This window comes from Amycolatopsis sp. NPDC114484 (assembly GCF_055633755.1).
Genome location: NZ_JBVKDQ010000001.1, coordinates 602,811 through 659,073 on the forward strand (window position 1 = coordinate 602,811; position 56,263 = coordinate 659,073).

Sequence of the window (56,263 nt, forward strand, 5' to 3'; positions counted from 1 at the left end):
TGAATCGGATCATTCGTCGGTCAATGTGGCGGTCTCCGGGCTCGAGGAGGTGCAGCGCAGCACCTCGAGCGGGCCGGTCGAGGTGCTGGAGCTGCCGGCCGGACCGGCGGTGATCGCGCAGTCCGCTACTCGCGGCAGCATTTCGATCGGCGAAGGTTCGGTGCAGGTCGCCGAACACGCGATCACCGCGTGGATTCCGGGACCGAAGGTAGTCCTCGGTCTCGCCGTGACCAGCAACAACACCGAGGACTGGACCCATGTGGTCGACCTGGCGCGCGGCATCTTCGACACCTTCGAGTGGGTCGAATCCGGCGGTTGATGACTTCGACAGGGAGCTGACAGCTCAGTGATGGCAATGATGAACCCCTACGCGTCCGCGGCCTCTCCTGGTCGCTGGTTTCCTCCGGCTCTGGTCAGGAAGATTCGCGCCACCACGATGCGCTGGGGTTCCGCGAGCGCGGGGATCGGCTTGCTCATGATTATCGCGGTGCCCATCTTCGGATACCGCCTGCCCACTTCCTATGACGTCACCACCACGCTGACAGTCGCCTTGGGGATTCTCGCGGCATGTTGCTTGATGCTTTCCGGGGTCGGGCTCATGCTCGCGCGTTCCTATTTCGCGGCTGGGCGACTCGGGTACCGGAAGGAGTACACCGTGCTGGGGGTTCAGCTGGGGACGGTTATCCCCGGATGGCTGGCGGCGATCGGATTCGTTGTCTGGTACGTCATTTCCGTGACGACCTCGGGCAGCTACTCCGGGGTGGAACAGATTCACTTCACGGTGCCCATCGTGCTCTACTTGATCATCCCCCCCGTCGCGGCGCTCATCAACTCAGTCAACTTGATCACCGCCTTTTCGCTTTTCTTCCCCTCGCCCGGCAAGTTGAGTAGGTACAGTTCCAGCGCGGCATAACGGAATCGGACGGGTGGCTGATGGGCCAGGAGCGGGGAGCCCGGGTCGAGCAGTACTTCGAGGGCGACTGGCGGGAGCCGGTGCGAGTCGTGGTGCTGGGCCGGGTCAAGGTGAGGCGCGATCGGCGGCGGGCTGATCGGTCGCTGGGGTGTGTCGCGGAGGCTGTTCTTGAGATCCTCGCCCATCTCGCTTGGCCCGTGATGGCGTTGTGGGAGTTCGTGACCGTTCCGAAGCGGCGCCGGAAACCGGTGGCAGTGCCCAGCGGGCCGGCGCGAGGGCAGGCGTTCGAAGCGGCTTCCATGCTGAAGGGGCGAACTGGAGAGATAGCCGTGGTGCGTGGGGCGGACCGGGTGGCGTTGGTCGAGGTGAAGGACGCCGCGCCGGTCGTCGTGTGGTCGGGGAGTGCGCGATGGAGTCCTTCGCCTGCCTGTTTGTACTGGGAAGACGGCTCGATGTTGATGCTCGCGCCGCGGTGAATCGGTAAGCTGGCGATCACTCGGGGTGAGGGGTGGACTGGTGCACAACGAAGTCGGGTCGGTCGGCGGCGGTGGTTCTCTTGTGCAGGCGCAATACATCGGCACGGTCAACCAGCAGATGCCTGGGCCGGAGCGGGTGGTGCCGCACGAAACGCCGAGGGCGTTGCGGCGATTGGTCGGCCGGGACGAGCAGATCGAGGCCTGTCTTGATGATCAGTGTGCGCCGCTCGTCGTGTTCGACGGATTGACCGGGGTCGGGCGGCGTGCGCTGGCCCGGTATGTCGCTGAGCAAGTAAAAGACCGCTATCCCGGCGGGGCTTATTACACGGACTACGCGACGCACACGGTCGACGGCGAGCCCCTGAGTTCAGCGGCCCTGCGTTCGTTGCTGCGCCGCGACGGGGTCCGCGACGAGGTGATGCCCGCCGAACCCGGGCTGGCGAGCCTGTGGCGGAGCCGGTCGTCCGGGGCGGCTGGGGTGATGTTGCTGGAGAACGTCACGGAAGCCGAGCAGATTCTGCAGTTGATGCCCGGTGGGCACGATTGGCTCGTTCTCGCCGCCGGCCGGGTGGAATCGCCGCTCGAGGTGCGCGATCTCGGCGGCAAGACGATCACCGTCACGCCGCTCGACGATCGGCAGGCCGCTCAGTTGTTTCGCGAGCTGAGCGAACTGGACGCGGACCTGGAAGATCCGGTGCTGGCCGAGGTCCTCGGCTACTGCGGCGGATTGCCGTTGGCCCTCCGGAACGCCGCGACGCTCGTCGTGGTCGGGCGGTGTCCTTCGTTGCCGGAGCTGGCGGCTCGGCTTCGGCGTTCGCGCGCCGAGCTGATGCGGTCCGACCGTGGGCCGAAGAAGGGGGAGCCGGTGTTCGAAGCGACATATCAGGAAGCGACCGAACCGGCCCAGCGGGCGTATCGGCTGCTCGGCGCGTACCCGGCGATCGATTTCACCGCGCCGGTCTTCGATCTGCTGATCGGATTGGACGAGGCCACGTCGGGGGACATTCTCGCCGAGCTGGTCCTGCTGAAGGTGCTGCAGGAGGAGCACGGCCGGTACTTCATGCATCCGCTCGTCCACGACCACGCGGCGTCCCTTTCGGGATTGGGCGACGAGGAGACGCAGGAGGCGCTCGCCCGGGTGGTGCGCGGGTTCCGCGACGCCGCCTACTACGCGGACGCGGCGATGATCGGGGTGGAGCGGTATCGCGTCGCGGACGCGCCAGAGATCGCGGACCCGTTCACCGGCGATCGGCGGGCCAACGGACTGGCCTGGTTCGAGGAGAACCGGCGCGCGCTGCACGAACTGCTGCCGGTGGCCCGGGAGATCGGCCTGGTCGACGAGATCTGGCAGATCGCCGAGTCGCTCGCGGCCTACTACTTCGATCGTAAGCGGCAGGCCGAGTCGCTCAGCAGCCTCCGGCACGGCATCAAGGCCGCGGAAGAGGCCGGGAATCGCGCAGCGGAGGCGCGGTTGCGCAGTCTGGCGTCGCGTCCGTTGACGGATCTCGATCAGTTCGAGCAAGCCGGGCACTTCGTGCGACGCTCGATCGAGCTGGCGGATCAGGACGGACACCTCGTGCTGCGAGCCTCGGTGCGGGAATTCGCTGGTCGCTACCACGACCTGGCCGGCCAGCCGGAACAGGCGCGACAGAGGTACCGCGAGTCGATCGAGTTGAACGAGGCGTCCGGGGAAAAGCGGGGAGAGGCGCTGAGCCGGATGTTTCTCGGCCAGTCGCTCGGCGACGCGGAGGGCCTGCGCGAGTTGGAGGCGGCGCATCGCGCATTCGGCGAGCTTGGCGACGAGCGGTCGGCTGCGCGCGCCTTGCTGATCACCGGTCAGGTGCGCGTACGCACCGGGCTGCCCGGCGGTGTCGACGCGTTGACCGCGGCGGCGGATGCTTTCCAAACGAGTGGGGCGACCTTCTACGAGGCCCAGGCCCGGGAAGCGCTGTACGCCGCGCTGGTCGAGGAGGAACCGGCGGAGGCACGTAGTCACCTGGATCGGGCGATTCGGCTGTATCGAGAACTGGGCAGTCCACGGGCCGAGAAGCTGGCGTCAGAAAACGACGGCGGTCTCGACGGAGCCGAGTCGTAGCGACAACGGACGGCCGCCCTCCCGACCGGTCGCCAGACACGCGTGCAGCGCCGAAGCCAGGGCGGCGACGTCAGCTGAGCCAGTGACGGTGAACATCTTGCCGTCCCTAGTGCGGGCGACGCATCCATCCGGGACGGCCGCCGCTGCCAGCATGCAGGAGGGGTGGAGCCGCAATGCGTTGGCGCACCAGTCTTCTGGCGCGGGACGCAGTGTGGTTCTGGTCAGCACGGTGGCATTGCCGATCCGGCCGAGGTTATCGTCGCTTTCGTCCGCGACCACGTGTCTCAGCTTGGCCGAGGCTCGTTCGAAGTCAGGCCGCCATTCTTCTACCGAGCGGGGAAACCGATGCAAGGCAAGGGAATCCGGGCCGGTGAACTCCGGGTACGCGGTGAAGGCGAGCGGAGCGATCGGATGCGGCTCTGGGTCCGGGGCGCGCAGGATTTCGAGCGGACGGGGATCGAGGCCCGCTAGCCGGAGTACGAGCGCGTGCAGTTCCGCGGTTGCCCCGTGCGGGTTCGCGAAGGTGCGCTCAGTGAGATCTTCTTGCCAGGGTTGGGTTTCCGCCTCGTCGATCTGGTCACGCAACGGCCGGTCCCGGGTAAGCCGGGACGCGTTCTTGCCGAGGAGGTCGGCACTGGTGCCGGGCACGACCTCGCTGCCGAACGCGCCGAGCAGCAACGGCCGTCCGATCGCGGCTGCCAGCAAGGAGACCGAGCCGTGGTCGCCGACGACGACGTCCGCGGCGACAATGGCGGCCTGCCATCCGCGTTCCGGCGGGAGGAGCAGCAGCCCGGCGTCCTCGGCCGCGGCGAACCAGGACCGGATCTGGAACGGCCGGTAACGCGACCAGACGTTGGGATGCAGCACGAGACCGACGGCCGCGGAATCGTAGTCCAGTGCCGCCAGCAGTTCGGCGGGAAGCCGAGGGCGGCGGCCGATCAACGAGGTCTTCCCCCAGGTGGAGCTGACCAGCACGAAGGTGCGATCAGCCACTCCGAGGGCGGCGCGATAGTGGTCGCGGTGCGGTTCGCTCCGGAGAAGCTGCTCGAACTGCGGATCGCCGACGAGCACGGTCTGGCCGTCGGTCAGCGGGTCGGCGTCGCGCAACTGCTTCTGCTGGCTCGGATGCGACACTGCCATCAGCACTCGCCCGGACCGCAACGCGGCCGACGGGATCAGCCCGGAGAGCCGGGTGCCGGCAGAACCGGAGTCGGGAACGTACTTGTGGAATCCGACGCCGTGCGGAAGGACGAGAACCGGTCCGGAGACGTGGTCGAAATCAATGTTTTCGCTAGCTGTGATCGCGAGTGAATAATTGAGTTCCGGAACGTTTTCCCACGGCGTGCGATGCACTTCCGCGCGGTCCAGCAACTCCTCGACGCCCGCGCTGAACCGGGACCCGTGGTCGACCGTGAAGGTGAAGCGAATCCGCTGGTCATCCTGGAACAGACGGCAGACCTCGAGCAGCTTGATCGCCGAAGTCCAGGTGCGCACGACCCCGAGCACGACGACCGGGTCGAAGGTCCGCCACCTGCTTTGCTGCTTTGCTGCTTTGCTGCTTTGCTGCTTTGCTGCTTTGCTGCTTTGCTGCTTTGCTGCTTTGCTGCTTTGCTGCTTTGCTGCTCAATTCAATTCTACCAAATCCGTCCTGGAATTCCTGGTCAGAACCCTACCTGGACCTGATCGTGGTGAAGAGCTGGACACGGACCGTGACGTTTCCGGTAGCCTGAGCCGGGACCAGCTGGGCGGGGGAAACGGTGAGCGACGGCAACTACTTCGACGGCCAGGCGGACAAGGTCTTCCAGGCTCGTAACGTCTACGGCGACGTGCACTTCCACGGGCCGCAGCAGCCCGCGGCACCCGCGTTGCAGGTCCAGGCACCGCCGGAGCATTACCGGAACAACGAGCGCCAGCTCGCCGCGCTCACTCGAATTCATGACGAGGCGCTGGATCGGGTAGCGATCGCGATCGTGCGGGGTGCGCCGGGCAGTGGGCGGACGACGCTGTGCGAAACCTGGCTGCACCAGCATCAGGACCGGTTCGACCGGTTTTACGACGTGCGCGTGGGCCACCGGGCCGGCGCTGATGTGCTGGCCGAATTGCTGTCCAAGCTGGGATACGGGCCGGACGAGATGCAGGCGAGTCTCGAGGGGCGCGTGGCGATGTGGCAGTCGCAGACCGCCAAGTTCAAGGTCGCGCTGCTGGTCGACGACGCGTTGAGCGCGGCGGAGGTCAAGGCGCTGCTGCCGACGCACCCCGGTTCGTACGTGCTCGTGGTCGGGTCTGGGCTGGAGGCGCTGCGTGCCCGGTATTCCGCTCGCGAGGTCGAGCTGGAACCGTTGAGCGACGAGGCGGCGCTGGGTGTGCTGACGGCGCTGGTAGGCGAGGAAAAGCTCGCCGGGGAGCCGGAGCACCTGAAAGAACTCCTGCGGATCTGCGCGGGATCCGCCGCGGAGCTCAACGTCGCGGGCGTGCTCCTCGCCCGGCAAGGCGGGACGGTGCGGCGGCTGGTCGCGCGGATCCGGGCGAAAGGCGCGCTGGCCAGCGCGGTGTACGACGTCGCTTACGAGCAGATGGACGAGCGTGAGCAAGCGGCGTACCGGGTTTTCGGCGCGCATCCGGGCGATGGCGCCGTTCGGCTGGAAACCGTGGCGGCGCTGCTCTCTCTCGACGAGTACGACACTGAGGACACGCTGCAGAAACTGGTCTCGGCCAAGTTGATCGAGGTCATCCGGGGTCGCTACCGGATGTCCGAGCTGGGGCGCATGCACGCCGCGGCGCTGGCGGGCGAGCTTTCCGAGGTGGTGGTCGGGTACTACGCCGAGCAGGGGCTCCGGATCGCGGAACGCGCGCTGTCGACTGGCTGGCCGGAGAAGATCTGGCCGGGCTTCACTCCGGCACCGGCTGACGTGGATGCCTGGGAGTGGTTGTTCGACGAGCAGGCGAACCTGGTCGCCGCGGCGGAGGTCGCGTTGCAGGTCGGGGCGCACGAGGACGTCATCCGGCTGGCTAGGGCGTTGTGGCCGGTCTACAAGGACGGCGCTTACCCCGTCGAGCTGTTGGCGGTGAGCCAGGACGCGGTCCGGGCCGCGCGAGCCGCCGCGATGCCGCTTGCCGAGGGGTTGGTCCGTACCCAGCTCGGGTTCGCTCAGCTGCAGCGGCGTGATTGGGCGGCGGCGCTGGAGCAATACGCCGCGGCGGCCGAGTTGGCCACGACGCCGGAGGAACACGCGTCCGCGCTGGAAGCGCGCGGGCTCGCGTTCTTCGAACCGGGGTTGATCGCGCGGCAGCAGGGGCGGGCTGAGGAAGCGGTTTCGCTGTACAGCCAGGCGGAGTCCTGCTTGAGGGAAAGCCTTGCGCTGGCCGAGGAGGTCCCCGATGACCGTCGGCTCGCGTTGATCCGGATGCATCTGGCCAAGGTCGTGCCGCCGGAGGAGGCGGCGACCCTGCTGGCGCAAGCGGAGCAGGGGCTGAAGAACGAGCCGGGCAATCTGGTGAAGGTCCGGCTGTGGCAGGGACGGAAGCTGATCGAGGCTGGTTCGTACGAGGAAGGCGCGGCTGTGCTGGCCGAAATCGATTCGGCGGCGGAACGGCTGCGACTGCACCGCGAACGCATTGCCGCCTTGCGCTCCCGCGCGGAGGCGGCGCTGGCCCGTGGGTTCCGCGATCAGGCGAAGGCGCACGCGAACGACGCGCTGAACATCGCCCGGGTGCACGGATTCACGGCCGAAGCGACCGATCTGCTGATCTGGATCGAACAGCTCTGACTATCCATAGTGGACAGTAAGCCGGACTTCGTGCTTGCGGCCGCCCGCGGTGAAGGGCAGCTGTTCGGGGAGATCGAGGCCCAGCTGGTCTCGGGTGTACAGCAGCGACGGTACGGCCTGCGGCAGGTCGGTGCCGGTGAAGGAGACGACCAGGCCGTCGCGGCTGCCGGCTAGCCAGCCTGATCCGGCTGGGCAGGCGGCCCATTCGCAGCCGGGGAATTCGGCGAGGGTGAGGGCGATCCAGCGGCCGGGGTCGGGGAATCGGTCGCCCAGCACGATGTCGGCGCGGCGCAGCAGGCGCGGGTCGGGGCCGTCGACGTGGACTACTAGGTGGGCCTCGGGTGCGGCGGCGGTGAATCTGGTGACTTCGTCGCCGCGGACCTGGATCCACTGTGCGCCGGGTTCTGGGCGTTGGACGCGGGGCAGCGGGAACGCGGTGAATCCGGCTGGTTCGGCTGGTGGCGGTAGTTGGAGAGTGCGGTAGCCGAGGTCGGTCAGCAGCGCTGCGGATTGTCCGGGGACGCTGGTGGCGAGTTCGGCCGCGGCGACGAGGGCAGGGCGCTGGGTCGCGGTGCGCAGTTGGTCGGACAGGTTTTCGTCGGTCAGCGAGGGGGCGGTGCGCAACAGGGCGGCTACTGGGGAATCCGGGTCGACGGCGTCGTGCGGTGCGGCGGCCAGCAGCACCGGGGTGCCCAGGCAGGCGGAGTAGTAGGTGACGGAGCCGTGGTCGCCGATGGTGACGTCGGCGGCTACCGCGGCTGGTTGCCACAGATCTTCTTCCGGGAGGACGATTACGCCCGCTCGTTCGCATTCTCGCAGCCACATTTTCAGCTGCCACGGGTAATGGCCCTGGCCGATGTTGGGATGCAGGGCGAGGACGACGGCGAATTCGTCCAGCGGCAATTGTCGCGCGACGCGGGCGGGGAGGTCTGGGCCGGATCCGTATGAGGAGAGTTGTCCCCAGGTGGACGAGATCAGCACCAGGGTTTGCTCGCCGGTTACGCCCAGGGCCTGGCGGTAGGATTCGCGCAGTTCCCGGGCGTCTCGCAGGCGGTCCAAGCAGGAATCTCCGGCGATGACGGCGTGGTCGGCGGCTTTCGGACAGTACTGCCGCAGCCGGGTGAGCTGCTCGGGGTGGGACAGGACGTGATGTTCGGCGATCACCTCGCCGTTATGCAGCAGCCATTGCTCGGACAACCCGAAAACCGGTTTCCGGTTTCCGGTTTCCGGTTTCCGGTTTCCGGTTTCCGGTTTCCGGTTTCCGGTTTCCGGTTTCCGGTTTCCGGTTTCCGGTTTCCGGTTTCCAAGAATTTATTATAACCCATCCCGTGCGGCAATACCGTCAACGGAGCGCGCAATTCATGCAAATCCCCGCCGTAACTGGCGGCCAGGGCCCAGTCGAAGTCCTCCGCCACGACGTCTTCCCACGGCTCCAGCGGGATCCCGCGCGCGGCGAGGTACTCCTGCGTCCCCCGGGTGAACGCGCTCGAATCCGGGCACGTGAACACCACCTGCAGCCGGGGATCCTCGGCGAACAGCGGCAGCACGTCCAGCAGCCGGGTCGCCGCGGTGACGTTGTGCACTACCGCCAGCAGTGTCCGTTCCGTGGGCACGGTGCGCCATCGGCGCGGCACGGGGTAGGACGACGAAGGCACGGAGAGCGATCCTACCGATCGCGCTCCGTGCCGGACATCCGAAAGGACTCAGAGGCTGATATTGCCTTGTACGTCACGCAACTGGACGACCTTGGCCCCTTCGGCCACGGTGCCCACGTGGTTCGTCACCCCGCCGCTGCGTGCCTCCTGGTGCACCTCGAACTCGGTGCGCAGCGCCGCCCCGAACTCCGGGTCCTGGCGGCTGACCTCGTCGAGGCGTTCGGCCAGCGCGGTCACCGCGGCCGGGTTGTCGGGGGTGGCCGCCTCCAGTTCGGCGGTCGCCTTGCTATTGCCGGAGAACTTGCGCTTGACCAGGTCATAAAGCCCGGTCGCGGCCTTCGTGGCCAGCGCGGTGGCGACAGCGGTCAGGATCGGCTCGGGCATGCGACTCTCCTCAGGTCGAACGGCCCTTCCACCGTACTCACTTCGCGTGCTCGTCGATCCAATCGGCGAGCACATCGATGCGCGAGGTCGTTTCCGCGCCGGTGTGCGGGCAGTCCGGGCCGTTGTTCTCGATCGAGATCAGCTTGCCGTCGGTGAAATACGGCGCGCCGGTGTCGAAGGCGCAGGCGCTGGTGGACGCCGAGGGCGCGACGCCGTGAATGCCGACTGTCGTGCCGCCGACCGACGAGATCTTCATCGTGCCCTGTTGCAACTGCTTGGACGGCACCGGATTCTGCGCCGTCCGGCTGCCCCAGCCGGCCAGCGTGACCTGCTGTCCGACGCCCGGCACCAGGTGGTTCACCGTAAGCGGAGTAACGCCGGAGACCGGGCTGTCGAGCTGCGCCAGCGCGACGTCGCTCGGGCCGGCTTGCAGAACCTGCGTGACCTTGCGCTGGACGCCTTTTTCCTTGGTCTCGTCGACCAGGCCCAGCGACACCGTCGTCGGGTACGGCACCGGGCCGGACACCCGGTTCTTGTTGGCGTCGTGGAAACAGTGGCCGGTGGTGACGATCCACTGCGGCGCGACGAGCGCTGCCGAACAGAAGCTCGAGTACGTGCTTCCGTTCGGCAGCGGGATTCCGGTCATGCTCAGTTTCGCGGCGAAGCCGAATTGGCCCGCTGGGACATCAGAGCCGTTCGCGACGGCCAAAGCCGGGCTCGCGGTGAGGATGGGCAGGAGAACTGCTGCGGAGATCGTGGCGCGGACGCGCATTCTGTCCCTTCGTCCGGGTCACCGGCGGACGCCGATGAACTCGGCCTTCCACGCTAACGACACCGTCCGCGATGCGGAATTCCCTTGATGGGCGACGAAAACCGACCGATCTCGCGACTTGCCCTCACTGGGTGTGCGAGGCGATCCAGTCCTTGAGGATGTCGACGCGCGCGGTCGTCTCCGGGGTGGCGTGGGGGCAGTCCGGCCCGGTCGACTCGACCGAGATGAGGCGGCCGGTGTGGTCACCGTCGTCGACGAAGTACGGCGCGCCCGAGTCGTAGCTGCACGCGCTGGTGTCCTTCTTCGGCGCGACGCCGACGATGGTCGCGGTGGTGGCGTCGGAGCCGACGACCTGCATCTCGCCCTGCTGCAGCTTGTCCGACGGCTTCGGCGAAACCTCGGTGAGGCTGCCCCATCCGGCGAGCAGCACCTTCTGGCCGTTGGTCGGCGCGGCGGGCGACACGGTCAGCGGCTTGATGTCGGTGACCGGCGAGTCGAGTTTGGCGATCGCGACGTCGTTGATGCCCGCCTGCTGCACCTCGGTGACGTCGCGCCGCTCGCCCTTGCCCGGCTCGTCGGTGGTGGCGCCGAGAAGCACCGAGGTCCCGTACGGGACCGGGCCGGAAACCGGCTTGCGGTTGACGTCGTGGAAACAGTGCCCGGCGGTGATGATCCATTGCGGCGCGATGAGCGAACCCGAGCATCCGCTCGAATAAGTGGTGCCGTCCGCCTTCGGGATGACGGGCATGGACAGCTTGGCCGCGAACGGATACTCGCCGGGTGCCACATCGTTGCCGTTCGCGACCGCGGACGCGGGAGCCGCCACGGCTAGCGCGGCGCCGGCGGCGAGGAAGGCAGCGGAAAGGGCAGCACGCAAACGCATGAAATATCCTCCGGAAGACGACTACTCAATGCGAACGTTAGGCGCCTTCCAGTTCCCCCGAAAGGGGGATCAGCCGGGGCTGCCCGATCGGGCTTTCCCGGCTGCCCGCGTTTTCTTCCAGATCAGCTCACGTCTACGAGATCGACGACGAAAACCAGAGTTTCGTTCGGGGCGATCACGCCGCCCGCGCCGCGTTCGCCGTACGCCAGGTGCGGCGGGATCACCAGCTGGCGGCGGCCGCCGACCTTCATACCGGTCACGCCCTGGTCCCAGCCGGGAATGACCTGGCCCGCGCCGAGCTCGAAATCGAGCGGCGCGCCGCGGTCGTAAGAGGCGTCGAATTGCGCGCCGGTGGAGTGCGAGACCCCGACGTAGTGCACGCTGACCGCATTGCCCGATGTGGCTTCCGGGCCGTCGCCGACGGTGATGTCTTTGATCTGCAGCTCGGCGGGCGGCGGTCCGTCCGGGCGCTCGACTAGGGGCTTTTCCACGCTCATGGGGCTCACCGTACCTATCGCCCAAACGACGCGCCTGATGGACCGCTACCAGGGAGGACTACTCCCAACGAGGGGATAAACGCGAAAACTCTTCACATGTGTCCTACCCGTCGGTAGCGTGCGCTGGGTCACCCTGGGGAATCCTTCGTGGACGGAGTGCGGCATGCGACGACGCATCCCAATCCTGGCCGCGGGCGCGGTAGCCGTGCTCACGGCCGGGCTAGTGCAGATCGGGACCGCGGCACCGGCTTCCGCCGCGTTGCCCGGCAACGACTATTGCGCGGGCCAGTGCAACGACATCCTCCCGCCGGGGGAGAACGGCAGCGCGACGCTCGCCGAAATCCTCGCCAACAAGGCGTTCGGCACGCAGCCCGGGCACGCGGACGACCAGCTCGGCAAATACGCCGACCTGGCGGGCGGCTACAAGACGCTGACGACCGACACGATCGGCAAATTCTTCAACGATTCGTCCTTCGGCGTGCCCGCCGACCAGGTCGCGAGCACGCTGAAACCGCGCGACGACGTGACGATCACGCGCGACAAGGCCACTGGCGTCCCGCACATCCAGGGCACGACGCGGTCCGGCACCGAATACGGAGCGGGATACGCGGCGGCGCAGGATCGCTTGTGGCTCATGGACATCATGCGCCGGGTCGGCCGCGGCCAGCTGACGTCGTACGCCGGCGGCGCGGAAGCGAACCGCGAGCTGGAGCAGTCTTTCTTCGCCTCCGCGCCCTACACCGAGGACGAGCTGCAGCAGCAGATCGACGCGGTGGCGGCGAGCGGTCCGCGCGGCCAGCAGGGGCTCGCCGACGCGAAGGCGTACATCGAGGGCATCAACAAATACATCACCGATTCGCACAACGGCCGGTACTTCCCGGGCGAGTACGTGCTCACCGGGCACGTCGACGCGATCACCAACGCGGGCACCATCGAACCGTTCAAGCTCACTGACCTCGTCGTGCTCGCTTCGGTGGTCGGCGCGCAGTTCGGCGCCGGCGGTGGCGGCGAGGTGCAGAACGCGGTCGCGAAGCTGGCGCTGCAGGAGAAGTACGGCGTCGAGCAGGGTGAGAAGGTGTGGCAGAGCCTGCGCGCCGCGGACGATCCCGAGGCCGTGAAGACCCTGCACGACGGGCAGAATTTCCCGTACGGCAACACTCCGGCGAACCCGCAGGGCGCGGCATTGCCGGACAAGGGCTCGGTGAAGAACCAGCAGCTCGTGTTCGACCAGACCGGTTCGGCCGCCGCCGCGCAGGCGAAGGTCAAGGTTCCCGCGCCGAAGGATCAGGAATCCGCGCGCGGCATGTTCGACAACGGCGTGCTGCCGGGCAACATGCTCAAGGAAAAGCACGGTATGTCCAACGCGCTGCTGGTATCTGGTGCGAAGACCGCCAGCGGACATCCGGTCGCCGTGTTCGGTCCGCAGACCGGGTACTTCGCGCCGCAGCTGTTGCTGCTGCAGGAAATCCAGGGCCCGGGCATCAGCGCTCGGGGCGCGTCGTTCGCCGGGATCAGCATGTACGTGCTGCTCGGGCGCGGCCAGGACTACTCGTGGAGCGCGACGACCGCGGCGCAGGACATCATCGACACCTACGCGCTGCCGCTGTGCGACCCGAGCGGCAAACCGGCCACAAAGGACTCGAACTACTACCTGTACCAGGGCAAATGCCTCCCGATGGACACCGTGGAGCGCAAGAACGCCTGGTCGCCGACGGTCGCGGACGGCACCGCCGCCGGGTCCTACACGCTGCGCAGCTACCGCACGAAGTACGGCCCGGTGACCTCGCGGGCGACGGTGGACGGAAAGCCGGTGGCGTACTCGTCGCTGCGGTCCTCGTACTTCCACGAGGTGGATTCGCTGATCGGGTTCCAGGAGTTCAACGACCCGGGCTACGTCAAATCGGCCGCGGACTTCCAGCGCGCCGCGAACGACGTCAACTTCACCTTCAACTGGTTCTACGCCGATTCGAAGGACATCGCGTACTTCAACTCCGGCGCGAACCCGGTGCGCAATTCCACTGTGGACCCGATGATGCCCGCGTGGGGCGATCGCGGATTCGACTGGAAGGGCTGGAACCCGGCGGGCAACAAGGCCGACTACACGCCCGCGGCGCAGCATCCGCAGTCGGTGAACCAGGACTACTACATCAGCTGGAACAACGCGCAGGCGGGCGGCTACGCGTCCGGCGGTGCGGACAAGTCCGCCGTGCACCGCGCCGACCTGCTGGACGCACGGGTCAAGGGCCTGCTTTCCAGCGGCACCGAGGTGACCCGGGTCAACCTGACCCAGGCGATGGAGGACGCGGCGCTGGCTGACCTGCGGGCGGAGAAGGTGCTGCCGCTGCTGCTGCAGGTGCTGGACAAGGCCCCGCTCACCGGTGCCGCGGCCGACGCCGAGGCGAAGCTGAAGACGTGGATGGAGCACGGACACCAGCGCGTCGAGTCCAGCCCGGGCAGCAAGACCTACAACGACGCCGACGCGATCCGGATCATGGACGCGTGGTGGCCGCTGCTGGTCACCGGCGAGTTCAAGCCGTCGATGGGCGACGACGCGTTCGGTGCGATGACGAACGTGCTGCAGATCAACGAAAGCCCGTCCGGCTTCCAGAACGAAACGCCGGGCAAGCACGTCGGGCAGCCGCACCAGGGGTCGGCGTATCAGCACGGCTGGTGGGGCTATGTCAGCAAGGACATTCGCACGGCGCTCGGACAGCCGGTCGCGGGCCCGCTGGGCGCGAAGTTCTGCGGCGGCGGCGACCTGACCGCGTGCCGGCAGACGCTGGTCGACTCGCTGACCACGGCCGCCGGCCAGCCCGCGAACACCGTGTACCCCGGCGACGGCGACTGCTCGGCCGGTGACCAGTGGTGTGCCGACACGGTGATCCAGCGTCCGCTGGGCGGGATCACGCACGGCAAGATCAGCACGCAGAACCGGCCGACGTTCCAGCAGGTCGTGGAGTACCCCGCGCACCGCGGCGACAACGTCTCGAACCTCGCGGCGGGCAAGCCGGTGAACGCCTCCAGCGCGGAAACCGGGTTCTACAACTCGCCCGCTTCGAACGCCGTCGACGGAAACGCCGGCACCCGCTGGGCGAGCGATTGGAACGACAACCAGTCGATCACCGTGGACCTCGGCTCGGTGCAGCAGGTTTCGCGCGCGGTGCTGTCGTGGGAGAAGGCGTATGGGAAGGGGTACAAGGTCCAGCTGTCCACTGATGGCACCGACTGGCACGACGCTGCCGTGGTGACGGACGGGAACGGCGGGGCGGACAACGTCTCGTTCGCGCCTGCGGACGCACGGTTCGTTCGGATGCAGGGGGTCTCGCGTGGGACTAAGTACGGGTATTCGCTGTATGAGTTCGAGGTTTACGCGCACTGACTTCGGTCGCTACTGAAGTGACGACGAGGACCGCCCCGGCCAGCATGATCGGCCGGGGCGGTTCTTTCATGAACAGGAGTGCAGCGGCTGCAACGGGATCGGCCGCGGAGCCAGGTGCTCACGTTGCAGGGCGAGGACGACGAACTCGCCAGCTGGCTCGCGGACGTCACCATCGATCTCGCTGTAGCCACCCAGCCTGATCCGGATTCGCAGCGGATGATCGACGACGAATTCCTCGCCGTGGTGCCGAAGGAACACCCGGCCAGCCGCCGGGAGCGGATCCGGCTCGTTGAGTTGATCCGGCTCGGGGTCGCTGATCCGGGCCGTTTACCTGCATGACCGCCCAGCCGATGCCGACGTCGTCCACTTTGTGGAACAGCTGACCACCTGGTGATATTCGTCGCCTGCCGTTCAAGCGACCGCGAAGTTACCGTGTCCGCATGGACGACTGGACTCCGCGGACCCGCGCGATCGCGGCTGGCCGGCCGCACGGCCCCGGCGAGCCGCTGAACACGCCTATCGTGGCCACGAGCACCTTCGAGGCCGGGGGCGACGCGGTGTATTCGCGTTCCGACGGTACGGCCACTTGGGACTCTTTCGAGGAGGTCGTCGGGTCGCTTGAGGGCGGCACCGCGGTCGCCTTCGCGTCGGGCGTCGCCACGTTGTCCGCGGTGCTGGATTCGTTGCCGGTCGGGTCGACGGTCGCGGTTCCGTCGTTCAGTTACGCCGTCACGCGCGGAGCGTTGAAGCACGCGCAGCAGATCGGTCGGCTCACGGTCATCGAATTGGAGCCGACAGACACGCAGGCGTGGCTCAACTGCGACGCCGATCTGTTGTGGCTCGAATCGCCGACTAACCCGACGCTCGACGTGATGGAGATCGAGACCATCGCGCGCGGCACGCGGGGACGCGTAGTCGTCGACAACACCTTCGCGACTCCGCTGCATCAGCAACCGCTGTCGCTCGGCGCGGACATCGTTGTGCACAGCGCGACGAAGCTCATTGGCGGACACAGCGACCTTCTGCTCGGCGTCGCGGTGGCGGCCGATCGGGACATTGTGGACGAACTTCGCGCGGCTCGGACTCGGGTCGGCGCGACACCGGGCACGCTCGAAACGTGGCTTGCGTTACGCGGTTTGCGGACGCTTCCGGTGCGGCTCGCCGAGCAAACTCGTACCGCCGAGTTGCTGGTGTCCCGATTGGCGGAACACCCGGCGGTAACAAAGGTGCGCTACCCCGGTTTCGGGATGATGGCGGCGTTCGAGGTCGCCGACGCGGCCGCGGCGGACAAAGTCTGCGCGACCGTGCGGCTGATCCGGTCGGCGACGAGTCTCGGCGGGGTGGAAAGCCTGGTGGAGCGGCGTGCCTGGCTTCCCGGCGAGGAGCGCGTGCCGCCGGGGCTCATCCGGTTTTCGGTCGGTTTGGAAGACCCGGAAGACCTGTGGCGGGATTTGCTGACCGCGCTCGGCTGATTTCCGCCACTATTTAACGAGGGCTGTGCGGGTTGCCCGGCGACTGTTACGGTATGGGCACGGCGGGCCGGATTCCCGGCAATCGGGCGAAATCATCGCCACCGCGAAGGCGTTCGTTACGTCTTTCCCTCGTGTCATTAATCACCAGCTAAAGAGTTACCCCTTTGGGCTGAATTTCGACAGGATCAGCGGGCGCGGTGGGGGTCATCGCGCTTTTCCTCAGAGGGGTAATCATCTTGAAGAAGACCCTGGGCAGACTCGCGGGCGCTGTGCTCGCGGGCGCCCTGATCAGCCTTGCCGTCGCGCCCGTCGCGAGCGCGGAGGAGGCCCCGGCGACGACCGCCACGGCCCCGGCCAACGCGACGGAGACCACTCCGGCCAAGCCGCCGGCCAGCGAAACCGCCACGCAGCCCACCGAGACCAAGACGCAGCCGACCGAGACCGGCAAGCCGACTGAGACCGGTAAGCCGACGGAGACGGGCAAGCCGACCGAGACGGGCAAGCCGACTGAGACCGGCAAGCCGACCGACTCCAGCAAGCCGACCACGCCGACCTCCTCGGAGACCTCCACTCCGGCGGAGCCGCCGTACGTGGACGACACCGGCTGGGGCCTCGACCTCGACGAAGGCTACGGCTACATCGAGATCTCGTGCGCCGCCGGCGAGCCGACCGGCCTGCACTCCAACGACTTCGACATCGTCGAGGGCCCGCAGCAGGACGAGACCGACGGCCGCTACTGGTCGTGGATCGTCAAGCGCCACGAGGGCGTTTCCTTCGAGAGCGGCACCGTGCGCGCGGTCTGGACCTGCGGCGGCAAGAAGACCGACGACGGCAAGGTTCCCCCGGCGGGCGGCGCGGGCGCGGGCTCCGCTGGCACCACCGGCGGACACGGCAACTCGCAGGTGAAGTACACGCCGAAGCGCGGCATTGAGACCGGCTTCGGGGGCATGGCCGCCTGATGACCAGGAAGTTCGGGCAGGGCGCCGCTCTCGCGGGCGCTCTGCTCCTCTCCCTCTCGCTGAGCGCGTGCGGCTCGGACGCCCCGGCGGCTCCGGCCGCGCAGGCCCCGGCCAGCGCGGCGGTCCCGGTGACCAAGCCGTTCACCGGGCTGCGGCCGACCTCGGTCGAGATCCCGAAGATCGGCGCGAAGTCGTCGCTGATCACGGTGATGCCGAACAAGGACGGGCAGATTTCGGTGCCGTCGGTGAAGAACCCGATGCAGGCGGCGTGGTACCGGCTTTCGCCGGTGCCGGGCGACGTGGGCCCGGCGATCGTGCTCGGGCACGTCGACGGCGACCACAAGCCGGGGATCTTCTACAAGCTCAAGGACGTGAACCCGGGCGACGAGGTCGACGTCGAACGCAGCGACGGCAAGAAGCTGAAGTTCGTCGTGGAGCGCAAGGAACAGGTCCCCAAGGACACGTTCCCGACGCAGGCCGTCTTCGGCAACACCGACAAGCCGCAGCTGCGCATCATCACCTGCGGCGGCGTGTTCGACCACGCCGAGCACAGCTACAAGGACAACATCGTGGTGTACGCGAACCTGGTCTCCTGACTCAGGTCAGCAACGGAGTGAGCAGCGGTCGCTGCTCCTTCGGCACGTACTCCGCGTAGTTGTCATAGAGCGCGTGCCGCGCCAACCGCGCCGCCGACTGTCCGTCGGCGGCGCGGATCGCGTTCAGCACCTCTTCGTGGTGGCGCAGCCAGGAGCGCATCAGCGTGCCGCGGTCGTTGGCGTGGCTGAGTTTGTCCTCGATCAATTTCAGGACCACGCCGCGGACCACTTCACCGCTCACAACCAGCAGCGGATTTCGGGACACTCGGGCAATCACGTCGTGGAATGCGACGTCCGCACGGCTGAATTCGGCGTATCCGTCCGCCGCCGCCATTCCTTCCAACGCGGTGTCGAGCGCGGTCAAATCCTCGGCGGTACGCAGTTCCGCGGCCAGCAGGTGCGACGAGCCGTCCAGCACCATCCGGAATTGCAGCAGTTCCGCCAGCCCGACGTGTTCCGCCCGGGCCAGCCGGTGCATCGACCGGTGCAGCGCGCCCGGCGAAGCGGCCAGCACCTCGGGCCCGCGCGGATCGCCCGGCCGCGACCGGATCAGTTCGGCGGCCTGCAGCACCCGCAGCGCCTCGCGCACGGTCGACCGGCCGACGCCGAACTGCGTCATCAGCTCCCGTTCCCCGGGCAGCCGTTCGCCGGGTTTGAGGCGGCCGCTCACCACAGCCTCCTCGATCTGCTCGACGATCCGCTCGTAGGCGCGGACCGGAGCCACCGGTTCGAACTTCATCTTGACCTCGGTGTCTGCCGGATGCGAGTCTGCCTTAGGTTACTGGTCAGACCAGTGTACTGGGGCGGAGGCGACGTGGGCTTATCATCGCGACAGCTTGCTCGCGTCGCCGACTGGGTGCGGGTATCCCGCAGGGCACAGGAGGCGGAATGAAAGCCCGGAGCACTGCGGTGGCACTGGCGCTGCTGCTCGTGACGTCCGGCTGCTCGGCAGGCTCCAGCGCGAGTGTTTCCCCAGGTCCGGACACGCTTTCCGTCGGCTACACGGCGGAGCCGGCGAACTTCGACTTCACCCGTTCCGACGGCGTGGCCATCCCGCAGGCGCTGCTCTGCAACGTCTACGAGGGCCTGGTGAAGCTCGATCCGCAGGGCCGGATCGTGCCGCTGCTCGCGAAGTCCTGGACGATCAGCCCGGACCGCAAGACGTACGACTTCCAGCTGCGGCAAGGCGTCAAGTTCAGCAATGGAGCGCCGTTCACTGCCTCCGACGTCCAGTTTTCGCTGATGCGAGTGAAGACCGACTGGACGATCTCGCTCAAATCCGCGATGGATGTAGTGGACCACGTCGAGGTCGTCGCGCCGGATCACGCACGCGTGGTGCTGTCGAAACCCAGCAACGGCTGGCTGTTCAGCCTCACCAGCCGGCTCGGCGCGATGTTCAGCCCCACCGGCGTCGCGGATCTGGCGAACCATCCGGTCGGCACCGGACCGTACGAGGTGGCTTCGCGCCGGCGTGGCGATTCCATTGTGCTGCGCGAGAATCCGCGGTACTGGGGACGGAAACCGGCGTATCGCACGGTCGTGCTCAAGTACTTCGCCGATCCGACCGCACTCAACAACGCTTTGCTGTCCAACGGAATCGACGTGATCTCTAACCTCACGTCGGCCGATTCGATCCCGCAGTTCCAGGGCGACGACCGGTTCACCGTGCAGCAGGGCACCACGAACAGCGAGGTCACGCTGGCGTTCAACGGCCGTCGCGCGCCGCTGAACGACGTGCGCGTCCGCCGTGCGCTCACCTACGCCATCGATCGAAAAGCCGTGCTGGACCTGGTTTTCAGCGGTCGCGGCACGCTCATCGGCAGCATGGTTCCGCCCACCGACCCGTGGTACGAGGATCTGTCGAAGGTCTACTCGTACGATCCGGCGAAGGCGAAGCAGCTTCTCGCCGAGGCAGGCGTGCATGATCTCAAGCTGCGGCTGCGGATTCCGAACCTTCCCTACGCGGTGTCGGCCGCGCAGGTCGTGCAATCACAGCTGGCGGACATCGGCGTCACCGTGACGATCGAGCCGCTCGACTTCCCGGCGGTGTGGCTCAAGCAGGTCTTCACCGACCACGACTTCGACCTGTCGATCATCCAGCACGTCGAAGCCCGCGACATCTCGACGTTCGGGAAACCCAAGTACTACTGGGGTTACGACAGCAAGCGCGTGCAGCAGCTGCTCGCCGCGGCGGACAGCGGCACGCCGCAGGAGCAGGTGAACGACATGAAGGAGGTCGCGCGGCAGCTGAACACCGACGCGGCCGCGGACTGGCTGTTCCTGTTCCCGAACGTCGTGGTCGCCAAGAAGAAGGTGACCGGACTCGCGCGCAACCAGGTCAGCGAATCCTTCGACCTGACCGCGGTGAGGCCGGCATGACCGCGCGCGTGCTGCGGCGGGTGGCCGTGTTCGCGGTGAGCCTGTTCGTGGCGTCCATCGTGGTGTTCCTGTTCATGGCGGTGCTGCCGGGCGATCCGGCGCAGGTCGCGCTCGGCGTGAACGCGACGCCGGAGCTGCTCGCGAAGACCCGCGCCGAATTCGGCATCGACCGGCCGCTGATCGAGCAGTACCTGAGCTGGATGGGCGGGGTCCTGCGCGGAGACTTCGGCCGGTCGTACGTCACGCGCGAGGCGATCAGCCCGCAGCTGGTGGACCGGCTCGGGGTCACGTTGTGGCTGGTCGGCGCGGGAATGATCGTCGCGCTGGTGATCGCCCTGCCCGCTGGCGCGTTCGCCGCGGTGCGGCACCGGAAGGCCAGCGGCGTCGCGGTTTCCGGATTGTCGCAGGTCGGCGTCGCGATCCCGGCGTTCCTCGCGGGCATCATCCTGGTACAGATTTTCGCCGTCCAACTGCGCTGGCTGCCGAGCGGCGGATGGACGCCACCGGACCAGGACGCGGGCGAATTCCTGCGTGGGCTGATCCTCCCGGCGTTGTCGCTCGGTCTGGTGCAGGGCGCGGTGCTCACGCGCTACGTCCGCTCGGCCGTGCTCGACACGCTCGGCCAGGACTACCTCCGCACCGCCCGTTCCAAGGGCTTGTTGCCTGGTCAGGCTCTGTTCCGGCATGGGTTGCGCAACGCGTCCGTCCCGGTGGTCACGGTGCTTGGCCTGCAGTTGACGACACTGCTGATCGGGGCGGTCGTGGTGGAGCGGGTATTCGTGCTGCCGGGGCTCGGCAGCATGCTGCTGGACGCGGTCGCGCAGCGCGATTTGCTGACTGTGCAAGGGATCGTGCTGGTGCTGGTGGCCGGGGTGCTGCTGGTGAACTTCGTGGTCGACGTGCTCTATTCGGTGCTCGACCCGAGACTGCGGGGGTCCTGATGCGCCGCAACGGAAATCTCCTGCTCGGCGGGACGCTGGTCGCGCTCGTCGTGCTGGCCGCGCTGGTGTCGTTCGTCTGGACGCCGTACGACCCGGTACAGGTCAACGCGGCGGACCGGTTGCTCGGCTTCTCGACCGAGCATCTTTTCGGCACAGATAAATTCGGCCGAGACGTCTTCAGCCAGATCCTCGTGGGCGCGCGGACCACGCTGTACGTCGGCATCGTCGCGGTCGGCATCGCCGCGGTGATCGGCACTCCGCTGGGCGTGCTGGCGGCGATGGCTCCGCGGTGGCTCGGCGAATTCGTGATGCGGGCGAACGACCTGGTCCTCGCGTTTCCCGCGCTGCTGCTGGCGATCATGTTCGGCGCGGTGTTCGGCGCGGACACGCTCACCGCGATGGCCGCCATCGGCATCGCGACCATCCCGTCGTTCGCCCGGATCGCGCGCTCCGGGTCGCTGCAGGTGATGAGCAGCGAATACGTGCTGGCCGCCCGGGCCGGCGGCCGGTCGCGGACGCGGATCGCCTGGGCGCACGTGCTGCCGAACATCGGCGGGTTGCTGATCGTGCAGGCTTCGGTGTCGTTCGCGATCGCGGTGCTCGCCGAAGCGGCGTTGTCGTTCCTCGGCTTCGGCACGCGGCCGCCGACGCCGTCGTGGGGCCGGATGCTGCAGGAATCGCAGGAACTGCTCACTTCACAGCCGCGGCTCGCGTTGGTGCCCGGTGTCGCGATCGCGTTGGCAGTGCTCGGATTCAACCTTCTCGGCGACGGTCTGCGCGACCGTCTCGACCCCCGATTGGCGGCGCGAGGATGACGCTGACGGTGGAAAACCTGCGGGTCGCGGACCTCGTGCGCGGGGTTTCGTTCGAGTTGGGCGCGGGCGAGCGGGTCGGGTTGATCGGCGAATCCGGGTCCGGGAAATCGCTCACCGCGCTGTCGGTGCTGGGCCTGTTGCCGGAAGAACTTTCGGCCACCGGCTCGGTGCGGCTGGATGGCCGAGAACTGCTCGGTGCGTCCGAGAAGGAGCTGTCCCGGTTGCGCGGCAACGGGATGGCGATGGTGTTCCAGGAACCGATGACCGCACTGAACCCGGCGATGCGGATCGGACGGCAGGTCACCGAGCCGTTCCGGGTACACGGCCGTCGGGGGCGGCCGGCGGAGGAACTGCTGGCCGCGGTCGGGTTGCCGGGGGTCGCGCGGGCGTATCCGCATCAGCTGTCCGGCGGGCAGCGGCAGCGGGTGGTGCTCGCGATCGCGCTGGCCAACGACCCGGCGCTGCTGATCTGCGACGAGCCGACCACTGCGCTGGACGTCACCGTGCAGGCGCAGATTCTGGCGCTCATCAGGCAGCGGCTGTCGGCGGAGAGCTCGCTGCTGTTCATCACGCACGATCTGGCGGTGGTGGCGCAGATGTGCGACCGGGTGCTGGTGATGCTCGACGGGTCCATTGTGGAGCATGGTTCGACGCGGGACGTTTTGACCGCGCCGCAGCATGCCTACACACAACGGTTGCTTGCCGCTTCCGACCTGGAGGGCGCGCGATGATCTCCGTACGGGACCTGGAACGGCGGTACTCGAGGCGGAACGTGCATGCGTTGCGCGGCGTGAGTTTCGATGTCTCCACTGGCGAGCGGTTCGGGATCGTCGGCGAATCCGGCTCCGGGAAGTCCACCTTGGTGCGCTTGCTCGCCGCCTTGGACCGGCCGACTGCGGGCACCGTGTCGTTCCAAGACCAGCGGATCGACTCGCTGCCTGAACGGAAACTGCGGTTCCTGCGCCGTGAAATGCAGATCGTGTTCCAGGATCCGATGGGCTCGCTCGACCCGCGGATGCGGGTGCGGGACATCGTGTCCGAACCGCTCGGCCGCCGCTCGCCGGAGCGGGTGGCCGAACTGCTGACCGCCGTCGGACTGCCCGAGGACGCGGCGATGCGGTACCCGCACCAGTTCTCCGGTGGGCAACGGCAGCGGATCTCGATCGCTCGCGCGCTCGCGCCGAATCCGAGCGTGCTGATCGCGGACGAACCGGTGAGCGCGCTGGACGTTTCGGTGCGCGCGCAGATCCTGGACCTGCTGGCCCGGCTGGTGGACGAGTTCTCGCTGACGTTGATTCTCGTCTCGCACGACCTCGGCGTGGTCCGGCACGTATGTGATCGCGTGGCGGTGATGCGGCGCGGGGAGATCGTGGAAATCGGTGCGGTCGAACAGGTTTACGCCGCGCCGGAGCACGAGTACACCCGGGAACTGCTGGGCGCCGCGCCGAATCTGCGGACCGAGCTGGCCCGGTTGAAGGGAGAAACGGATGCCTGACTACCCGGACGGCCTGCCGATTGGTCCCGACTGGGTGTCCACAGTGGATACTGCCGACGTGGTTTTTCCGTATGACGGCAGAGTGATCGGCACCGCGCCGGTCGGCACTGTTGCGCTGGCTTCGCGTGCTGTTGATGAGGCGGTGGCAGTGGCTCGCGAGGTCGCTTCGCTGCCGTCGCGGACTCGGCGGACGTTGTTGAACGACGTGGCCTCGGCCGTGCGCGAACGTCGGGCGGAGTTTGAGCAGTTGCTCGTGCTGGAGACTGGAAAACCGCTGGTCGACTGCCAGGTCGAGGTCGCGCGCACGATCGTCACCTGGGAAGCCGCGGCCGAGGAAGTGTCGCGGCTGCACGGCGAAACCGTTCCGCTCGATCTGCTGCCGTCCGGCGACGGGTTGGTGGGGTTCTGGAAGCGCAAGCCGATCGGTGTGGTCGTCGGCATCGCCGGGTTCAACTACCCGCTGCTGCTGGCGTCGCACAAGATCGCGCCCGCGATCGCGGCTGGCTGCCCGGTGGTGGTCAAGCCCGCGCCGCAAACTCCGTTGGCGACGCTGTGGCTGGTGCACTTGGTCCGTTCGCTGACCGATCTTCCCGCGATGGTTCAGCTGGTCACCGGCGACGCTTCGGTCGGATCGGCGCTGGTCACGGACCGACGGATCGGCGCGGTCTCGTTCACTGGCTCGGCCGCCGTCGGCCATCAGATCGCCCGCGACGCCGCGCCCACGAAGACCTTGCTGGAGTTGGGCTCGAACGCGGCACTGGTGGTCGCGGAGGACGCTGACCTCGATGCCGCCGCAGACGCTGTGCTGCGCGGCGGGTACTACGCGTCCGGACAGGCCTGTATTTCCGTACAACGCGTGCTGGCAGTGTCGTCCGTGGCTGCGGAGTTCACCGACAGGGTGCTCGCCCGGATCGGCGAAGTGACCATCGGTGACCCGCGTTCCCCGGAGACGAGAGTGTCCGCGCTGATCGACGAACGCTCGACCGCCCGGGTCGCCGAATGGGTCGACAAAGCGATCGCGGCAGGCGCTCGGCTGCTGGCCGGTGGTTCGGTGCGGGACGGGGTGATGGAGCCGACGGTGCTCGCGGACGTCCCGGACGGCGTCGAATGCTGGGACGAGGAGATCTTCGGCCCGGTCGTCTGCCTGCGCACAGTGTCCGATGTGGACGAAGCGTTCACCGCGGTCAACGCGTCGCGGTACGGCTTGCACGCGAGCGTGTACAGCCGCTCGCTGAAGACCGCGTTCCGGGCGCTGGACGAGCTGGAGGTCGGCGGGGTGGTGGTGAACGAGGTGCCGGGTTTCCGGTCCGACACGATGCCCTACGGCGGGGTCAAAGACTCCGGGATCGGCCGCGAGGGGCCGCGATTCGCCGTCGAAGAGCTGACTGTGACCAGGATGGCGGTGCTGCGCCCGTGAACTACGCCGGACTGTTCCGAATGGACGGTCGCCGGGCCGTCGTGCTCGGCGCGGGCAGCGGGATCGGCCGCGAAGCCGCCCGAGCGTTGGACGCGCACGGCGCGTCGGTGATCTGCGCGGACCGTGACGTCGCCGCCGCCCGGGAGACCGGCGTCGGCGAGGCGTACGAGATCGACCTGCTCGCGCCCGGTGCCATCGCTGCCGCCGCCAGCGACTTGGGCCCGCTGGACGCCGTCGTGCTGACCGCCGCCACCAACGTCCGGAAACGCCTGCTGGACTACACCCGCGAAGAGTTCGACCGCGTGGTGGAGCTGAATCTGGGCGTCGCCTTCGAAGTGCTGCGCGCGTTCGGCGCACCGATGGTCGCGCAGGGCCGGGGAAGCATCATCGGCTTCTCCTCAATCCGCGGCACCACCGTCGAACCCGGCCAAGGCCCGTACGCAGCAACGAAAGGCGGCTTAGTGCAGCTCTTCCGCACTGCCGCCGCAGAGTTCGGACCGTCCGGCGTACGCGTCAACGCCATCGCCCCAGGCGTCGTAGAGACACCCTTGACCGCACAGATCAAAGCGCGCCCCGATTGGTACGACGCCTACGCCCAGAAGGGCGCCCTCGGCCGCTGGGCGCGCGCCGACGAACTGGCCGGCGCCGTCGTGTACCTCGCTTCGGACGCTTCGACCTTCGTCACCGGCTCCGTCCTGGCTGTTGACGGTGGCTGGACCGCAGTCGACGGCCGCTTTGACCCACCCGCTTCGTGAATCGGAGGTTCCGCGATGACCGAATTGGCCGACCTGACCGCTAACGAGCTGGTAGCCGGGTACCGCGCACAGACGTTCTCGCCGGTCGAAGTCACCGAAGCCGTCCTCGCGCGCATCGATGCCCGCGAACCCGAACTGCGCGCCCTGTACGCGTACGACGCCGCTTCAGCCCGCGAAGCAGCGAAGGCGTCCGAAGCACGCTGGCACGCTAACGAACCCTCCGGTCCCATCGACGGCGTCCCGTTGACCCTGAAGGAAAACATCGCCTCCGTAGGCGTCCCCACGCCTCTCGGCACCGCTGCCACCACCCTGACCCCCGCCGCTGCCGACGCTCCCGCCGCAGCCCGCGTACGCGAGTCAGGCGCAGTACTGCTGGCAAAGACGACCATGCCCGACTACGGCATGCTCACCTCTGGCCTCTCAAGCTTCCACGCCGCTTCGCGCAACCCGTGGGACGTCACGCGCACCCCCGGCGGCTCCAGCGCCGGAGCCGCCTCCGCAGCCGCCGCGGGCTACGGCCCCTTGCACGTAGGCACCGACATCGGCGGCTCGATCCGCCTCCCCGCCGGTTGGTGCGGTCTGGTCGGCCTGAAACCCAGCTTCGGCCGCGTACCAGTCGACCCGCCGTTCCTCGGCCGCGTCGCCGGCCCCCTGACCAGGACCGTCGCCGACACCGCCCTGCTGATGAGCGTCCTGGCCCAACCCGATCCGCGCGACCACCTCAGCCTGCCGCCCGCCTCGATCGACTGGCTCTCCCTGACCGGTTCCCTCGACGGTCTACGCGTCGGCCTGCAACTGGACCCCGGCGTCGGCCTCCCCGTCGACCCCGCCGTCGCCGACGCGGTCACCGCAGCCGCCGCCCTGTTCGCCAAGGCAGGCGCGGTCGTGGAACCCGTCTCCCCATTCCTGACCCGCGAACACCTGGACGGCCTGGACACCTTCTGGCGAGTCCGCGCCTGGTCCGACATGGCCGCCCTGACCGAGGACCAGCGCGCGCAAGTCCTGCCCTACATCGCGGATTGGGCGGCCGGGGGAGCGGATGCGTCCGGTGTGGACACTTATCGAGGCTTCGCCGCCATCGACGCGATCAGCGTGGCCGCCTTGCGCGCGACCGAACCGTACGACGTGGTCCTCTCTCCGACCTGCCCCGTCCTGCCGCCGCCCGCGGACTGGCCGTCCCCGACGAACGACCCGACGCGGCCGTTCGAGCACATCGCTTTCACCGTGCCGTACAACATGTCCGGTCAGCCCGCGGTGTCGGTGAACTGCGGTTACACCCCCGAGGGGCTGCCGATCGGGTTGCAGATCGCGGGTCGGCGATTCGCGGACCTGGAGGTGCTGCGAACCGCGGCGGCCTTCGAGGAGCTGCGCGGGGAACAGCGCCCCTGGCCGGTCAGCTGAGCGGCCTCAGAACGAAAGGAACCGCTCGATCTCCGCTTTCGCGGCGATGGCCTTCTCGCCATACGTCGCGTAGAGGTCAGGGGTCAGTCTCGTCGTCGGCCCGGAAATGCTGAAACAACCGCAGGTCTCGCCGTCCGCCGTCTTGAGCGCGACGGCGACCGCGGCGATGCCTTCGTGGAGTTCTTCGTTGGTGACCGCGTAGCCGCGCCGCCGGATCTCCGCGACTTCCCGTCGGATGACGTCGGGGTCGGTGACGGTGTGGTCGTTGACCTTGCGAAGACCGTTGTGCAGGAAGGATTCGACGGCCGCGTCGTCCAGTGAAGCCAGGTACGCCTTGCCGTTCGACGCCGCGTGCAGCGGAAGCCGCGTGCCCAGCTGGAGAAACGCGCGGAGCTGATGCGGGCTGTCGAGCCGCTCGATCAGCACCATCGCGTCGTCATCGGGGACCGTCAGGTGGATGGTTTCGCGGGTGTCGCTTTGCAGCCGGCTCAGTACCGGGAGCGCGATCTCGCGCAGCCGGGGCCCGGAGCTGACCGCGCTGCCGATGCTGAACGCCTTCCCGGTGATCACCCACCGGCCGTCCCCGCTCGGCTCCGGCCGGACCCAGCCCGCGTCGGCGAGCGTCTTCAGGCATCGCTGCACGGTGCTCTTGGGAATCTCGAGCCGTCGCGCGAGGTCGCTCAACCCGGCGGGTTGCGCAGCGGCGACCGCCTCGAACACCCGTAACGCAGTGAGCACGCTGTTCACGTTCGCCACCCCTTGACCTTCGGTGATCCCGTTCATACGCTACCGGTCCACATAGTAGTCCATCGGTCCGCATTGTGGACCACAGTGAGGTGGTCATGACAACGATCAAGGAAGCCGACGGGGAACGGTCCCGCGGCGGTCAGGCGGACCCGGGTCCGCCGGTCCGGATGAACCGCGCCCAGCGCAACGCGTTCTGGGGCTCCTTCGGCGGCTGGGCGATGGACGGGTTCACGCTCGCGATGTTCGGCCTGGTGCTCGCGCCCACGCTGAGCGAACTGCTCCCGCCGTCCGGCATCACCCCGGACGTCGCGAACATCGGTTTCTACGGTCAGCTCAGCGGCGCGCTGTTCCTGGCCGGATGGGGTTGCTCCTTCATCTGGGGCCCGATCGCGGACCGCTTCGGCAGGCGGCCGGCGATGATCGGCAGCATCCTGCTGTTCTCGGTGTTCACCGCGCTGGCCGGGTTTTCGACGAACGTGTGGGCCTGGATGGCGTTCCGGTTCCTGTGCGCGGTCGGGATCGGCGGCGAATGGGCGATGGCGGCCACGCTGGTCGCGGAGGCCGTTCCCGAGCGGCTTCGCGTCAAGCTCGGCGGGGTGCTGCATTCGGCCAACTACGTCGGCCAGCTGCTGACGGCCGTGATCTTCCTGGCGTTCGGCCAGCAGCTCGGCTGGCGCGGCCTGTTCCTGCTGGGCATCGTGCCCGCGCTGCTGGTCCTGTTCATCCGGCGGAACACGAAGGAACCGGAAAAGTGGGCGGCACAGGCCGAAACGGCCCGGCGGACGTCGTTGCTCGCCCCGCTGCGCAACATCATGAGCCGCGGCTACCGGCGGCGGACCATCGGCAATTTGCTGCTGCTCGGAGCCTGCGTGATCGGCCTGTGGGCCACCGCCACCTACGTGCCGACCGCGGTGACGGCGCTCGCCAAGGAGACCGGCGTGAGCCACGGTCCCCAGCTGGCCAGCCTCGCGGCCGCGATCTCGGCGATCTTCACGGTCATCGGTTGCATCGGCACGCCGTGGCTCGCCGACAAGCTCGGCCGACGGGGCGCGCTGGCGCTGTTCTTCGCGCTGATGGCGGTCGGCATCATCGGGACCTACGGCATCGCCTACCCGCTGGAAAACCTGCCGCTGCTTTTCGTGTTCCTGCCGGTCCTCGGCCTCGGCGGAGCGAACTTCGCGGTGTTCACCGTGTGGCTGCCCGAGCAGTACCCGACGTTGTTCCGGGCCACCGCGTTCGCGTTCACCACCACGATCTCCCGCTGGTTCGCGGCGGTCGGCACGTTCGTGCTCGGCGTCGCGATCCGCGAACTGGGTTCGCTCGCCGTGCCGCTGGCGTCCACCGCCGTCGTGTTCGTCGTCGGCCTGCTGCTGCTCCCGCTGGTCCCCGAGACCCGCAACAAACCCCTGCCCGAGTGAGGACGAAAAACCAGTGAAGGACACCAATCAGCCGCCCCTGCTGACCGCCTTGGCGACCGCTTCCGCCGACGGTCCGTTCGTCCGGGTCGGCGATTCCTCGATGTCGCTCGACGAGCTGCGCGGGGCCGCCGCCGCGGTCGCGGACCGGATCGCCGGAACCCACCGCGTCGCCGTCAACGCGACCGCGAGCCTGGAGACGATCGTCGCTGTGGTGGGCTGCCTGACCGCGGGCGTGCCCGCCGTCCCGATCCCGCCGGACTCGGGCCCGGCCGAGCGACGGCACGTCCTGGCCGACTCCGGCGTCGAGCTCTGGCTGGGCGACACGCCGGGCGACGTCGGACTCCCGGTCGTGCCGGTCGATGTCTCGGCGCGGTCTGCGAAGAGCTATCCCGAACCAACCGCCGAAAGCACGGCGTTGATCGTCTACACGTCGGGTACGACCGGAGCGCCGAAGGGCGTCGTGCTCTCGCGCTCGGCCATCGCCGCGTGCTTGGACGCGCTGAGCGAGATGTGGGGCTGGACCGCCGAAGACACCTTGGTGCACGGGCTTCCGTTGTTCCATGTTCACGGGTTGGTGCTCGGCGTCCTCGGCGCGTTGCGAATCGGCTCACCGCTCACGCATACCGTGCGACCGAAGCCCGCGGCCTACGCGGAAGCGCGGGGCTCGCTGTACTTCGGAGTTCCGACCGTGTGGTCCCGGGTGTGCGCCGAGCCGTCCGCCGCACGAGCGCTGGGATCCGCGCGATTGCTCGTGTCGGGAAGCGCGCCGCTGCCCAAGCCGGTCTTCGAAAAACTGGCCGGGCTCACCGGGTCCGCGCCCGTCGAACGCTACGGGATGAGCGAAACGCTGATCACCCTCAGCACCCGGCACGACGGCGAGCGGCGGCCGGGCTGGGTCGGCACCGCGCTGCCCACTGTCCAAACGCGACTGTGCGATGACCGGGGACAACCGGTTCCGCGCGACGGGGAGAGCCTCGGGCAGCTTCAGGTGACCGGACCGACGCTCTTCGACGGATATCTGGGTCTGCCGGGCAAGACCGCGGAGTCGTTCACCGAGGACGGCTGGTTCCGCACCGGCGACATCGCCGTCGCCGACGCGAGCGGATTCCACCGGATCGTGGGACGGGAATCGGTCGACCTGATCAAATCGGGTGGCTATCGCATCGGCGCGGGGGAAGTGGAACAAGCGCTGCTGGCCCACCCCGGCGTGCGGGAAGCGGCGGTGGTCGGGGTTCCCGACGACGACCTCGGGCAGCGAATCGTCGCCTACGTGGTCGGAGACGGCCTCGACAGCACCGCGGTGACGGATTTCGTCGCCGGGACCTTGTCCGTCCACAAGCGACCGCGTGAAGTGCGGATCTTGGAATCCTTGCCGCGCAACGCGATGGGGAAGGTGCGGAAGAATCTGCTCTGAGCTTCGAGTACGGCGGCGAGGTATTCGTCGCCGCACTCGGCCTCGCTACTTCGCCCCTCGCTCCTCAAGCTTGCTCAACCAGGCGTCGAAATGCGGGCACTGGCTTCTCAACCCGGCGACGCCAAGCTCGGCGACAGCCAACGGACCTTCGATCACTTTCTGGTAGCCCGCGCAGTACTGGAGGAGGCGTTTGGAAGTTGCCGTCTTCGCGCCGCCATTGACCAGTTCCGGGCCTCCGGCAGCATCGCAGTCGGCGCGGAGGCGTTCGGCCAGTTCAGGCTCGCCTCTCAGATCGCTCAGCTGATCAGCGGCGGCGAACACCCACGATTCGAGTTCATGCAGGACCAGATGCGGGAGAAAACGCCGGTCTGGAATGGCTGCCGCGATCTCGCGTTCAACGTGCTCCACCTGGATCTCGGCCGAGCCCGCCGGAAGGCTGGAAACCCCCGGTGCGTCGGCGGGAAAGCCGTAGAAGTCGAAGATCGTGGTCAGGGTGGTGAGCGACTTCTGTCCGAGCAGGTTCTGGATCTCCCGGCGAATCTTCGCCCAGGAGGAAACCCCGCCGCGGTGCGTGATGGACGTGGTTTGCGTTCGTACGATCGACACGTCGACCCTGGCCCAGCCAGCCTCGCACAAATGACCTTCCAGGAGTTCGCGCGCGACCGTCAGCTCCGACTGCCCTTCGACCAGCAGGTGAAGGCGTTTGCGGTCAGTCATTCAGGACGCTGCCCGTCGAACCGGGCTGTCCGCCGATGAGGTTCTTCTCCCACAGTTCGCCAAGCGAGTAATCCTCGAGCCACGTGCGCAACGCCTCGGGGTTCGGCTTCGCGAAGGAAGAACTGCCGTCGTGTTGTTCGACCACGATGAGGTCGTCGACGGTGAACTGGTTCATGAGGGTGACCGATTGGGTGGCGATCAGCACCTGGCTTTGTGCCGCTGCGCTCCGGAGCAGATCTGCCAGCACCACGATCGCGTAGGGGTGCAAACCCAGCTCCGGTTCGTCCAGCACGACCAGGCCGGGAAGCTGTGGCTGCATCAGCAAGGTGGCCAGGCAGACGAACCGCAGCGTTCCGTCGGACATCTGCTCGGCCGAGAAGACCCCGTCGAGGTCTTGGTGGGTCCAGCGGAGCCTTATCCGGTCGGTTCCGTATTCGTCGTCGAGAACGAAGTCTTTGAAAAAGGGGGCGACCAGCCGAATTGTGCTGGTGATACGACGGTAAGCCGCTTTGTCCTCCGGCCGCTCGCTTCGTTGCAGCCGTAGGAGTACAGGCGCGAGATTGGCGGCGTCGTCCCGGAGGGCGAGGTTGTCCGCGGTCGGGGCTTGCCGCTTGACCGGGGCGTCCCGGCTGGTGTCGTCGAAGTGATAGACCCGGCAGCCCTTGAGCACCGTGTGAATGAGTTCCGCGGCCTCGTCGTGCTCACTGAGAGCGTGCTCGATCCGGGACTCCCGGTGCCCCTGGCCGAGTTCACGTCGGTACGGCGATTCGGGAGTGACGCTGCTGATCTCCTCCAGATCGAAGATCAGCTCGTCGTTGGCCGCGGGCATGAGCCGGACGCGGTAGTTCGCTGGCCACATGTCCAGAGCCAGCTCAATGCGAGACAGGGCGCTTCCTTTGCAGCCCATTTCGGCAGCCCCGCCATTGAGCCCGACATGCAGCCCGAGGTCGCCGTCGACAATGCTGCTCAGCAAGCCCAGTGCCTGGATGAAGTTGCTTTTGCCCGCGCCGTTTGCGCCGACCAGCACGTTCAGGCTGCCGAGCGGCACCCGTGCCGAACGGATCGAGGTGAACCCCTCGATGGTGATCGCGTTGAGCGAGTGCCGAGCCATGCGCACACTCTACGGCTGCTCCCCGGCGATCGGCCCGGGTCACTTCGCCCCGATCGCCTCCGCCAACGCCAGCACCCGCCGGGCGTTCTCGACGTGGAGGTTCTCGATCATCCGCCCGTCCACCGTCACCACACCGCGTCCCTCGGCCGAAGCCTCCTCGAACGCCGCGATGATCCGCTTGGACCGGTCGATCTCCTCCTCCGAAGGCGCGAAGACGCGGTTACACGGCTCCACCTGCGAAGGATGGATCAATGTCTTCCCGTCGAACCCGTACTGCCGTCCCTGCAAGCATTCCGCCTCGAAGCCTTCGGCGTCCTTGACGTCGTTGTAGACCCCGTCCAGGATCACCTTCCCGGTCGCGCGGGCGGCCAGCAGGCACAGCGAAAGCCCGCCCAGCAACGGTCCCCGGCCCGGTACGAACTCCGCGTGCAGTTCCTTGGCCAGGTCGTTCGTGCCCATCACCAGCACGGTCAACCGTTCCGACGCCCCCGCGATCTCCTCCGCGTGCAGCATCGCGACCGGCGTCTCCACCATCGCCCAGATCTTCGTGTGCTCCGGCGCTCCGCCAAGCTCCAGCGCACGCTCGATGTTGTGCACCTCGGCGGCGGAGTTCACCTTCGGCACCACCACCGCAGCGGGACCGGCGGCAGCCGCGGCGCGCAGGTCGGCGTCGTGCCATTCGGTGTCCAGGCCGTTGACCCGGATCGTCACCTCGCGCGAGCCATAAGAGGAAACAGCCGCGCAGACCCGCTCGCGCGCGGCTTCCTTCGCATCAGGGGCGACGGCGTCTTCCAAGTCCAGGATCAACGCGTCGGCAGGCAGTGTCTTCGCCTTCTCCAGCGCGCGTTCGTTCGCACCGGGCATGTACAGCACGGACCGCCGCGGGCGCAGTTCGGTCATGACTGGATCTCCTTCGTCGCGGCGTCGTACGCGGCGGCCAGTTCGGGGTCGGTGGCGGCCAGCTCGTCAGCCAGTTCCACGACCACCCGGCACTGCTTGACCGAGGCGTCGTCCTGCATTTTCCCGTCGATCATCACCGCGCCGGTGCCGTCGCCCATCTCGGCGATCACGCGCCGGGCCCAGGCCACATCGGCGGGGGACGGCGAGAACACCTTCTTGGCGATGGCGATCTGCACCGGGTGCAGGCTCCACGCGCCGACGCAGCCGAGCAGGAACGCGTTGCGGAACTGGTCCTCGCACGCCACCACGTCGCGGATGTCGCCGAACGGTCCGTAGTACGGAAGGATCCCGTTCATCGCACACGCGTCGACCATCCGCGCGACCGTGTAGTGCCACAGGTCCTGCTGATACGTCGAGCGGCCCTCGTTGAGGTCCTCGCCGACCGGGTCGGTGCGCACCAGATAACCCGGGTGACCGCCGCCGACGCGGGTCGTCTTCATCCGGCGGCTCGCGGCCAGGTCGGCCGGGCCCAGCGAGATGCCCTGCATGCGCGGCGAGGCGCCGGCGATCTCCTCGACGTTCGCCACGCCGCTCGCCGTTTCCAGGATCGCGTGCACCAGCAGCGGTTTCGTCAGCCCGGCCCGCGCTTCCAGCTGCGCCAGCAACCGGTCGACGTAGTGAATGTCCTGCGCGCCTTCGACCTTCGGGATCATGATCACGTCGAGCTTGTCGCCGATCTCGGTGACAAGGGTGATCAGGTCGTCGAGCACCCACGGCGAATCGAGGCTGTTCACCCGCGTCCACAGCTGCGTGCGGCCGAAGTCGGTCGCCTTCGCGATCGACACCAGCCCGGCGCGCGCGGCTTCCTTGCGGTCCGCGCGGACGGCGTCCTCCAGGTTGCCCAGCAGCACGTCGGTCTTCTTCGCGAGGTCAGGGACCTTCGCGGCCATCTTTTCGTTGCCCGGATCGAAAAAGTGGATCATGCGCGACGGCCGCACCGGGATCTGCCGCGGCGGCTGCGGCGCTCCGACGGCGAGCGGGGCGAAGAAGTCCTTCGGCGAGCGCATCCTGGTCCTCCCGGCGGGTACTTGACCGACGGGTAACCCTAAACCGGAGGGCCGAACCCCCGCTGCGGCGAAGCTCACCCGCCATCCGGGTGACGCCCGTGACCAGCGGAAGTCCAGTGCGCCACCCGATCGATTAGGTCGATCGGAGTAAGACACTGCGCCGCCTGCCCCGCCCCGCGCGGGGTGCCGCGACACCCAGGGGACGCGCTCCGTGCGCACCACTCACCCCCGTCTCACTCGGTTGGCCGCACGGTCGGGCTGAAGTCGAATGACCGCCCACCGACCGGTCACCGACCGCTGAGCGCCGCCGATCGCACGCGGTAACGCAACCCGGAGACCTCGCACCTTTGCCCTGGTACTCAGTTCATGTACCGGTTTTCGCCGGTACACGGGAACAGGTGCTTGAAGGAGGCGGACTCGTGGCGGCTACCCCACAGAACACCGAGCGCTCGACGGTCGCCGGCGGTGCGAAGCGCAGCCGGACGACGGCGAGCCGGGTGCTGCCGCCGATCGAGCTCCCCGCGAGCGTCGACGAGCTGGCGCGCAAGGCCGCGGCCCTTCTGGGCTGGAACGGCGTCGTGCTGCCCGCGACGACTCTGCTCGGCCGCAAGGTCAGCATCGTCGCGAAGCTCAAGACCGACGTGCACGCGGAGCGGATCGCGATGGGTGTCGGTCCCGTCGCCGATCGCGCCCTCGTCGACACCTGGACCTGGCCAGAGCTGGCCGCGACCGCACCCGCGCCGGCCGCCGAGATCATCGGCGTCCTCGCGGTCGCCCGGCACTGGCGGACCGCGATGGCCTCCGCGGTGCCCTTTTCGCGCTACGGCGAGGCCGCGATGGTGCTCCCATCGCCTGCCGTGCTGACGGATGACTACGTGACGAACTGCCTGCCGCGCGCCCGCGCCTACGGCCTCGCCGTCGTCACCGCCGACCCGTACGCCACCGCCGACCTCGACCTCGACGCCCACCACGACCGGGTGCTGCTGCAGGAGGACCCGGTTTCGCGCTGGGTCAACGAGATGGCCTACGACCTGCTGCTGCGCGAGGACTCCGACGCCCCAGTCCCCGCCGAGGCGGACTGAGGCACCGGCGTCGGGCCGCGCGCGGCGATAGAGTCGGGTGCATGCGAGTCGTCATTGCTGGCGGACACGGCCAGATCGCCCTGCACCTGGAAAAGCTGCTCGCGCAGCGGCACGACGCGCCGGTCGGCATCGTGCGCAACCCGGACCACGAAGCAGACCTCACCGCGGTCGGCGCCGAGACTGTCGTGCTCGACCTTGAAAAGTCCGATGTGGACGCTGTCGCCAAAGTGCTCGAAGGCGCGGACGCGGCGGTGTTCTCCGCGGGTGCCGGTCCGGGCAGCGGCGAGGGTCGCAAAGACACCGTCGACCGCGGCGCGGCAGTACTGTTCGCCGACGCCGCGCAGCGGGCTGGCGTGCGCCGGTTCATCCAGGTCGGATCGATCAACGCGGACAAGGCGGACGACCCCGGCTTCGATCCGGTTTTCGCCGCCTACCTGCGGGCCAAGCGCGCCGCCGAGGAAGACCTCAAGGCCCGCGACCTCGATTGGACGATCCTGCGTCCCGGTCGCCTCACCAACGATTCCGGTACCGGCCGGGTGAAGATCGCGGAGAAGACCGGGGGCGGGGAGATCCCGCGCGAGGACGTCGCCGCGGTGCTGCTGGCGCTGCTCGACACTCCCGCGACGGCTCGGCGCACGCTTGAGCTGGTCTCCGGCGACGATTCCATCGCCGACGCGTTGTCCCGGATCTGATGCGCGACATCGCGGTTTTCAGCGGCAGCGCGCATCCCGAGCTCGCCGTGGAAATCTGCGCCAACCTGGGTGTTCCGCTGCTTCCGGTGAAGATCGACCGGTTCGCCAACGACTGTCTCCAGGTCCAGCTCCGGGCCAACTGCCGCGAGCGGGACGTCTTCCTGATCCAGCCGCTGGTCAAACCGGTGCAGGAAAACCTGGTCGAGCTGCTGCTGATGCTCGACGCGGCCCGCGGCGCCTCGGCCGCGCGCACCACCGTGGTGATGCCGCACTATTCGTACGCACGCTCGGACAAAAAGGACGCGCCGCGGATCTCCATCGGCGGCAGGCTGGTCGCGGATTTGATGGTCACCGCGGGCGCGAACCGCGTGCTCACCATGACGCTGCACTCGCCGCAGGTGCACGGGTTCTTCAGCGTGCCGGTCGACCATCTGCACGCCCTGCACGAGCTGGCGCAGTACTTCCGGCAGTACGACCTTTCGGAAACCACGGTCGTGTCGCCGGATCTGGGCAACGCCAAGGAAGCCGCGCATTTCGCCCGGCTGCTCGGCGCGAAGGTCGCGGCTGGTGCGAAACAGCGGTTCGCCGACGATCGGGTCGAGATCACGTCGGTGATCGGCGAGATCGCCGGCCGCGACATCATCGTGCTGGACGACGAGATCGCGCGCGGCAGCACGGTGCTGGAACTGCTGGACCGGCTGCGGGAGCTGGGTGCGCGGTCGATCCGGGTGGCCTGCACGCACGGGCTGTTCGCCGACGGCGCGCTCAAGCGGATCGGCGGCCAGGAGGACGTGCTGGAGATCGTCTGCACGAACACCGTGCCGGTGCCGGTCGAGGAACGCACGGAGAAACTGCGGATCCTGTCCATCGCCCCGGCGCTGGCCGAGGCGATGCGGCGAATCCACAATGGAGAGTCGGTCAGCTCGCTGTTCGAACCGAACTGATCAGACGGTTCCGAGGACCCGGTCGAGATAGGTGTTCGTGAACGTCCCGGCCGGGTCGCATTCCTTGCGGATCCGCAGGAAATCGTCGAAGTGCGGATAGCGGGTGCGCAGCACGGACGCGTCGAGGTCGTGCATTTTGCCCCAGTGCGGCCGTCCGCCGACCTGGCCCGCGATGGCCTCGAACGCGGCGAAGTACTCGCGATAAGGCATGCCGAGGAACTGGTGGATCGCGATGTACGCGGAATCGCGGCCGTTCGCGGTGGACAACCAGATGTCGTCCGCCGCGGCCACGCGCACCTCGACCGGGAACGCGACCGGATTCCGCAGCCGCGGCACCACTGTCCGCAATTCGGCCAGCACGTCGAGCACCGATTCGCGCGGGACCGCGTACTCCGACTCCACGAACCGCACCCCGCGATGGGTGACGAAAACGCGGTGCGAAAGATCGCTGTACTCGCGCGGCGACGACACCTGCGAAGCGAACGCGCCGAGCGGACGCACCAGCTTCGGCACCGCGCGGCCGAGCCGGCAGAGCCCGCCGAAAGCGACGTTCTCGGTGAGTTCGTAGTCCACGAACTGTTTCAGTCGGGACAACGGTTTCCGCTTGGCATGCACCGGCAGACGGTTGTTGCGCTTCACCAAGGCCTTGCTGCCATAGGGAAACCAGTAGAACTCGAAGTGGTCGTTGTTGGCGGCGTTGTCGTCGAAGCCTTCGAGGACCTGTTCCAGCGGCTCCGGACGTTCCTGCGCGGAGAGCACAAAGGACGGTTCGCATTGGAGGGTCACCGTGCTGATGACGCCCAGCGCGCCAAGGCCGACGCGGGCGGCGTGGAACAACTCCGGACGTTCGTCGGCCGAGCAGCGGACCAGCGAACCGTCCGCCAGAACCAGTTCCAGCGCGACGATCTGCGTCGAGATCCCGCCGAAGCGCGCACCGGTGCCGTGCGTGCCGGTGGAAATCGCGCCGGCGATGGTCTGCGCGTCGATGTCGCCGAGGTTCGTCATCGCGAGCCCGAGCGCGTCGAGGGCGGCGTTGAGAGTGTGGAGAGTGGTGCCGGAACGGACCGTGACCTGCTGCGTTTCGAGGTCGGCGCGTTCGATGCCGGTCCACGCGGTGAGGTCGAGCGCGTCGGAATCGGCGGCGGCGATCGCGGTGAACGAATGCCCGCTGCCCCACGGGCGGACCCGGTGCCCCGCCTCGGCGACCCCGGCCACGACCTCGGCGATCTCGGCCGCGCTTCGCGGCCGGTGCACCCGTTGCGGGGTGGCCTTGGCCGTCCCGGCCCAGTTGCTCCACGTCATTGCGGCACCTGTTCTTCGCTGGAAGGTTCCCACGATAGATGCCGGAACCGTAAGTGAATAGTATTCGCGTTTCAAGCTTTGTTGTCGTACCGTAAGTGCGTGACCACCACTGCGCACGGGTACGACCTCGCGACGAAGGACCTGGATCCGCCGCTCGCGATCGTCGACCTGGACGCCTTCGACGCCAACGCCGACGACCTGCTGCGCCGGGCCGCGGGCAAGCCGATCCGGGTGGTCAGCAAGTCCGTGCGCTGCCGGGCGCTGCTGGAGCGGGCGCTCGCGCGAGACGGCTTCGAAGGCCTGATGTGCTACTCGCTCGCCGAGGCCGTTTGGCACGCTGAGCTGGGCACTTCCGACGACATCGTGGTCGCGTACCCGACCGCCGATCACGAAGCGCTCCGCCGGCTGGCCGCGAGCGAACGCGCCCGCGCGGCAGTCACGATCATGGTCGACTCGACGGAACACCTCGACCTCGTCGACGCCGCGCTCGGCCACGGCCACCCGGACATCCGCGTATGCCTCGAACTCGACGCGTCCTGGCGGCCGCTTCCCGGTGTGCATGTCGGGACGAGGCGTTCGCCGGTGTTCAAACCGGCGCAAGCGGTCGCGATCGCCCGCCGGATCGTGGCGCGGCCGGGCTTTCAGCTGGTCGGGATGATGGCGTACGAAGGCCAGATCGCCGGACTCGGCGACGCGGCCGGAAAAGGCCTGCAGAACCGGGTGATCGGCTGGATGCAACGCCGTTCCGCGGCTGAACTCGCCCGGCGCCGCGGTGCCGCGGTCCGCGCCGTGCGCGAGGTCGCCGACCTGGAGTTCGTCAACGGCGGCGGCACCGGAAGCATCGAGACCACCGGCGCGGAGAACGTGGTCACCGAGATCGCCGCCGGTTCCGGCTTCCTCGCGCCGACCCTGTTCGACGGCTACTCGCACTTCCGGCCGCGCCCGGCCGCGCTGTTCGCGCTGCCGGTGGTGCGCCGCCCGGCCAAGAACGTCGCGACGCTGTACTCCGGCGGATACATCGCCTCCGGCCCGACCGGCCCGTCGCGCGAACCGTCGCCGTACCTGCCGGAAGGCTTGCGCCTGCTGGGTTTCGAGGGAGCTGGCGAGGTGCAGACGCCGGTGACCGGCGAGGCCGCGCGCACCCTGCGCCTCGGCGACCGGGTCTGGCTGCGGCACGCGAAGGCCGGGGAACTGGCCGAACGCTTCCTGGCCTACCACCTCGTCCGCGGCAGCCAGGTGGAACGAACCGTCCCGACTTACCGCGGCGAGGGGCAGAACTTCGGCTGAGCCGCGCCTGTCTCAGTCGCCGAGCCCCCGATGCCACATTGGGTGCGACTCGCGCACCGAACGGCACATTGAGGTTTTCGGTAGCGGGTGCGGTGTCGGCCGTGCGTGGGGGCCGTGCGTGTGTGGGTCTGCGACGTGGATGTCCGTGAGGGGATCCTTGAGGGAATCTGGTTCCCTCAAGGATCACCCGGAACCCCGCGCAACCTGTCGACCCTGTCCTCGCTGCGGAGAAAGCCTCGTGGGGGCGCGGGTCAGTCGCCGAATTTGCTTGCCAGATAACCCTTCACCACGTGCTTGGCCTCGGCGACGATCCGCTCGTCCCCGTTCGGGTCGCGGCGGAAGGCGAGCTTCAGCAGCGCGTCCGCCGTCTCGTTGGCGATCGCGATGGCGAAGCGGAGTTCGTCGGCCGGGCGGTCGACGTGCCCGCGCAGGATTTCGACCAGCGAATCCGCGATGACCGAGTTGTTGTCGCGGTCGTCGGCCAGCAGCCGGACGTCGATGACGTCTCCGAAGTGGACCTTCGAGAACCCCGGCACCTCGCGGTGCATCCGCAGGTAGATGTCCAGCACCGAGTCGACGATGTTCCACCAGTGCTCGGGGCTCAGCTGCTGCAGCCGCTCGTTCACCGCGGCCACGAACCGTTCCAGGTTTCGCTGCGTCAGCGCCTGCACGACGGCGCGTTTGTCCGGGAAGAACTGGTACAGCGACCCGACCGCGACGCCCGCGCGTTTGGCGATCAGCGTGGTGGTGAGCGCGTCGTAGCCCAGCTCGTCGATGAGTACGGCGCTCGCGTCCAGCATCTGTTCCACCCGCCGGGCACTGCGTTGCTGAACCGGCTTTCGCCGCAGCGGTGTGGGTTCAGCCTGGGTCTCGGCCACGTCGTTCCTCGGAGTCTCTCGCGATTCACTCATCTGATCTGGGACTTTAGCGCCCCGCGGGGCTTCCCCCGAGACGAGTGACGACCTAACATATGAGAACTTTTCACGTTCACCCGCGAGGGTGTCCGAAGGCAAGGGGTGCTCAGCGTGGACCATCCGACCTTCCCGCCCGGCTTCCTGTGGGGTGTCTCGACCTCGGCGTTCCAGATCGAGGGGGCGACGGCCGAAGGCGGCCGGGGGCCGTCCATCTGGGACACGTTCACCGCAACCGAAGGCAAGATCGCCCGGGGCGAGGACGCCAACGTAGCGGCCGACCACTACCACCGCTACTCCGAGGACGTCGCCCTGATGGCGGACCTCGGCGTCGGCGCGTACCGGATGTCGATCGCGTGGCCGCGCATCCAGCCCGACGGCACCGGCAAGCCCAACGCGGAAGGACTTGCCTTCTACGACAAGCTGATCGACGAGGTCCGCGCGGCCGGAATCGCCCCGGCGATAACGCTCTACCACTGGGACACGCCGCAGGCGATCGAGGACGCGGGCGGCTGGCGCTCGCGCGACACCGCCTTCCGCTTCGCGGATTACGCCACGATCGTGGGGGAGCATTTCGCCGATCGGGCGAAACTCTGGATCCCCCTCAACGAGCCGATGGTCATGTCGATCTACGGCTACGGCATCGGCGAGTACGCGCCCGGCCAGTTCCTCCTGCTCGACGCGCTCCCCACGGCGCATCACCAGAACCTCGCTCACGGCCTGGCCGTGCAGGCACTGCGCGCGGCGGGCGCGACCGGCATCGGCACCGCGAACAACCACTCGCCGATCTGGCCGGACCACGACACGCCCGCCGACCGCGCGGCCGCCGACTGGCTCGACGCGCTGATCAACCGCACCTTCGCCGACCCGATGCTGCTCGGCAGCTACCCCGAGCAGGTCCACCCGCACCTGCCGGAGAACTTCGCCGACGACCTGGCCACGATCGCCCAGCCGCTCGATTTCTACGGCGTCAACTACTACGAACCCCAAGGCGTGACGGCGCCCGGCGAGGGCAACCCGCTGCCGTTCGAACTGCGCCCGATCGAGGGTTATCCCATGACCACCAACGATTCGCCGATCGTCCCGCAGGCGTTGCGCGATCTGCTGGTGTCCTTCCACGAGCGCTACCGCGAGCACCTGCCGCCGGTCCAGATCACCGAGAACGGCTGCAGTTTCGCCGACGAACCGGCCGCCGACGGCACCGTCCCCGATCCCGAGCGCGTCGAATTCCTCGCCAGCCATCTGCAAGCGCTGCGCGAAGCGATGGATGCCGGCGTGGACGTGCGCGGATACTTCGTCTGGTCGTTGCTGGACAACTTCGAATGGTCCAAGGGATACGCGCCGCGGTTCGGGCTCGTGCACGTGGACTACGAGACGCAACGCCGCACGCCCAAGGATTCCTTCGCCTGGTACCGGAAGCTGGTCCGCAATGAGTGACACCGCCGCTGCTGTCCCGGACGTCTTCGCCGAACCGGTCAAGCGCGTCCGCGCCGGGTGGATGACGTTGCTGTTCCTCGCGAACATCGCGCTCTGGCTTGGCGTTTACGCACCGATCCAGGTTCTGCTGCCGCAGCAGGCCGAACTGCTCGACGCCGCGCACAAGGAAACCGTCTTCGGGATCGTGACCGGCATCGGCGCGGCCGTCGCGCTCGTCGCGAACCCGGCGATCGGCCTGCTCTCGGACCGCACCTGCTCGCGGTTCGGCAGGCGCCATCCGTGGACGATCGCGGGCGGCGCGATCGGCGCGGCCGGGCTGCTGGTGCTGGCCGAGGCCCCGAACGTCGTCGTGATGACGATCGGCTGGTGTCTCGTGCAGGCCGGGCTCAACGGCATGCTCGCGACGCTGATGTGCGGTATCGCCGACCGGGTTCCGGTCGGGCAGCGAGCGCAGGTCGGCGGGCTCGTCGGCATCGCGCAGATGCTCGGCACCGTGCTCGGCGCGGTAGTGGTCGTGGTGATGCTCGACCTCGCCGGGCTCCCGCTCGGCTACGCCGCTTGCGCCGCGATCGTGCTCGCCGGCGCGGCGGCGTTCGTGCTGCGCACGCCGGACGCGCGGCTGCCGGTGGAGTTCCGGCCCAGCGGCCGGATCCGCGAAATCCTCGCCGACCTGTGGGTCTCGCCGCGCCGGCACCCGGACTTCGCGTGGGCGTGGGGCTGTCATTTCATGATCAACCTCGGCAACGCGTTCGGCACGCTCTACCTGCTGTTCTTCCTCAAGGACGCGGTGCATTACCCGGATCCGGACAGCGGCCTGCTGATCATGATGGGCCTGTACGGCGTGGCGTTGGTGATCGGCGCGGTGCTGGCCGGGCATTTCTCCGACAAGTCCGGCAAACGGAAGCCATACGTGCTCGCCTCGGCCGCGGTGATGGCGTTGGCCGCGCTGCTGCTGGTGATCTGGCAGTCGTGGCCGGTGGCGCTGGTGGCGTCGCCGCTGCTGGGCGTCGGGTTCGGCGTCTACATGGCGGTGGCGCTCGCGATGCTGACGCAGGTGCTGCCCGCGGCGCAGAACCGGGCCAAGGATCTCGGCGTGGTCAACATCGCGAACTCGCTGCCGCAGGTGGTCGCGCCGCTGCTGACGACGTTGATCCTGCACTGGCTGGGCGGGTACCCGGGGCTGTTCGCGGCGTCCGCGGTGGCGACGTTGCTGGCCGGGATTTTGGTCACGAGGGTGCGGTCGGTGGGTTAGGGCTTGCGTTTGAGCGCGCTCACAGGCTTAGCGTCTTCGGCATGGAGAAGGAAGACGCGCTGATCGAGGCGCTGCGGCTGGCGGTCGATCCGCCGGGCACGGTGTCGGTCGAGGCGCTGCGGGAACTGGCCCGGGACGACGACGCGAACGAGTGGGACATCGCCACCACGGCGGAACACCTCGGGCTGAACCCGCACACGCTGCGGTACTACGAGCGGATCGGACTGGTCGAGGTCGCCCGCGACAGTGCCGGGCATCGGGTTTACGACGCGGCGTCGGTGCGCCGTCTGGTGTTCCTGACGCGGATGCGCGTCTCGGGCATGCCGATCAGCGACCTGCGCCGCTACGTCGAGCTGATCGAGTCCGGTGCCGACAGCGTGCCCGAACGAGTCGAAATGCTCCTGGAGCATCGCGACACCCTGCGCGCGCAGATCGCCCAGCTGCAGCTTTCCCTCGCCGCCACCGAATACAAGATCGCCACTTACCAGGAAGGCCCGCTCCCGTGACCCAGTACGAAATCGACAGCCCGGAAAACCTCGCCCGCCGCGAGCACGGGCTCGAGGTGCTGTCCCGCATCGACGGTCACCAGGGCGAAGCCGTCCTCGATTCCCTCGCCGACATCAACCCCGCGCTCGGGCACCACGTGGCCGCGTTCGCCTTCGGCGACATGTACGACCGGCCCGGCCTCGACCCGCGCAGCCGCCAGCTCGTCACCCTCGGCGTGCTGACCGCGCTCGGCGGCTGCGAACCGCAGCTGAAGGTGCACATCGGCGCGGCGCTGAACGTCGGGCTCAGCCGCGAGGAAATCACCGAGGCGCTCATGCACTCGGCGGTGTACGCGGGATTCCCGCGAGCGCTGAACGCCACCTTCGCCGCGCGCGAGGTGTTCGCCGCCCGGGACGCGGAGGAAGCCGCCTGACGTCCGCGGAGCCCGGCGCGAGACCGCACCGGGCTTCCGTGGTCACCAGCCCCGGTTCTTCCTCGCTTCTTCCGCCATCTTTTCGGACTTGGCTTTCGCCTCCGCGGCGGCGTCCTTGACATCCTGTTTGCTGGGCTCGCCGACCTCGTCCAGGTACTTCTTCTTCTCGGGGTCGCTCCACTCCTTCGGGTCGTACTTCCCGTTTTCGAGGTCGTCCCAGTCCTTCTTGGTCGGCCCGACGCCCTGCTCGTTCCGGTTGCCCCATTCGGTGCGCATCTGGTTGCCGTCGAGCGGCTTGTCCGGGCGCTTCCAGTCCTTGTGCGGGTCCGTGTTGACGTCGATCGGCTTGCCCTTGTCGTCGAGCCGGTACGGGTGGCCGTCCGGGGCCTTGTTGTACTCGTCGATCGTGGGATGCCGCCCGGACGGCGAGGGCAGATTGTGGAAGCGGTCGATCATGCCGTCCACGTCTTTCTGCGTGTAGTTCTTCGGGTTTTCCTTGAGGTCGGTGAATTCGAGGAAGGACTTGTGCCACTTATCGAATTCTTCTTTTTTGCCGCCGGGCCAGTCGAAGTCCGAGCTGTCGCCGATGTCCCGGGTGGCCCGGTTCATCTCCTTGGGATCGGTGATGCGGTCCGCCTGCTGGCCGACCGGACGCCAGTTCTTGTCGAGATCCGGGTGGTCCTTGTGCTTGTAGCCGCCGCTCTTGTCCATGGAGTCGCTCGGCCACTTCGGGTTCTCGGTCTTGATGTTGTCGTTCTTGCCGACTTTGAGCTTGCCCGCGATCCCGTCCTCGATGTTGCCGATCCGGGTCGAGACGCCGCCGATCCCGGCGTTCGTGTGCTGCGGCCCGAGCGGCAGGTTCTTGGGCTGGTTGTGCAGCTTCGGCAGCTCTTCCTCGCCGTACTTCTTGGTCAGCGCGCTTTGTTTCTCGACCGGCTGCTCGTGCACCCAGTTCTTCAGGCCGTCGCGCATTTTCTGGAACGAGATGATGTGCCGCTGAGCCACATCGGGACCGGCCTTGTGGAACGGATCGTTTTTGTCACCGGTCTGGTTCTTGCGCGCGTTCTTGGCGTCTGAGTTCCACGCCATCCGGTCCCAGACGTCGTCCTTCTTTTTCTTCGCGTCCGATTTGCCGTCGGAGCCGCTGGAGCCGTCGTCGTTGTCGTCGCGCTTGCGCTTGTTGTCGGCCTTGCCCTTGCCCTTGCCGGTCGAGGAGGAACTGGTGCTCCCGCCGCCGTTGTCGGCGTTGTGCTTGGCCGTGGAGTCCGCGGGCGGCGGGTCGATGTCCTTGCCTTTGCCCTTGTCGCCGCATTTGAGGCCGAGCACGTCGGTGGCGGCGAACGGGTCGGGAACGTAGTTGCTCGGGTTCGGCCCGCCCTCCAGGCCCAGCGGGTCCTGGCTGATGTACCGGGCGGCGGCCGGGTCGTAGTAGCGGAACACGTTGTAGTGCAGGCCGGATTCGGCGTCCGCGTACTGGCCGGGGAACTGCAGCGGGATCCCGCCGGGCTGGACCCGGCCCCACAGCGAACGGCGGGCGCTCCAGGCGAGTCCGCCGTGTTCGTCGATCAGTTCGGTCGGCGTGCCGATGGCGTCGGTGACCACGGACGCGAACCGGTCGCCGCCGGGACCGCGTTCGAACTGGGTGACCGGTTCGTCGCTGCCCGGCCGGCGTTCCCAGGTGGTCGTCCGGCGCACTCCGGCCGGATCGGTGTGCTCCTGTTCGATGAGCACGAAGCCGTCCCAGACGAACCGGGTCGATTCCGCGACGGAACCGTCGGCCAGCAGCCGCTCCTTGGCGATCCGGCGGCCGAGCGGGTCATACCGGTAGCGCCACTGCGCGCCGTCCGGCGTGCGCAAGCCGGTGAGCAGCTCGCCGGTCCAGGAGTACTCCCACACCCGCACGCCACCCGGATGCACCTCGCGGTGCCGGATCCGGCGGCCGAGGGCGTCGTAGTCCGACGACAGACCGGAGCTGCCCGACCAGGCGGTCAGCTCACCGGCCGGGTTGTAGCGCAGCTCTTCCGTGCCCGCTGAGGAGGACACCGTGACCACGCGTCCGGCCGCGTCCCGCGTGTAGCCGGTCTTCCCGGAGCGGCTGTCCTGCACCGCGGCGAGGCTGCCGTCCGCGTAGTACTCGAGACCGCGCCGCCGCACCGGGGATGTTCCACGGGAAACCTGCTGCGCGGTGATCAGCCCGCGAGGGCCGAACGCCTGCTGCAGGGTGCTGATCCCGTCGGTGTCGCGGGCGAGGACGCGGCCCTCGTCGTCCAGCCGATAGCGCACGGTGTGTCCCGCGGTGGCCAGCGAAACCGGCCGGTCCTCCTCGTCGAACGTCCACACGCTCTCCGCCCCGGACGGCGTGCGGCGGCGGATGGTCTGGGCCTGCTCGTCGTAGGAGAAGTGCACCTCGACGCCGTCGATCGCCTCGCGGACGACCCGGCCGTACAGGTCGCGGTCGAACTCCACCACCGAGTCCGCGGACTCCGCGCGCACGACGTTGCCGACGGGGTCGTAGGCGTAGCGCACCGTGCGGTGCGGGCCGCGGATCTCGACCCGGTTGCCGAGCAGGTCGTACTCGTTCTCGGTGACCGAACCGTCCGGCTCGGTCACCGCGATGGTCTGTCCGGCCGCGTCGTAGGCGTAGGTCCGGGTCCGGCCGTCGAAATCGGTCTGCGCGACCAGCCTGCCGAGCGGGTCGTAGGTGAAGGTCCAGGTGCGGTTAAGCGGATCGGTCACCGACGTCAGCCGCAGCTCGGTGTCATAGGTGTAGCTCGTGCGCGCGCCGGAGGGGTCCACGACCGCGGTGACCACGTCGAACGGTCCGTACTCGCGCTTGGTCGCCCGGCCGAGTTCGTCGACGTGCTCGATCTCGTTGCCCTCGCGGTCGTACCGCCACATCGCGCGCTCGCGGCGCACCCCGACGCGCGAAGCGGGTTTGCCGTCGACCGTCCAGCCCAGTTGCACACGTCCGCCGCCGATCTCGGGAGCCGTGCGCGGCCTGCCGAACTGGTCCAGCTCCTCGCCGGAGACCTCGGCTTCGTCCGGAAAGCCGGACAACGCGGGCTCGGCGGGCTGGTCGTACCGGCGCTGCCAGGACCTTCCGTTGCCGTGCACGGTGATCGAGGCCAGCTCGACGCCGTCGTGCTCCAGTTCGGCGAGACTGCCGTCGGGGCGCGCGATGGTGAGCGGCGTGCCGTCGTCGGCGTAAGTGTACTCGGTGACCCGACCGAGCGGGTCGACCCGGCGGAGCAGATTGCCGTAGCGGTCCCACTCCGACAGCGTCACGTTGCCCAGCGGGTCGGTCTCCCGGACCGGCCGTCCCTCCGGGTTGTACTCGTATTCCGAGACGTGGCCGAGGGAATCGGTGAACCGGGTGACGCGGGCCGCGGGGTCGAATTCGAACGCGCCGCTGTAGAAGCCCTGATCGCCCTCGGTGCGCACGCAGCGGCCTTCGGCGTCGTAGACGTAGCGGTAGGAGACCCCGTTGCGGTCTTCCCAGCTGGTGACCCTGCCGTCGGGATCGTAGGTGTAGCGCATCGCCGTGCCCGAGGAGTTGATGACCTCGGAGAGATGGCCCCGGTAGTTGTAACGGTAGGAGCGCACGACGACGTCCGGAGCCGGGCCGGCGCCGATCATCCGCAGTTCGGTCACGCGGTGCCCGTCGGTGCGGAAGCCGACCTGGATCCCGCTGGAATGCGTGAGCGATTCGGGCGCGCCGGAGTCCGCATAGGACAGTTCGGTCCGCGCGCCGTCGGCGTCTTCGATCGAGCGCAGCGGCAATGCCTTGCCCTCGCCGGAAAACCGCAGGGTCCGGTCCGGACGGACCTGGTCGAGGGTGAAGCTGTCGTCGGCGTGCTTGGTCAGCGGCCAGCGCGCGCCCTCGAGCGGCAGCACCGGCTCGTCCCCGGCGGGCATCGGGTAGTAGAGGATGACGCCTTCCGGCCCGTAGTACCGGATGTACTCCTCGCCGAACTCCAGCCGCTGGTCCACAGTGGACGCCCAGGTCGGGCCGAACCAGCGCCCGGAGCGGTAGGACGACCGGTGCGTCCGCCGCATCAGCAGTTCCGGCAGTTCGAGGTCGTAGTCCTCGACGAGCACCTCGCCGCTGGAGATGACGACCGGGTCGGTCAGGCAGGGCGGATCGCCGTCCCCCTCGTTCTTCGCGTTGGACGCCTCGGTCTTGTCCTTCGCCGGATCGGGCCGCTCGTTCCCGCCGCGTTCGTTTTTGTTCGCTCCGCCACCGGATTCGCCGCCGCCCGGCGTCTCGTCCTTCGCGGGTTCGCGCGGAGGCGGTTCGTGGTTGCCGCCGCCCTTGTTTTCCGGCGGCGGCCCGTCGTGCGCACCGGAAGTGCTGGTGGACTCGTCCTTGACCGGCGGCGGCTTTTCGCTTCCGCCGCCGCCTTTTTCGTTCGGAGTGTCCTTCGCACCGGAGGGCTTGGTCGAGCCGCCGCCGGGAGACTTGATCTCCTTCGGCGTGTGCGTGGCCTCCTTGCCGCCGCCCTTGATGCTCTTCATCGACTTGGCGACGTTCTCGAACAGGCCCTTCGTCTTGGTGAGGAGCTTGCCGAGTTCCTTGAGCGCCTTGGTGAGGTTCTTGACCAGTTCGGCGATCTGCTTGGCGGTCTTGGCCACCAGGTTGACCACCTGCGGCACCACCCAGGCCATTCCGATGCCGAGGGTGAACAGCACCTGCAGCGCCCACGAGATCAGGTGCGCCACGACCTGGGCGATGATGTCGCGCACGAGCATCCGCACCGCGCCGACGACCTCGCCCGCGGTCTTCACGCCGCTGCCCGCGCCTTCGCATGCCTGTGCGGCGCCTTCGAGGGTCTTGGCGACCTCCTCGGCCTGTTTGCGGTAGGCGTCGGCGCTACTGCCCTCCCAGGACTCGATGTCCTTTTTGACCTGCGCGGCCAGATCCTGGGAGACGGAGGAGACCTCTTTGGCGACGTTCTTCCAGGTTTCGGAGTACGCGTGCACCTGGTCCGGGTCCCCGGCCAGTTTGTCCAGCGCTTCCTTGAGCGGCCCGACGTGTTCGATCAGCCAGCCGACGCCCGCGGCGAGGATCGCGCCGAACGGGTCCATCACCGCGGCGAGCGCTTCCATGCCGACCCCGACCGCGCCCATCACGGTCGCCGCCCAGTCGCCGGACTCGATGCCGTCCTTCAGGCCCTTTCCGGCCTCGAGGATCGAGATACCGGAGATCGCGGAGGTCGAGTCCTGCTTTTCGGCCACCAATGGATTCGACATACCGGCCCTTCTCCACGCTCAACACACTTCTCTTGGGCGCGCAGCCGAATTCGAACGCACGATCCCCCGCTGCAGGCTACCGACAGTTCCGGAGAGTTCGTCGCGGTGTTGCGCGGAATTACCCCTACGGTGCCCACACACGCCACGGTGGCGAGCGCCGAACAGCGGTAAGCGCACTGAACTCGCCGCGAGGCTCCGAATCTCGGAGGTTCGCGGCGGGTCAGGGAAGTGGAACCGCGGGCCGGTGCCGGTCGGGGGAGGGGAGTGCAACGGCACCGGCCCGCGGAGTTCTGGGTCGCGACCGGTGCGGAACAACCGGTGCGATGATCTTCAACCTAGCGTCCGATTACTGCGTCCGCTAGGTGTTCTGCCGGACATTTTTCGATTAATCGCGTTCGCGGGCTAGGGGTGGCCGAGGGCGGTCCGTCTCGCTCGGGGGGACGGACGGACCAACCCTCGGCCGGGCGAGGATGCCGGGCGATCGAGCCGGTTGGGGCTTCCGGTTCATCGCGCGCTCGCCAGTCGGGGTCGGGTTGGGTGCTCCGCCCGGAAACACCCAACCCGAGAGGTTCAGGCGCTGACCGGGCGCGGCTTCACCAAGGCGTGCCTGCCGGTGGTCTCCGCCGGCGATTCGGCTCGGCGGTTCTGGCCGGGGACGGCGGGAACCGCGGCGCGGCGGCGGGTCGGGCGGTGCCCGGCGGCGGACAGCGCCTGCGGGGCCAGACCGCCGGCGACCAGGTGCTCGTGCGCCACCTGCCACACCGAGCACGGGGCCTTGCAGCGGTGCCAGCGCGTCGAGCAGGTCGGGCAGTCGCCGCGTTCGTCGGGCTCGTGCGCCTGCAGCATCGCGCGCCAGCCCTCGGCCAGCCGGGGCAGTTCCGAGCGGGCGACCGAGATCAGCGACTGGGCGTCGGCGCGTTCGGCCAGGTCGGACAGCATGTCGAGGCGCTCCCAAACGGCGTTGCGGAGAACCTGACCGAGAACCTGATCCATGGGGAAACTCACCGTCACCTTTCCGCCATCGTGGCGGCTTCGTTGAGCGCGGCCCGGAGCTGGCCGAGCTGGCCGGACGTGAGGCGGGCGGTCTCCCCAGGCGGGGAAACCACGACGACCTCGTCGTCCTCGACGAACACCGTCACGGCGCGCTCGCGGCTGATGAGATCTCCGCATTGCACGCGCCACACGACCTGGCCGCCCTCGAAATGCCGCACGCCCGCGGTACGCGGGTCAGCGGACACCGAAGCGGCGACAGCGGAAGCGACAGTAGGCGGCACCGGGCGCGCCGTGGCGATTCCCGGTGCGGCTGGCCGAACGGACCGCACCGCGGTCCCGGCTTGTCCTCCACCGAGCGAATCCACGAACTCCACTGTCCCTCCACGCTTTCTCGTCCCGGGCGGCTGCACCTTGCGGGATGCATCTGCGCCGGCAGATCTGTGTCGTCGGGTCCATCGCTCTCCGTGATCGCCGCGGGTGTGCGGGCGGTGACGGAGATCTGGCAACTACAGTGAAGTGAAACCGGGTGCGAGAGAAGGTCGAAACCGCGTCATAGCGGCGACCGGGCCGCGTTCCACGGTAAGCGGTCAGAGGAGTTCGGCCCTGCCGATCAACCCCGCTGTCCGCGCGTTTCACAAGGTTCTCGCGTGTGCTTAGGGTGCTGATCAGACGCCCAGGAGACGGTGAGGGGGCGCAATGGCAATGGATGCCAGTGCTGGCAGTGGTTCCGGAGTCTCTCACGCAGACTCCCGGTCAGGCAGTCCGGTCCCGGCCGACGCCTGGGAACAGCCCGAGATGCGGGAGGCGCTCGCCGCCCGCGAGGTCAGCGCCGTGTACCGGCTGTTGCGCAAACACGGAGTATCGCAGCGCCAGATCGCCGCGATGACCGGCCAGTCGCAGTCCGAGGTGTCGGAGATCCTCAAGGGTCGCCAGGTCATGGCCTACGACGTGCTCACGAGAATCGCCGACGGCCTGGGTGTCCCCCGTGGATACATGGGTCTCGCCTATGACGAGACCACGGCGATACGGGTCGTCGGCGCGTCCGACGGCCGGCAGGCTGAGGAGGACGAGTCCGTGAAGCGACGGAGGTTCCTCGCGCACGCCGCCCAGGTCACGATGGGTGCGGCGGTGTTCGGTCCGGAATCCGGCACGTGGTCGGAGGCGCCCGCGCGCACCCCCGCCCCCGGGCGCATCGGGACGACCGACGTGCGCCAGGTGGAGGCGGCGACCAGGGCGTTGCGCGCGCTCGATTACCAGTACGGCGGCGGTTTCTGCCGCGACGCGGTCGTCGCGCAGCTTTCCTGGGGCCAGCAGATGCTCGACTCCAGCGCGGCCGACCAGGTCAAGCAGCGGCTGTTCACCGCGATCGCCGACCTGCACAGCCTCGCCGGATGGACGTCCTTCGACACCGGCCTGATGGATTCCGCCCGCGGGCATTTCGCGCAGGCGCTCGACCTGGCCAAACAGGGCGGCGACCACCACCTGGTGGCGAACGTGCTGTACCGGATGGGCCGCGTTTACCTGCACCAGGACGCCGCGAACGACGCGCTGAAGCTGTTCCAGCTCGGCCAGATCGCCGCGCAGGAATCCGGTTCCGAGCTGGCCGTCGCCGTGCTCTGCGCCAACGAGGCGTGGGCCTACGCGATGATGGGCAACGAGGAGCAGTCGGTGAAGCTGCTCGGCCGGTGCAAGGACGAATTCGCGCGCGCCGACCTGGCCTCGGCCGAATCGTGGGTCAAATTCTTCAACGAGACCGACGTCTACGCGATGACCGGCACCGTGCACACCGTGCTCGCGATGAAGAACCCCGAGCACACGAAGTACGCGATCCCGGCGCTGAGCCGGGCGGTCGACGCCTACACCGACGACATGGCGCGCAGCAAGGCGTTCATGCTGAGCGCGCTCGCCACGAATCACCTGCTCGAAGGCGATATCGACCACGGTGTGAAGATCGGCGGCAAGGCCATCGAATGCGCGGAGAGCATCAAATCCGCGCGGGTCAAGGACCGGATGCGGCCGCTGCAGGTGGAGGCCGAACGGCGCCGCAACAACCCCGACGCCCGGGACCTCGCCGACCGGCTCAAGATCTTCTACGCGGCCTGAGCCGACCGGATTCGCCTTGCCCGAAGGCAGGTTCACCCCTGCGAAACTGCGCCGGGTGCTCGTCGCCACGTGCGCTCGGCTCGGCCTCGACCCGGCGGGCGCGCGCCTGCTGCGGTTCACCAACAACGCGGTGTTCGCGCTGAACGGGGCACCGGTCGTCGTGCGGATCGTCGGGTCCACCAAACTGCGCCACCGCGTCGGCACGGTCGTGCGCGTGGCCGAGCATTTCGCCCGGCACGACGTGCCTGCGGTCCGGCTGCTGGCCGGGATCGAGCAACCGCTTGACGTGCAAGGACATCTGGTCACGGTCTGGGATCTGGTGCCGTTCGCCGGACCGCCGCCGACGCCGGCCGACCTGGCCGGACTGCTGCGGCAAGTGCACGCGCTGCCTCCGCCGGACGGCCTGCCGGAGTGGGAACCGCTGCGCTCGGTCGAGGACCGGGTGGCCGACGCGGAGGAGCTCGCCGACGCCGACCAGCGGTTCCTGCTGGAGCGCTGCGCGCAGGTACAGGATCGGCTCGACACCCTGGATTTCCCGCTGGCCAGGGGATTCGTGCACGGCGACGCGCATCCGGGAAACGTGCTGCCCGGCCCGGACGGCCCGGTGCTGTGCGATTTCGACTCCTCCTGCGTCGGCCCGCCGGAATGGGACCTGACGCCGCTCGCCGTCGGCCGCGAGCGGTTCGGTGACCCGCCCGCCCAGTACGCGGAGTTCGCCACGACCTACGGATTCGATGTGACGGCCTGGCCGGGGTTTTCCGTGCTCCGGGCGGTGCGGGAGCTGAAGCTGACGACGAGCGTGCTGCCGATTCTGCGCAGTCATCCGCCGGTGCGGGCTGAACTGCGGCGTCGGCTGGCGGACCTGCGCGACGGCCGGACGGCCACCGCGTGGACGAGATACCGTTGAGCGGGATTCTGCACGTGCATTCGCCGACTGCAGATGACCGTTCGCCGCTTTCCCGTCGATGGCTGACGAGGTATCGCTGCGCAGCGATAATTCGGTCCGGCAGGTCGCCCCACTTAGCGTACTGCTAGTCCCATTGTGCAAGTTGCGGCTACCCGCCGTTACTTCGGCCGCTCAGGACACCGCGACCGGGGCTCGGGTGAGCACTACGGCGAACCCGAAAGCGAGACCCATCACGGTCAGTTCCAGCGTGGCCCACGACGCGAGCGCCGTCCGCTGGTGTCGCACGATGCGCGGCATCAGCCGCCACCGCAAGTTGGCGGCCAGCAGCGCGATCGCGCCGGTGCACAGCACCTTCAGCACCATCAGCTGCCCGTACGGCGTCGTGAAGACGCCCGCCCAGAAGCCGATCGTCGGATTCGCCAGGATTTCCACGATGCCGTTGAACAGACCGGTCACCGCGGAGAGCACCAGGCACAGCGTCGCCAGTTTCGAGAACCGCGGCAGCGCGTGCGCGAGCAGCGTCCGGTTGGCCGCGAGCAGCACGATCATCGCGCCGAGGCCGCCGCACCAGGCGACCGCGCTCATCACGTGCAGCTCCATCGAGATCATCGTGTAGTCGTGATAGGCCCAGTTCGACGCGTGGCCGGTGACCGGCAACGGCAGCAGCGCGAACATTCCCAGGCCTACCCGCACCTCGGCGGGTACCTTCTCGCCCTTGCGCAACGCGACGAACCCGAGCGCGGCGTGCAGCAGCGCGAGCACCGCCACGATCACCAGCGCCTTACCCGCGCCGACGTCCGCGATATAGCTGCCGATGTCGCCCGCGGTCAGCATCCGCTTGCCCGGTTTGTACTCCGCGGTCTGCAGGATCAGCGCGACCACCGCGGTCGCCGCCCAGATCAGCGCGGCGGCGACCGCGGCGGGACGAGCCCGGCGCATGACCGGTTCGGTGAGCTTCGGCCGGTCGTAGCCGACCAGCACGGACAACAGGGCCAGCCCGATCGTCGCGACCGCCGCCAGATCCAGCAGCACGCGCACGATCGGGATGGCCGCCGAGACCACCTCGCTGGGTTCCACCACGCCCGGAATGGGCGAGGACGCGGTGAGCGCGATGCCGATCAGCGCGCCCAGCAGTCCGGCGACGACCACGCAGGCGAGCGTGGCCCAGCGGATCGCGGAGGTGGTCTCGGCTCGCGTCACTGGTCCGCCTTGTCCGATCCGGGGTCGCGGCCGGTGCGCAGCGCGACGGTGAGGCCGATCGCGAGCAGCACCACCGCACCGGCGATCCATACCCAGATCGGCACGCCGCTCGACGAGGAATCCGCCGGGGCCGACTGGGCGGGAGCCCCTGCCGCCTTGGCCGCCTCGCCCTTGGCCGGGGTGCCGTTGCCCGCGGTGGTGAGGGTGAACGGGATCTCGCCGGACACCGGGTGCCCGTCGGCGGAGAGGACCCGGTAGCCCACGGTGTACTTGCCCGCCGGGCCGAGCGGCCGCAGCGGCGCGCTGAGCACGTTGTTCTCCACCGTCACCGGACCCTCGGCCCACTGGCTGCCGTCCGGGCCGGTCACCGCGATCTGGTTGACGTCGGCGTTCTGGACGTACTGGTCGAACGTGAGCGTGACCTTCGCCGGGCCCTTGGCGACGGACGCGCCGTTGGCCGGGTCGGAGTTGATCAGCACGTTGTGCGCGAGCGCCGGGGTGGCCACGGCGAGCAGGGCCACCCCGGAAATCGCCAGCGCGAGAAGCGCTTTACGCATTACTTGGTTCCTTCGGTCTTTCCTGCGGCCGGGCGACGGGAACGCAGCACCGCGCCCGCGCCGACGCCGAGCCCGAGCGCGCCGACCACGAGGCCGGCCCCGCCGAGCCAGCGCGCCGTGTTGTCCGACGCCGGCGCGGCTTCGGCGTTGTCACCGGCGGCCGTGGTCTGCGCGTGGCCGCCGTGCTCCGACGATTCGGCGGCGGCGAGCTTGACGGTCGGGGCCGGGTGCTCCGGCTCCTCGCCGCTGGGCGGGGTGGGCTGGTTCCAGTCCACCACTTTGCCACCCTCGTACGTCTGGATGGCCGGGAACTCGAGCTGATCCACATTGGACGGCAGCGGGCCGCCGCTGATCTGGAACTCCTGGAATTCGGTGGTGCCGATCTTCGTGCCCGGCTGCGCGGTCCAGACGACCTTCGTGACCGCCTCGGTGATCTTCGTGCCGGACGCGGTGGTCACCGGCTGCGGCAGCTTGGACTTGGTGACCTCGGCGGTCCAGCCGGGGATCGGCTTGGTGCGGATGTTGCCGATGCCGTAGTCCGGTTTGACGTCGATCTCGACCTTGACGGTGCCGAGCTTCGCGTCCTCGTTCGGGACGCGGAAGAAGATCGTGCCGTAGCCGCCCTTGGCCGGCTGGGCGCCGTAGACGTTGGCGGTCACGTGTGCGGACGCGATACCGGCTCCGAGCAGACCGGTGGCGGCGACGGTCGCGGCGAGCACGCCGGCGCGACGGAAGACATGGTGGGACACAACTGCTCCTGAACAGGGAAGGGCCGACGGAGGACGAAGCCCGCGCCGGAAAAGGGAAAGGGGGTGGTGAGTGCTGATCACGGTGAGAACCGGGATTGCGCTCACGAGAAGTTCAGGAGCACCCAGGAGGTCCGCGTCGTCCCCGGACGCGGCGAAGTTCAACGGTCAGCAACGGCACCGCACCAGCCGCTCGCGGCCGCGCGATGCCAGCCGCCGCCACTGGAACCGGCAGCGGCCGGATCAGCAGCGGAAG

The 56,263-nt window shown here is 68.3% G+C and carries 52 protein-coding genes (2 of these 52 only partly in view); 30 read left to right on the plus strand and 22 right to left on the minus strand.

Annotated features, from left to right (window positions below; all coding sequences use genetic code 11):
- The 4 genes in view from ACZ7SW_RS02955 to ACZ7SW_RS02970 are tightly spaced (at most 40 nt apart) and all read left to right on the plus strand, a layout consistent with a single transcriptional unit that may run on beyond the window.
- On the plus strand, window positions 1-319 hold the 3' portion of the coding sequence (locus ACZ7SW_RS02955; RefSeq protein WP_470228713.1) for a hypothetical protein. Its footprint begins 299 nt before the window's first position; the window shows 319 of its 618 coding nt (coding positions 300-618); its start codon lies off the left edge, out of view; the stop codon is at window positions 317-319.
- A gap of 36 nt (window positions 320-355) precedes the next feature.
- A complete protein-coding gene (locus tag ACZ7SW_RS02960) occupies window positions 356-913 on the plus strand; it encodes a hypothetical protein (RefSeq protein WP_470228714.1) in 558 nt (185 codons plus the stop codon).
- Window positions 914-933: 20 nt separating this feature from the next.
- Window positions 934-1,389 carry a hypothetical protein gene (locus tag ACZ7SW_RS02965; protein WP_470228715.1) on the plus strand — a complete coding sequence of 152 codons (456 nt, stop codon included), beginning with the start codon at window positions 934-936 and terminating at the stop codon, window positions 1,387-1,389.
- 40 nt (window positions 1,390-1,429) lie between these two features.
- Window positions 1,430-3,484: a hypothetical protein gene (locus ACZ7SW_RS02970; RefSeq protein ID WP_470228716.1), complete on the plus strand. Its 2,055-nt coding sequence runs from the start codon at window positions 1,430-1,432 to the stop codon at window positions 3,482-3,484.
- Here the strand turns inward: ACZ7SW_RS02970 and ACZ7SW_RS02975 are convergent.
- Window positions 3,446-4,978 carry a hypothetical protein gene (locus ACZ7SW_RS02975; protein ID WP_470228717.1) on the minus strand — a complete coding sequence of 511 codons (1,533 nt, stop codon included), beginning with the start codon at window positions 4,976-4,978 and terminating at the stop codon, window positions 3,446-3,448. The two genes, ACZ7SW_RS02970 and ACZ7SW_RS02975, sit on opposite strands and share 39 nt — an antisense overlap.
- A 263-nt stretch (window positions 4,979-5,241) precedes the next feature.
- On the opposite strand from ACZ7SW_RS02975, the gene ACZ7SW_RS02980 reads away from it, so the two are divergent.
- On the plus strand, window positions 5,242-7,251 hold the full coding sequence (locus tag ACZ7SW_RS02980) for a hypothetical protein (protein WP_470228718.1): 2,010 nt from the start codon (window positions 5,242-5,244) through the stop codon (window positions 7,249-7,251).
- Here ACZ7SW_RS02980 and ACZ7SW_RS02985 read toward each other — a convergent pair whose 3' ends face one another.
- The 6 genes from ACZ7SW_RS02985 to ACZ7SW_RS03010 all read right to left on the minus strand — a co-directional run bounded on the left by ACZ7SW_RS02985 (window position 7,252) and on the right by ACZ7SW_RS03010 (window position 11,442).
- Window positions 7,252-8,448, minus strand: coding sequence for a hypothetical protein (locus tag ACZ7SW_RS02985; protein ID WP_470228719.1), 1,197 nt, complete (start codon window positions 8,446-8,448; stop codon window positions 7,252-7,254).
- The gene (locus tag ACZ7SW_RS02990) at window positions 8,412-8,906 is read right to left on the minus strand and encodes a hypothetical protein (protein ID WP_470228720.1); all 495 of its coding nucleotides are present in this window, start codon (window positions 8,904-8,906) and stop codon (window positions 8,412-8,414) included. The genes ACZ7SW_RS02985 and ACZ7SW_RS02990 overlap by 37 nt, the downstream gene beginning before the upstream one ends.
- Window positions 8,907-8,954: 48 nt before the next feature.
- The gene (locus ACZ7SW_RS02995; RefSeq protein ID WP_470228721.1) at window positions 8,955-9,290 is read right to left on the minus strand and encodes a hypothetical protein; all 336 of its coding nucleotides are present in this window, start codon (window positions 9,288-9,290) and stop codon (window positions 8,955-8,957) included.
- Window positions 9,291-9,327: 37 nt separating this feature from the next.
- Window positions 9,328-10,062 (minus strand): S1 family peptidase, encoded by a 735-nt coding sequence (locus ACZ7SW_RS03000; protein WP_470228722.1) that lies wholly within the window; start codon window positions 10,060-10,062, stop codon window positions 9,328-9,330.
- 124 nt (window positions 10,063-10,186) lie between these two features.
- On the minus strand, window positions 10,187-10,945 hold the full coding sequence (locus tag ACZ7SW_RS03005; RefSeq protein ID WP_470228723.1) for a S1 family peptidase: 759 nt from the start codon (window positions 10,943-10,945) through the stop codon (window positions 10,187-10,189).
- A 122-nt stretch (window positions 10,946-11,067) separates the two neighbouring features.
- Window positions 11,068-11,442, minus strand: a complete 375-nt coding sequence (locus ACZ7SW_RS03010; RefSeq protein ID WP_470228724.1) for an FKBP-type peptidyl-prolyl cis-trans isomerase — start codon at window positions 11,440-11,442, stop codon at window positions 11,068-11,070.
- A 163-nt stretch (window positions 11,443-11,605) separates the two neighbouring features.
- Here ACZ7SW_RS03010 and ACZ7SW_RS03015 point away from each other — a divergent pair, with 163 nt between their 5' ends.
- The 5 genes from ACZ7SW_RS03015 (at window position 11,606) to ACZ7SW_RS03035 (ending at window position 17,848) form a co-directional block, all read left to right on the plus strand.
- Window positions 11,606-14,821: a penicillin acylase family protein gene (locus tag ACZ7SW_RS03015; protein ID WP_470228725.1), complete on the plus strand. Its 3,216-nt coding sequence runs from the start codon at window positions 11,606-11,608 to the stop codon at window positions 14,819-14,821.
- Window positions 14,822-14,899: 78 nt separating this feature from the next.
- A complete protein-coding gene (locus ACZ7SW_RS03020; RefSeq protein ID WP_470228726.1) occupies window positions 14,900-15,160 on the plus strand; it encodes a LysR family transcriptional regulator substrate-binding protein in 261 nt (86 codons plus the stop codon).
- A 101-nt stretch (window positions 15,161-15,261) separates the two neighbouring features.
- On the plus strand, window positions 15,262-16,293 hold the full coding sequence (locus ACZ7SW_RS03025) for a trans-sulfuration enzyme family protein (RefSeq protein WP_470228727.1): 1,032 nt from the start codon (window positions 15,262-15,264) through the stop codon (window positions 16,291-16,293).
- 236 nt (window positions 16,294-16,529) lie between these two features.
- A complete protein-coding gene (locus ACZ7SW_RS03030; RefSeq protein WP_470228728.1) occupies window positions 16,530-17,252 on the plus strand; it encodes a hypothetical protein in 723 nt (240 codons plus the stop codon).
- A complete protein-coding gene (locus tag ACZ7SW_RS03035; RefSeq protein ID WP_470228729.1) occupies window positions 17,252-17,848 on the plus strand; it encodes a class F sortase in 597 nt (198 codons plus the stop codon). The genes ACZ7SW_RS03030 and ACZ7SW_RS03035 overlap by 1 nt, the downstream gene beginning before the upstream one ends.
- 1 nt (window position 17,849) lies before the next feature.
- Here ACZ7SW_RS03035 and ACZ7SW_RS03040 read toward each other — a convergent pair whose 3' ends face one another.
- Window positions 17,850-18,587, minus strand: a complete 738-nt coding sequence (locus ACZ7SW_RS03040) for a FadR/GntR family transcriptional regulator (RefSeq protein ID WP_470228730.1) — start codon at window positions 18,585-18,587, stop codon at window positions 17,850-17,852.
- A gap of 149 nt (window positions 18,588-18,736) precedes the next feature.
- Between ACZ7SW_RS03040 and ACZ7SW_RS03045 the strand changes: the two genes are divergently transcribed.
- From ACZ7SW_RS03045 to ACZ7SW_RS03080, 8 genes are read left to right on the plus strand one after another with little or no spacing between them, the layout of a single operon-like run.
- The gene (locus ACZ7SW_RS03045) at window positions 18,737-20,227 is read left to right on the plus strand and encodes an ABC transporter substrate-binding protein (protein WP_470228731.1); all 1,491 of its coding nucleotides are present in this window, start codon (window positions 18,737-18,739) and stop codon (window positions 20,225-20,227) included.
- A complete protein-coding gene (locus tag ACZ7SW_RS03050; RefSeq protein ID WP_470228732.1) occupies window positions 20,224-21,168 on the plus strand; it encodes an ABC transporter permease in 945 nt (314 codons plus the stop codon). The genes ACZ7SW_RS03045 and ACZ7SW_RS03050 overlap by 4 nt, the downstream gene beginning before the upstream one ends.
- Window positions 21,168-21,983 (plus strand): ABC transporter permease, encoded by an 816-nt coding sequence (locus tag ACZ7SW_RS03055; protein ID WP_470228733.1) that lies wholly within the window; start codon window positions 21,168-21,170, stop codon window positions 21,981-21,983. The genes ACZ7SW_RS03050 and ACZ7SW_RS03055 overlap by 1 nt, the downstream gene beginning before the upstream one ends.
- Window positions 21,980-22,714 (plus strand): ATP-binding cassette domain-containing protein, encoded by a 735-nt coding sequence (locus tag ACZ7SW_RS03060; protein WP_470228734.1) that lies wholly within the window; start codon window positions 21,980-21,982, stop codon window positions 22,712-22,714. Before ACZ7SW_RS03055 ends, ACZ7SW_RS03060 begins: the two co-directional genes overlap by 4 nt.
- Window positions 22,711-23,478, plus strand: a complete 768-nt coding sequence (locus tag ACZ7SW_RS03065; RefSeq protein WP_470228735.1) for an ABC transporter ATP-binding protein — start codon at window positions 22,711-22,713, stop codon at window positions 23,476-23,478. The genes ACZ7SW_RS03060 and ACZ7SW_RS03065 overlap by 4 nt, the downstream gene beginning before the upstream one ends.
- On the plus strand, window positions 23,471-24,895 hold the full coding sequence (locus ACZ7SW_RS03070) for an aldehyde dehydrogenase family protein (protein ID WP_470228736.1): 1,425 nt from the start codon (window positions 23,471-23,473) through the stop codon (window positions 24,893-24,895). The genes ACZ7SW_RS03065 and ACZ7SW_RS03070 overlap by 8 nt, the downstream gene beginning before the upstream one ends.
- Complete coding sequence (locus tag ACZ7SW_RS03075) at window positions 24,892-25,650, plus strand: SDR family NAD(P)-dependent oxidoreductase (protein ID WP_470228737.1); 759 nt, start codon at window positions 24,892-24,894, stop codon at window positions 25,648-25,650. The genes ACZ7SW_RS03070 and ACZ7SW_RS03075 overlap by 4 nt, the downstream gene beginning before the upstream one ends.
- Before the next feature lie 15 nt (window positions 25,651-25,665).
- Window positions 25,666-27,051, plus strand: a complete 1,386-nt coding sequence (locus ACZ7SW_RS03080) for an amidase (protein ID WP_470228738.1) — start codon at window positions 25,666-25,668, stop codon at window positions 27,049-27,051.
- A 6-nt stretch (window positions 27,052-27,057) separates the two neighbouring features.
- On the opposite strand, the gene ACZ7SW_RS03085 is transcribed toward ACZ7SW_RS03080, so the two are convergent.
- The gene (locus ACZ7SW_RS03085; RefSeq protein ID WP_470228739.1) at window positions 27,058-27,807 is read right to left on the minus strand and encodes an IclR family transcriptional regulator; all 750 of its coding nucleotides are present in this window, start codon (window positions 27,805-27,807) and stop codon (window positions 27,058-27,060) included.
- Window positions 27,808-27,893: 86 nt separating this feature from the next.
- Here ACZ7SW_RS03085 and ACZ7SW_RS03090 point away from each other — a divergent pair, with 86 nt between their 5' ends.
- The gene (locus ACZ7SW_RS03090) at window positions 27,894-29,216 is read left to right on the plus strand and encodes an MFS transporter (RefSeq protein ID WP_470228740.1); all 1,323 of its coding nucleotides are present in this window, start codon (window positions 27,894-27,896) and stop codon (window positions 29,214-29,216) included.
- 13 nt (window positions 29,217-29,229) lie between these two features.
- Entirely contained in the window at window positions 29,230-30,630 is a 1,401-nt protein-coding gene (locus ACZ7SW_RS03095; RefSeq protein WP_470228741.1) for an acyl-CoA synthetase, read from the plus strand.
- A 45-nt stretch (window positions 30,631-30,675) separates the two neighbouring features.
- On the opposite strand, the gene ACZ7SW_RS03100 is transcribed toward ACZ7SW_RS03095, so the two are convergent.
- The 4 genes from ACZ7SW_RS03100 to ACZ7SW_RS03115 are packed head-to-tail and all read right to left on the minus strand — an operon-like array spanning window position 30,676 to window position 34,425.
- Window positions 30,676-31,347, minus strand: a complete 672-nt coding sequence (locus ACZ7SW_RS03100; RefSeq protein WP_470228742.1) for a DUF4276 family protein — start codon at window positions 31,345-31,347, stop codon at window positions 30,676-30,678.
- The gene (locus ACZ7SW_RS03105; protein WP_470228743.1) at window positions 31,340-32,458 is read right to left on the minus strand and encodes an AAA family ATPase; all 1,119 of its coding nucleotides are present in this window, start codon (window positions 32,456-32,458) and stop codon (window positions 31,340-31,342) included. The genes ACZ7SW_RS03100 and ACZ7SW_RS03105 overlap by 8 nt, the downstream gene beginning before the upstream one ends.
- 39 nt (window positions 32,459-32,497) lie before the next feature.
- Window positions 32,498-33,358 (minus strand): HpcH/HpaI aldolase/citrate lyase family protein, encoded by an 861-nt coding sequence (locus ACZ7SW_RS03110; RefSeq protein WP_470228744.1) that lies wholly within the window; start codon window positions 33,356-33,358, stop codon window positions 32,498-32,500.
- The gene (locus tag ACZ7SW_RS03115; RefSeq protein ID WP_470228745.1) at window positions 33,355-34,425 is read right to left on the minus strand and encodes an HpcH/HpaI aldolase/citrate lyase family protein; all 1,071 of its coding nucleotides are present in this window, start codon (window positions 34,423-34,425) and stop codon (window positions 33,355-33,357) included. The genes ACZ7SW_RS03110 and ACZ7SW_RS03115 overlap by 4 nt, the downstream gene beginning before the upstream one ends.
- Before the next feature lie 419 nt (window positions 34,426-34,844).
- On the opposite strand from ACZ7SW_RS03115, the gene ACZ7SW_RS03120 reads away from it, so the two are divergent.
- From ACZ7SW_RS03120 to ACZ7SW_RS03130, 3 genes are read left to right on the plus strand one after another with little or no spacing between them, the layout of a single operon-like run.
- Entirely contained in the window at window positions 34,845-35,507 is a 663-nt protein-coding gene (locus ACZ7SW_RS03120; RefSeq protein ID WP_470228746.1) for a hypothetical protein, read from the plus strand.
- A gap of 41 nt (window positions 35,508-35,548) precedes the next feature.
- A complete protein-coding gene (locus tag ACZ7SW_RS03125; RefSeq protein ID WP_470228747.1) occupies window positions 35,549-36,199 on the plus strand; it encodes an SDR family oxidoreductase in 651 nt (216 codons plus the stop codon).
- A complete protein-coding gene (locus ACZ7SW_RS03130; RefSeq protein WP_470228748.1) occupies window positions 36,199-37,143 on the plus strand; it encodes a ribose-phosphate diphosphokinase in 945 nt (314 codons plus the stop codon). The genes ACZ7SW_RS03125 and ACZ7SW_RS03130 overlap by 1 nt, the downstream gene beginning before the upstream one ends.
- On the opposite strand, the gene ACZ7SW_RS03135 is transcribed toward ACZ7SW_RS03130, so the two are convergent.
- The gene (locus ACZ7SW_RS03135) at window positions 37,144-38,445 is read right to left on the minus strand and encodes a D-arabinono-1,4-lactone oxidase (protein ID WP_470228749.1); all 1,302 of its coding nucleotides are present in this window, start codon (window positions 38,443-38,445) and stop codon (window positions 37,144-37,146) included. It abuts the gene before it with no gap.
- A 99-nt stretch (window positions 38,446-38,544) separates the two neighbouring features.
- On the opposite strand from ACZ7SW_RS03135, the gene ACZ7SW_RS03140 reads away from it, so the two are divergent.
- A complete protein-coding gene (locus tag ACZ7SW_RS03140; RefSeq protein ID WP_470228750.1) occupies window positions 38,545-39,732 on the plus strand; it encodes an amino acid deaminase/aldolase in 1,188 nt (395 codons plus the stop codon).
- Window positions 39,733-39,983: 251 nt separating this feature from the next.
- On the opposite strand, the gene ACZ7SW_RS03145 is transcribed toward ACZ7SW_RS03140, so the two are convergent.
- Entirely contained in the window at window positions 39,984-40,643 is a 660-nt protein-coding gene (locus ACZ7SW_RS03145) for a TetR/AcrR family transcriptional regulator (protein ID WP_067578451.1), read from the minus strand.
- Window positions 40,644-40,757: 114 nt separating this feature from the next.
- Here ACZ7SW_RS03145 and ACZ7SW_RS03150 point away from each other — a divergent pair, with 114 nt between their 5' ends.
- From ACZ7SW_RS03150 to ACZ7SW_RS03165, 4 genes are read left to right on the plus strand one after another with little or no spacing between them, the layout of a single operon-like run.
- On the plus strand, window positions 40,758-42,080 hold the full coding sequence (locus tag ACZ7SW_RS03150; protein WP_470228751.1) for a GH1 family beta-glucosidase: 1,323 nt from the start codon (window positions 40,758-40,760) through the stop codon (window positions 42,078-42,080).
- Window positions 42,073-43,332 (plus strand): MFS transporter, encoded by a 1,260-nt coding sequence (locus ACZ7SW_RS03155; protein ID WP_470228752.1) that lies wholly within the window; start codon window positions 42,073-42,075, stop codon window positions 43,330-43,332. The genes ACZ7SW_RS03150 and ACZ7SW_RS03155 overlap by 8 nt, the downstream gene beginning before the upstream one ends.
- A gap of 41 nt (window positions 43,333-43,373) precedes the next feature.
- Window positions 43,374-43,838: a MerR family transcriptional regulator gene (locus ACZ7SW_RS03160; RefSeq protein ID WP_470228753.1), complete on the plus strand. Its 465-nt coding sequence runs from the start codon at window positions 43,374-43,376 to the stop codon at window positions 43,836-43,838.
- Window positions 43,835-44,251: a carboxymuconolactone decarboxylase family protein gene (locus tag ACZ7SW_RS03165; protein WP_470228754.1), complete on the plus strand. Its 417-nt coding sequence runs from the start codon at window positions 43,835-43,837 to the stop codon at window positions 44,249-44,251. Before ACZ7SW_RS03160 ends, ACZ7SW_RS03165 begins: the two co-directional genes overlap by 4 nt.
- Before the next feature lie 42 nt (window positions 44,252-44,293).
- On the opposite strand, the gene ACZ7SW_RS03170 is transcribed toward ACZ7SW_RS03165, so the two are convergent.
- From ACZ7SW_RS03170 to ACZ7SW_RS03180, 3 genes are all read right to left on the minus strand, one after another.
- A complete protein-coding gene (locus tag ACZ7SW_RS03170; RefSeq protein ID WP_470228755.1) occupies window positions 44,294-49,501 on the minus strand; it encodes an RHS repeat-associated core domain-containing protein in 5,208 nt (1,735 codons plus the stop codon).
- A 570-nt stretch (window positions 49,502-50,071) separates the two neighbouring features.
- Complete coding sequence (locus tag ACZ7SW_RS03175) at window positions 50,072-50,494, minus strand: hypothetical protein (RefSeq protein WP_470228756.1); 423 nt, start codon at window positions 50,492-50,494, stop codon at window positions 50,072-50,074.
- A 14-nt stretch (window positions 50,495-50,508) separates the two neighbouring features.
- Entirely contained in the window at window positions 50,509-50,868 is a 360-nt protein-coding gene (locus tag ACZ7SW_RS03180) for a hypothetical protein (RefSeq protein WP_116205318.1), read from the minus strand.
- Between the two features lie 421 nt (window positions 50,869-51,289).
- Here ACZ7SW_RS03180 and ACZ7SW_RS03185 point away from each other — a divergent pair, with 421 nt between their 5' ends.
- Together ACZ7SW_RS03185 and ACZ7SW_RS03190 are read left to right on the plus strand one after the other, a co-directional pair.
- Window positions 51,290-52,597, plus strand: coding sequence for a tetratricopeptide repeat protein (locus ACZ7SW_RS03185; protein ID WP_470228757.1), 1,308 nt, complete (start codon window positions 51,290-51,292; stop codon window positions 52,595-52,597).
- Window positions 52,598-52,613: 16 nt separating this feature from the next.
- Window positions 52,614-53,504 carry a phosphotransferase family protein gene (locus tag ACZ7SW_RS03190; protein ID WP_470228758.1) on the plus strand — a complete coding sequence of 297 codons (891 nt, stop codon included), beginning with the start codon at window positions 52,614-52,616 and terminating at the stop codon, window positions 53,502-53,504.
- A 171-nt stretch (window positions 53,505-53,675) separates the two neighbouring features.
- Here the strand turns inward: ACZ7SW_RS03190 and ACZ7SW_RS03195 are convergent, their stop codons facing one another.
- The 4 genes from ACZ7SW_RS03195 to ACZ7SW_RS03210 all read right to left on the minus strand — a co-directional run.
- A complete protein-coding gene (locus ACZ7SW_RS03195; RefSeq protein ID WP_470228759.1) occupies window positions 53,676-54,704 on the minus strand; it encodes a copper resistance D family protein in 1,029 nt (342 codons plus the stop codon).
- Window positions 54,701-55,261, minus strand: a complete 561-nt coding sequence (locus ACZ7SW_RS03200) for a copper resistance CopC family protein (protein WP_470228760.1) — start codon at window positions 55,259-55,261, stop codon at window positions 54,701-54,703. The genes ACZ7SW_RS03195 and ACZ7SW_RS03200 overlap by 4 nt, the downstream gene beginning before the upstream one ends.
- Window positions 55,261-56,010, minus strand: coding sequence for a YcnI family copper-binding membrane protein (locus tag ACZ7SW_RS03205; protein ID WP_470228761.1), 750 nt, complete (start codon window positions 56,008-56,010; stop codon window positions 55,261-55,263). Before ACZ7SW_RS03205 ends, ACZ7SW_RS03200 begins: the two co-directional genes overlap by 1 nt.
- A 112-nt stretch (window positions 56,011-56,122) precedes the next feature.
- Window positions 56,123-56,263, minus strand: partial view of a hypothetical protein gene (locus ACZ7SW_RS03210; RefSeq protein ID WP_470228762.1) — the 3' end only. The gene runs 405 nt beyond the window's last position; 141 of the gene's 546 nt are visible here — the last part of the coding sequence; the start codon falls outside the window, past its right edge; the stop codon is at window positions 56,123-56,125.

What these genes read in the sequence shown, in the direction of transcription:
- ACZ7SW_RS03000 (WP_470228722.1), bottom strand. Translation starts at nt 10,062, where the DNA reads ATGCGCGTCCGCGCCACGATCTCCGCAGCAGTTCTCCTGCCCATCCTC.
- ACZ7SW_RS03040 (WP_470228730.1), bottom strand. Translation starts at nt 18,587, where the DNA reads ATGAAGTTCGAACCGGTGGCTCCGGTCCGCGCCTACGAGCGGATCGTC.
- ACZ7SW_RS03175 (WP_470228756.1), bottom strand. Translation starts at nt 50,494, where the DNA reads ATGGATCAGGTTCTCGGTCAGGTTCTCCGCAACGCCGTTTGGGAGCGC.
- ACZ7SW_RS03110 (WP_470228744.1), bottom strand. Translation starts at nt 33,358, where the DNA reads ATGACCGAACTGCGCCCGCGGCGGTCCGTGCTGTACATGCCCGGTGCG.
- ACZ7SW_RS03100 (WP_470228742.1), bottom strand. Translation starts at nt 31,347, where the DNA reads ATGACTGACCGCAAACGCCTTCACCTGCTGGTCGAAGGGCAGTCGGAG.
- ACZ7SW_RS03130 (WP_470228748.1), top strand. Translation starts at nt 36,199, where the DNA reads ATGCGCGACATCGCGGTTTTCAGCGGCAGCGCGCATCCCGAGCTCGCC.
- ACZ7SW_RS03025 (WP_470228727.1), top strand. Translation starts at nt 15,262, where the DNA reads ATGGACGACTGGACTCCGCGGACCCGCGCGATCGCGGCTGGCCGGCCG.
- ACZ7SW_RS03070 (WP_470228736.1), top strand. Translation starts at nt 23,471, where the DNA reads ATGCCTGACTACCCGGACGGCCTGCCGATTGGTCCCGACTGGGTGTCC.
- ACZ7SW_RS03155 (WP_470228752.1), top strand. Translation starts at nt 42,073, where the DNA reads ATGAGTGACACCGCCGCTGCTGTCCCGGACGTCTTCGCCGAACCGGTC.
- ACZ7SW_RS03045 (WP_470228731.1), top strand. Translation starts at nt 18,737, where the DNA reads ATGAAAGCCCGGAGCACTGCGGTGGCACTGGCGCTGCTGCTCGTGACG.
- ACZ7SW_RS03105 (WP_470228743.1), bottom strand. Translation starts at nt 32,458, where the DNA reads ATGGCTCGGCACTCGCTCAACGCGATCACCATCGAGGGGTTCACCTCG.
- ACZ7SW_RS03005 (WP_470228723.1), bottom strand. Translation starts at nt 10,945, where the DNA reads ATGCGTTTGCGTGCTGCCCTTTCCGCTGCCTTCCTCGCCGCCGGCGCC.
- ACZ7SW_RS03160 (WP_470228753.1), top strand. Translation starts at nt 43,374, where the DNA reads ATGGAGAAGGAAGACGCGCTGATCGAGGCGCTGCGGCTGGCGGTCGAT.
- ACZ7SW_RS03065 (WP_470228735.1), top strand. Translation starts at nt 22,711, where the DNA reads ATGATCTCCGTACGGGACCTGGAACGGCGGTACTCGAGGCGGAACGTG.
- ACZ7SW_RS03055 (WP_470228733.1), top strand. Translation starts at nt 21,168, where the DNA reads ATGCGCCGCAACGGAAATCTCCTGCTCGGCGGGACGCTGGTCGCGCTC.
- ACZ7SW_RS03015 (WP_470228725.1), top strand. Translation starts at nt 11,606, where the DNA reads ATGCGACGACGCATCCCAATCCTGGCCGCGGGCGCGGTAGCCGTGCTC.
- ACZ7SW_RS03145 (WP_067578451.1), bottom strand. Translation starts at nt 40,643, where the DNA reads ATGAGTGAATCGCGAGAGACTCCGAGGAACGACGTGGCCGAGACCCAG.
- ACZ7SW_RS03200 (WP_470228760.1), bottom strand. Translation starts at nt 55,261, where the DNA reads ATGCGTAAAGCGCTTCTCGCGCTGGCGATTTCCGGGGTGGCCCTGCTC.
- ACZ7SW_RS03115 (WP_470228745.1), bottom strand. Translation starts at nt 34,425, where the DNA reads ATGCGCTCGCCGAAGGACTTCTTCGCCCCGCTCGCCGTCGGAGCGCCG.
- ACZ7SW_RS03170 (WP_470228755.1), bottom strand. Translation starts at nt 49,501, where the DNA reads ATGTCGAATCCATTGGTGGCCGAAAAGCAGGACTCGACCTCCGCGATC.
- ACZ7SW_RS03050 (WP_470228732.1), top strand. Translation starts at nt 20,224, where the DNA reads ATGACCGCGCGCGTGCTGCGGCGGGTGGCCGTGTTCGCGGTGAGCCTG.
- ACZ7SW_RS02965 (WP_470228715.1), top strand. Translation starts at nt 934, where the DNA reads ATGGGCCAGGAGCGGGGAGCCCGGGTCGAGCAGTACTTCGAGGGCGAC.
- ACZ7SW_RS03125 (WP_470228747.1), top strand. Translation starts at nt 35,549, where the DNA reads ATGCGAGTCGTCATTGCTGGCGGACACGGCCAGATCGCCCTGCACCTG.
- ACZ7SW_RS03185 (WP_470228757.1), top strand. Translation starts at nt 51,290, where the DNA reads ATGCGGGAGGCGCTCGCCGCCCGCGAGGTCAGCGCCGTGTACCGGCTG.
- ACZ7SW_RS03010 (WP_470228724.1), bottom strand. Translation starts at nt 11,442, where the DNA reads ATGAGCGTGGAAAAGCCCCTAGTCGAGCGCCCGGACGGACCGCCGCCC.
- ACZ7SW_RS03035 (WP_470228729.1), top strand. Translation starts at nt 17,252, where the DNA reads ATGACCAGGAAGTTCGGGCAGGGCGCCGCTCTCGCGGGCGCTCTGCTC.
- ACZ7SW_RS02995 (WP_470228721.1), bottom strand. Translation starts at nt 9,290, where the DNA reads ATGCCCGAGCCGATCCTGACCGCTGTCGCCACCGCGCTGGCCACGAAG.
- ACZ7SW_RS02960 (WP_470228714.1), top strand. Translation starts at nt 356, where the DNA reads ATGATGAACCCCTACGCGTCCGCGGCCTCTCCTGGTCGCTGGTTTCCT.
- ACZ7SW_RS03080 (WP_470228738.1), top strand. Translation starts at nt 25,666, where the DNA reads ATGACCGAATTGGCCGACCTGACCGCTAACGAGCTGGTAGCCGGGTAC.
- ACZ7SW_RS03060 (WP_470228734.1), top strand. Translation starts at nt 21,980, where the DNA reads ATGACGCTGACGGTGGAAAACCTGCGGGTCGCGGACCTCGTGCGCGGG.
- ACZ7SW_RS03090 (WP_470228740.1), top strand. Translation starts at nt 27,894, where the DNA reads ATGACAACGATCAAGGAAGCCGACGGGGAACGGTCCCGCGGCGGTCAG.
- ACZ7SW_RS03135 (WP_470228749.1), bottom strand. Translation starts at nt 38,445, where the DNA reads ATGACGTGGAGCAACTGGGCCGGGACGGCCAAGGCCACCCCGCAACGG.